The following is a 57,671-nucleotide window of genomic DNA, read 5'->3' as shown; positions in this document are numbered from 1 at the left end:
TGAAGGGCGACAAAGCCGTTCTGGTCACCGGTGGCGAGCAGGCGCGCCTGCTCCGGCCACGTCGCCAGGCTCGGCGTGAAGCGCAGACCGGCCGCCTTGATCGTGGAGCGCAGGCTCTCGACGTCGGTGTCGGCCAGCTGCCGGAAAGTGCTGATGCCGGCGGCGACGAGGGCGGCCGCGATCTTCGGGCCGATGCCCTCGATGCGGACGAGCTTGTCGGGTGCGGGGGCGGCCACGCGCTCGGTGAGAGCCTCGGTCGGCAGGCCGCCCGCGACCGGGAGAACCACCGTCTCGGGCACGGCCTCGGTGGGCACGCCGCCCGCAACCGGCAGGACCACCGTCTCGGCGGTGGGCTCGGGCGTGGACGCCGGGACGGGCTCGGCGATCGGCTCGGTCGTGTCGGCGTCGGCCGGGGTGGCGTCGTGCGCGGACGCCGTGATCGGCTCGGGCTCCGTGATCGGCGCCGCTGCCACTACCGGCTCGGGCTCCGCGATGGGGTCCGCTGCTGCAACCGGCTCGGGCTCCGCGATGGGGTCCGGCGCCGCAATCGGCTCGGGCTTGGCGATCGGGTCCGCTGCTGCAACCGGCTCGGGCTCCGCGATGGGGTCCGGCGCGTCCACAGCGGCCGGGGAAGCAACGGGCTCGGGGTCCACAACCGGCTCCGGCGCGGTGATGGGGTCGGACGTGGCAACCGGCTCGGTGACCGGCGTGATGTCGGCGGTCGGCGCAGAGTCGCCGACAGGTGCGGTCTCGGCGACGGGCACGGTGTCGGGCTCGGTGTCCCGCGTGGTGTCAGCAACGGGCACGGTGTCGCGCTCAGTGTCGGCCGCAGCGTCGGTCGAGGCGGCGGGTGAGACGTCGGCCGAGGCGTCGGCGGCGGGTGTGGCGTCCACAACGGGCTCGGGGGTGGTCCTGATGACGACCGTCTCGGACGGGTCCGTGGCGGCCGGGATCACGACCGTCTCCGCGGCCGGCTCGGTGCCGGGCCGGATGACAACCGTCTCCGCCGACTCGGCGACCGGCTCGGCGTCGGTGTCCGCGGCGACCGCGGGCGACGAGGAAGGTGTGGCGGGGGACGGCTTGGCGGCGAGGGTGCGGCCCCGGATCAGCCAGCCCGCGAGCAGGCCGACCAGGAGCGCGGCAACGATGGACAGGAGCATTGCCACGGCATGCCTCCGAAAGCGGGGAGCGAGATGTAGGCGCGCAGCTTTGCACATCTCGATACCGCATCGAGCACGGCGTGCCGTATTCGTGACTCCCGTGTGCGGTAATTCGTCCGAGCGGTCACAGCCGCGGCTTGAGCAGGGTGATCCGCGAGGCGCCGAGCTCGGTGACGTAGAGGTTTCCGGTGGCGGTGTCCTGCGTGACGTCGAGTGGCTGGCTGAATCCGGTGAGTCCGCTCAGGCCGGTCGTGCGGTTGCTCAGCGCGCCGTTCGCGGCGACGTCGAACGTCTCGATGTCCTGTCCCGCCGAGTAGCGGACGACCAGGAGTTTGCCGTCGAGGGCACCGCCGCGGTATTCGATCGCGCCGTTCGCGGACGCGTGCAGGCCCGCGTCGTAGGTGCCGGCCAGATCGAAGTTCGGGTCGGGGAGAGTGCCGACCGGGTACGCGCCGACCTGGAACGGATCGGTGCCCGCGGTCGGGTTGCCACCGGCGAGCACCCACTCGCAGCGTTGCGGGTTCGGGTGGCCGTAGTAGCGCCCCTGCTTCACGTCGAAGACGTAGTCGGTCTCCGCGGTCGGCACACCCGTCAGCGCCGGTACGCCCGGACCCGTGTACCCCCGCCGAGCACACGACGCGGGCAGCGTCGCCGGTGTGGCAGGCGTGTTGCCGCCGGCCGCCGAGCCGTTCGTGGGGGCGTACAGGTGGCCGTTGCGGTGCCACACCAGGTCGAAGGCGTTGCGGACACCGGTCGCGTAGATCGTCAGCGGTGCACCGGCGGCGTACGGGTTGTAAGTGCCGCCGTCCGCGGTTCTTGCATCTGTGGGCGTACCGGAAAAGGCACTGGGGTCGAGGCGCAGGACGGCCGCGCTGAGCAGTTGCTCGGGCCGGTTGCCCCACGTGGAGTCGGCCGCGCCCATGGCGTTGTTGGCGCCCTGTGAGACGTAGAGCGCGCCGTCGGGTCCGAACGCGAGCGAGTTCGTCTCGTGGTCCTTGACCGAGCGGGGCAGGTTGACCACGACGGGTGTGTAGGTGCCGAGGTTCGTGCCGGTGAGCCGGCCGATGCGCCCGGACCAGTCGGGGACGTTCAGCGGCCCGGTGTACTCGTAGTTGTCGGTGACCCAGAGGGCGCCGGCCGCGTCGAAGGCCATGCCGATCACCGTGCGGGCGGGCGCGCCGGGGAGTCCCAGCGCCGCCGCGTTGTCACGGACCGCGGTGATGATCGTGGCCGTGCCGAGTGTGCCATCGGCGTTGATCGGGAAGCGGAAGATGCGGCCGTCGAGGGTGCCCGCGTAGAGGCGGCCGTCGGGACCCTTGACGACGGTCGTGAACGACGCACCGGTCGCCACCCCGACGACCTTGTCGAAACCCGGTCCGCCCGAGGTCGTGGTCGCCCCGGTCGTGAAGACGATCGAGTACGGCGTGAAGGCCCGCCCGCTCACGTCCCGCACCCCGGAGGTCAGGCTGAACCGGTACGCCGTGTTCGCCGCCAGGGGCACGGTCGGGGAGAGGTTGACGACGTCCCCGCCGCCGCTGGTGATCGTGGTGGCGGGCACCGCCACGCCGTCGCTGACACGGGTCAGCGTCACGGTGGTGCTCGTCAGCGACGCCGGGTCGACACCACCGCCGGGCAGCACCAGATCCTCGACGACGCTGGTCGTGAGCGGTACGCCCGTCGCGCCGTTCGCCGGAGTGCTGGTCCGGACGCGCGGGCTCGTTCCCGCGTCCGCGACACCCACGATGTCCACGTAGTTCAGCTTGGTGTTGGTGCCACCGGCCGGGCTCAGCGTCAGCCGCCCGTCGGCCACGGTGACCGTCCGGGTCGCGGTGGCGTGCTTGACCGTCGCCGTGGGCACGAAGGCCGCGACGGCGTTCTGGTCCTCGATGCTGAGCCAGTGCGAGCTGTTGACCGCGGTGCCGGCGTCACCGACCGCGGCGGTCATCGTGTAGGTGCCGTTCGGGACGGCCGCCTCCCACGACCCCGGCGTGGTCACACCGGCCGACCCGGCGGGCAGTTGGGCGTGAATCAGCGTGGCGAGGCGGACGTCGCTCTGCGCCGCGTCGGGGTTCCGGTTGCGGCCGTTGCCGGCCAGGCTCAGTGGTGTTGCCGTGCCGGACTGCACCCAGCCGTAACCGCGGGTCGCCGCGTACGCGTCACCGGAGTCGCGGACGTAGCCGGCCGGGGGCGCGGTGGCAGCGTCGGAGAAGTTCACGTTCAGGTCGAAGGTGACCCGGGCGATCTCCACGTAGTTCAGCTTGGTGTTGGTGCCGCCGACCGCGTCGACCGTCAGCCGTCCGTCGCTGACGGGCACGGTCACGGTCGCCGTCCGGAACTCCGCCACGGCCGTCGACACGAAGCCGGACACCGCGGCGACACCCTCGACGCGGACCGTGTGCGCACTGTCGTACGCCGGCTGGTCGCCCACCGACACCGTCACCTGGTACGACCCGGCGGGCACCGCGTACTCCCACGCGCCCGGCGTCGGCACCCCGGTCGTGCCGCCGACGTCGCCGTACTGGAGGTGGATGACCGTGTCGAGCCGGGCGTCGATGCCGGTGCGCGCACGGCTGCGGGTGTTGCGGGTCAGGTCGAGCGGGTCGTGCGTCCCGGACACGACCCAGCCGGACCCGCGCGCGGCGTCGTACGCCAGCCCGGTGTCCGCGGTGTACCCGGCCGGAACAGCAACCGCCGCGGGCTGGAAGTTGACCTTCGCGACCGGCGTCACCGCGGCCTGCGCGGGCGTCACCACGGCGAACGGCGTGATCAGTGCGGCGACGGCCACGATCCACAGACGACGGTGCAGCACGGTTGTTCCCCCAGATCCGGCCCCCCACAGGCACGGATCCACGCTGGCACGACCGCCGGGCCGCCCGGCCTGTCAGGAACTTGTCGCCGGTGTCGGCCCAGCTCAGAGCCCCGGTGATTGGTCGGTGCGCGATCACTGCGCGCGAACGGTAAGACGCGGCCAAATGCGGAGATCAGGCGGTGTACCGGCCCTATCGCGGCGCACTGACGCGCACTCGGTCGCCATTGCCGCCGTCGTCTTTCCGGCGATAGGACTCCTGGTTCGAGAGCATCGCGTCGGTGTTCCGTTGCGCCCAGACGTAAACGGCGAACAATGGCTCGACGAGGGACTGCCCCTGTTCGGTGAGCTCGTAACGGACCTTGACGACAGCACCCGCCGGAACTGACACGCGACCGATCAGTCCGTAGCTCTCGAGCATGCGCAGGGACTGGACGAGCATCTTCTTGGACACGCCTTCGATGCGCTTGAGCAATTCGCCGAAGTAGTGCGGCCTGTCGGCCAGCGCGACAATGATCAACGAGACCCATTTGCTGCCGAGCCGTTCGAGAATCTCGCGGGTCGGGCAGTCGCCTACGAACGCGTCGGTCTCGGCGGCGCGGGCCAGGATGGGGTGCTTGCTCACGGTAGTCACTTCAAAGTGCCTGCTATCTGCTCCGAAGGTGGTCTCTTACGGTTACCACATGCTTTTACGCATCACGGACTGATGACGCAGCTCCGTGTACCAAGAAGAGGACATCTCGCCATGAAACGCTGGATCTTGCCACCCGACGCCACCGATGCGTCCGGCCTTGTCCTGGAAGACGCCGACATCCCGGAGCCCGGCCCCGGCGAAGTCCGGATCAAGGTCGAGGCCGCGTCGATCAACTTCCGGGACCAGCTCATCCTGACCGGATGGTACGGCCGCACCGAAGGCCGGAGACTCATCCCGCTGTCGGACGCAACCGGCACCGTCGACGCTGTCGGCCATGATGCCGATCATTCGTGGGCGGTCGGGGACAGGGTCACCAACACCGGCGTACGCGGCTGGGAGGACGGGATACCGGTCGAAGATCTTGGGCTGGGCCTGGGATCGCTCGATGTCGACGGTGTTCTGGCGGAGTACGTCGTTCTGCCGGCGGACCAACTGGCACGAGCACCACGCAACTTGGATTCCGCCGAGGCGTCCACACTGCCGATTGCGGGAGGCACCGCCTGGAACGCGATGTTCGGCGATCACCCGATCGGCAAAGGCGGCTCGATGGTGACGCTGGGAACGGGTGGAGTGGCGCTTTTTGCCGTCCAGCTGGGTGTCGCGGCCGGCGCTGACGTTCACGTTGTCGTGCGCCGCGGCGACCACGTCCGGAAACTCCGCGACATGGGTGTGGCGAGCGTGATCAACAGCGTCGATTCCCCGGACTGGGCGGCCGAGGTGGGGAGCAGCATCGGCAGTGTGCGCAAGGTCGTCGATACCGTCGGCATGGGAGTTCTGCCACAGGCCATGGAAGCGGTCGGCAAGATGGGCGAGATCGCGAGTGTCGGACTCTTCGAGGTGGACCCGAAGCCACTCGGCCGCAGCCTGCTGGCCAAGCAGATCACCGTCCGTGGAGTGGCCGGTGCCAGCCGGCGGATGCACCGTGATCTGGTGGAGTTCATCGAAACGCACGATCTCCACCCCGTCGTTCATCAGCGTTACGACTTCGCCGATGCCCCGTCTGCCTATCGAGCGCAAGCAGCCCCCGGCATCTTCGGCAAGGTTGTCATCGAGGTGTCCCGTTGAGCGCGGTGCCTGCTCACCAGCGGTGTGGCAACGACCGCCGGATCAGCGGTGGCGCCGGGCGATCGCGTACAGATCGCGGGCCGGACCGGTGAGCTGCGCACCCGCCGGCCAGACCGCCCGCAGCTGGCGTTGCAACGGCATCGCCGACGGCACCGCGACGAGCGTCCCGGCGGCCAGCTCGGCGGTCACGGCCAGCGAGCTGAGCACCGCCGCTCCGCTGCCGGCCGCGATCGCGTGCTTGATCGCCGTCGTCGACGACAGCTCGAGCAGCGGCGCCGCGGCCACCAGCGGCTGCAGCGCCTCCTCGAACGCCCGCCGTGTGCCCGAGCCGGCCTCGCGGGACACCAGCGGGGTCGCGGCCAGCTCGTCCGGTGTGACACCGCGCCGCCGTTTTGCCCACGGGTGGCCCGTGCCGACGACCACGGCCAGGCGGTCGGCTGCGACGGCCTCGGCGTGCAGCCCGGCGGGCACGTCCGGCCCCTCGACAAAACCGAGGTCCACTTCGCCGGCGAGGACCGCGGCCGCCACCTCGGCGGAGTTGGCGGCACGCAGCGTCACGCTCAACCCCGGATGCCCGGACCGCAGGGCGACCAGCCACGCGGGCAGCAGGTATTCCGCCACGGTCTGACTCGCGGCGACGGCCAGCCGGCTCTCGTGGGTCGTCCGCAGCGCCGCGACACCGGTGGCCAGCGCGTCGGCGGCGTCCACGGCGGCCCGGGCCCAGTCGGCGACCAGTGCACCCGTACCCGTCAGCGTCGAACCGCGGGGCGAGCGGTGCAGCAGGGTCAGCCCGAGCCGGCGTTCCAGCTCGCGCAGGCGGGCGCTGGCGGCCGGCTGGGAGATGTGATGTGCTGCCGCCGCGCGACCCACACTGCCCAGCCGCGCGACGCTGAGCAGCAGGTCGAACGCGGTGAGGTCGGTGACCTGCGGCGGCAGAGGCATAACCGCAGCCTATGACCCCAGAGGCAGACGACGGCTACCGGGGCGGGCCGGGGGACCGGACAGTGGAGATCATGACCGCCCTGCTCGAACGCCCGGCCCGCCGGACCACCCCTGTCACGCTGTTCGGCCCCAACTGGTTCGCGTCCGTGATGGGCACCGGCATCGTCGCCACGGCCGCCGCGTCCCTGCCGGTGCACGTGCCGGGCCTGCGCGTCCTCGCCACGGTCGTCTGGGCCCTCGCCGCGGTGCTCCTGGTGGTCCTGCTGGTCGCGACGGTCCGGCACCGCACCTCGTACGCGGACGACCCGGTCCTGTTCCACTTCTGGGGCGCCCCGCCGATGGCCCTGATGACCGTCGGCGCGGGCACGCTGCTGCTCGGACGCGACTGGCTCGGCGAACCCCTGGCCGTGGTCGTCGACCTCGTGCTGTGGACCGCCGGGACCGGGTTCGGGCTGGTGGTGGCCGTTCTGGTCCCGTACCGGATGATGACCCGGACCGGCGACCGGCCGGACGCGGCCTTCGGGGGCTGGCTCATGCCGGTGGTCTCGCCGATGGTCTCCGCGGCCACGGGTGCGCTGCTCGTCCCGCACGTGCCGGCCCGGACCGAGCTGCTGCTGGCCTGTTACGCGATGGTCGGGATCAGCCTCTTCGCCGCGCTCGTGGTGATCAGCCAGATCTGGGGGCGGCTGGTGCGGCACGGCGTCGGGCCCGCCCGGCTCGTGCCGACCCTGTGGATCGTGCTCGGGCCGCTCGGCCAGTCGGTCACCGCCGTCCACCTGCTCGGGCGCGCCTCGGACGGCGTGCTGAGCGAGCCCTACGCGCAGGGCGCCCAGCTGGCCGCGCTGCTCTACGGCGTACCGGTGCTGGGTTTTGCGGCGTTCTGGGCGGCGCTCGCGGGCGCGATCACCGTGCGCACCGCCCGGGCCGGCCTGCCCTTCTCGCTCACCTGGTGGAGCTTCACCTTCCCGGTCGGCACCGTGGTCACCGGCGTCTCCGGTCTTGCCGTTCGTACCGGATCCGCCCTGCTCACGGCCGTTGCCGTCCTCCTGTACGCCGCCCTGGTCGCCGCCTGGACCGTCGTCGCCACGCGCACGCTGCGCGGGGTGCGCCGGGGTGACCTACTGAAAGTGGCGCCGCCCGCGTAGGGTCTGAGCAGGCCTTCGTCGAGGACCAGTGAGGAACAGGGTGGCCACGGACCTGCTCGCCGAGCTGGACGGCGCGCGCCGCCTGGCCATCACCGACGACCGGCCCGACCTCGCGGAACGGCTGGAACGGGCCGCTGAGCGCCTGCGGGTCACCGACGTGACCGTGGCGATCGTCGGCGAGTTCAAGCAGGGCAAGAGCACCCTGGTCAACGCCCTGCTGCGCACCGACATCTGTCCGGTCGACGCCGACATCGTCACCGCCGTGCCGACTGTGCTGCGCTTCGGCACACCGCCGTCCGTCACGCTGCAGATCCCCGCCGAGGACGGCACGCTCAACCCCGTCGGCGTGCCGTTCGACCAGCTCCGCCGTTATGTCACCGAGGAATCGTCCGCCGGTGACGCCACACCCCGCAGTGTCGAGGTGCGCCTCGACCGGCGGCTGCTCGGCGCGGGTCTGTCGTTCGTCGACACCCCGGGAGTCGGCGGTCTCGACTCCGCCCACGGCAACCTCACCCTCGGTGCGCTCACCACGGCGGACGCCGCACTCTTCGTGACCGACGCGTCCCAGGAGCTGACCGCGCCCGAGGTCGACTTCCTGCGCCGGATCCTCGACCGCTGCCCGCACGTCTACTGCGTCGTCACCAAGACCGACCTGCACGGCGAGTGGCGGCGCATCGTCGAGCTCAACGCCGGCCACCTCGCCAAACAGGGCCTCGACGTGCCCATCGTCGCCGTCTCGTCGTTCCTGCGGCTGCGCGCCCAGGCCCGCGACAGCACCGAGCTCAACACCGAGTCCGGCTTCCCGCGCCTGGTCGAGCTGCTGCGCCGTGACGTCCTCGGCGCGGCCCGGTCGGGCCTGCAGGCCGCGGCGCGCGCCGAGCTCGCGTTTGTGGTCGCCCAGCTCCGCGAACGCGTGGAGGCCGAGCAGGCCGCGGCGGCCTCACCGGCCGCGGCCGAGGCCATCACCCACCGGTACGCGGAGAAGCAGCGCCGCACCCGCGCCCTCGGCTCCTGGCAGACCGTCCTCGGCGACGGCATCCAGGACCTGACCGCCGACGTCGACCACGACCTGCGCGAACGCCTCCGCGGACTGCTGCGCGGCGGCGAGGAGCTGCTCGACGAATCCGACCCCAAGGAGACCTGGCGCGACTTCCAGGCCTGGGCGTCCCGCGAGGCCACGGCCGCCGCCGTCGACAACCTGATGCTGCTGGTCACCCGCACCGAACAGCTCGCCCGCGACGTCGCCGAACGCTTCGACCTCGAGTACGACAGCCTCGACGTCGACCTCCCGTCGGTGGAACAGGGCCTCGGCAAGGTCGGCGACCTCGACGTCAACTTCCACAAGTCCGGCATGCAGCAGTTCCTCGGCGCGTTCACCGCCGCCCGTGTCACCTACGGCGGCTTCTACATGCTCGGCGCCCTCGGCGCGATCTTCAACGTCGCCGTCGCCGCCCCGATCGGCCTGATCGCCGGCCTCACCCTCGGCCGCCGCCTGATCAAGCAGGAACGCGAACGCCAGATCCAGCAACGCCGCCAGCAGGCCAAGGTCGAACTCCGCCGCTACGTCGACGACGTCAGCTTCCACGTCGGCCGCGACTCCCGCGAGGCCGTCCGCCGCACCCAGCGTTTCCTGCGCGACGAGTTCGCCGCCCGCGCCGCCGCCGTGGACCGCTCGACGGCCGCGACCGCCGCCGCCGTCCGCGAGACCGCCGTCCTGCCCGACGCCGAACGCCAGGCCCGCGCCCGCCACCTGGCCGAACGCCGCACCGAGTTGGACCGCCTCGCATGAGCATGCTCCCCGACGTGCAGACCCTCCTCGACCGCGCACTGGCCGAGACCAGCGACCGCACGGTCCGCACCGCGATCGCCGACGCCCGCCGCCGCCTCGGCGAACCCCTGCGCGTCGCCATCGCCGGCAAGGTCAAAGCCGGCAAGTCCACCCTGCTCAACGCCCTCGTCGGCGAAGGCCTGGCCCCGACCGACGCCGGCGAGTGCACCCGCATCGTCACCTGGTACGCCGACGGCCCCACCTACGCCGTCACCGCCCACCTCACCGACGGCACGGTCACACCGAGACCCTTCAACCGTGTCGGAGGGGCGGTCCAGATCGACCTCGGCCGCCCCGCCGAACAGGTCGACCACCTCGAGGTCCGCGTCCCCAGCGCCCGCCTGCGCCGCCACACCCTGATCGACACCCCCGGCATCGCCTCCCTCTCCACGGACGTGTCCCTGCGCACGATGGCGTTCCTCGACGCCGAAGCCGACCGCCCCGCCCAGACCGACGCCGTCATCTACCTGCTCCGCCACATGCACGCCAGCGACGTCCGCTTCCTCGAGTCCTTCCACGGCGACGGCCTCTCCAACGGCACCCCGGTCAACGCCGTCGGTGTCCTCTCCCGCGCCGACGAGATCGGCGGCGCCCGCCTCGACGCCATGGAAGCCGCAGCCCGCGTCGCCGCCCGCTACGCCTCCGACGAAAGACTCCGCCGCCTCTGCCCGGTGGTGGTCCCCGTCGCCGGCCTCCTCGGCGCCGCCGGTGCCACCCTCCGCGAGGACGAATACCGCACCCTGGCGGCGGTCGCCGCCGAACCCATGCCGGTCGTTGTCGAGCTGCTGCTGACCGCCGACCGCTTCGCCACCTCCGCCCCGGAACGCCGCCGGACCCTCCAACGTCTCGGCCTCTTCGGCGTACGCCTGGCGGTGCGCCTGATCCGCGAACAGCAGGTCCACGACTCCGCCGACCTCGCCGCGGCCCTGACCGCCCACAGCGGCATCGACCGCCTCCGCGAGGTTTTTACCGCCCAGTTCGTCGGCCGCAGCGAGGTCCTGAAAGCCCGCTCGGCGTTGGCCGTCCTCGACGAATACCTCGCCCCGGGCTCACCCCTGGCCGCCGAAGCCGAACGCATCCGCGCCAGCGCCCACGAGTTCGTCGAGCTGCGCCTCCTGCATCTGATCCGCTCCGGCCGCCTCCCCGGGACCGAAGCCCAGCTCACCGAAATGGACCTCCTCCTCGGCGGCGCGGGCGGCGCGGCCCACCACCGCTTGGGCCTCCCCGCCGACGCACCCGCGCCGGTGATCGCGGCGGCGGCCCAGGCCGCCCTGGCCCGCTGGCAGACCATCGCCGAACACCCCTTCACCGCCCGCGAACTCCGCACCGCCGCCCGAGCCGCCTCCCGCACCTGCGAAGGCCTCCTCGCCACCGTCACCTGAGCGCACCGCCGTCTCGATCGGACATCCGACACCCCGCCCTACGCTCGGCCTGACCGGGTCGGAGCTGCGCTATCCGCGCTCGGCGGTGCGAAATGCCGGAAGTCGAGTCGTTACGAACCATTGGCGGTTACCAACTAAGCACCTAGTGTGACCATCCATTGACAGAGGGCTATGTCGGTGGATGGTGGTGATCGTCGAATGGCCGGTAACACTCATAGGTCGAACTGCGCCAACGCCCAGAACCCCGGGTGTGAATGCTCAGGCTGTGGTGGTTCTCTGCACGGCTGGCAGGGCTGGACCGCCCTTGCCGGAGCTGAGCCGCGAGCGCGGGCGGTTCGGCGCAGTGAACTCGAGAACGAGGTGCAGAGAGACGCCAAGTCCGGGTCGGTGCGACACAACAGCACCAACCGGCAGGCTTACCTGAACCTGGCCCGCTTGGACCTTGCCGAACAGCTCTGGGCAGAGGTCCCGGATCATGAACCTGACGGTCGGGTCCCGGAATCGGCAGCAGTCGACGTCTCGTCCGATTACGGGCGAGTCACTGTCCTGGGTCACACGATCATGGAGAAGAACTGGGACGAGATTTCGGCGGAGATCGACAAGCTGTCCAGTGGTGAAGTGAACGCCAGAACCATCAAGAAGCATCTTGCCGATCACATCTGGTGCACGTTGCTGGTGGCGGTGATTCAGAAAGTCGAGAGCTTGAGCCGGGCCGTCAGCTTTGTCTCCGACGGGGTCAAACGGTTCCTGCAAGGCGCCTTGGTGGAACGGCTCGGTTCGGCATTTTCCGACGGCTTGCGGACCGCGGTCGCCGGCATCGTTGTCGACAAGGTGTGGTTCGCCTTGACGAAGCTTCTGGAGGTCCATTTCCCCTTCCTGGGAACCGACATCCTCCGGGCCCTGCGGATGCTCGCCGTTTTCAGTTGTCCCTCGATCGAGAGGCATCCCGAGGTCTACGAGCACGCTGTTCGACCGCTGCTCGGTGACGCGGGCGCTCTCATCAGTGAGGACGTCAAGGCTCAGGTCAGCGAACTCTTCGACGCGTGGGGTAAACGGCAGGGCTGGTGAACCTGCTTGTCGACTTGCTCGGTGGGCCCGAACTGCCCGATCATCGCCGGATGGTCGCCGACTTTTTGTTCAAGCCTGTTCTGACTGGCGACAAGGTGGTGCTGCGGCCGTTCGAGCCGGGGGACTTTGCCGGGATCAAGGAGGCGTTGCTCGATCCGGAGGTCATGCGGCTGACCGGGAGTCAGCCCGTGGTGTGGGATCAGGCGGCCGAGGCCCGGATGCGGGAGTGGTACGACACGCGGGCCGAGCAGGCCGATCGGCTCGACCTTGCCGTGGAGGACCGGGCCACCGGGGACTGGGTCGGTGAGGTGGTCCTCAACAAGTGGGATCCTGCCAACGCCGCGTGCAACTTCCGGATCATGTTCGGGCCGTCCGGGCAGGACCGGGGGCTCGGGACCGAGGCCACCCGGCTGATGATCGGGTACGCGTTTCAGCGGCTCGGTCTGCACCGGATCTCGCTCGAGGTCTACAACTTCAACCCCCGGGCGCGCCGCGTGTACGAGAAGGCGGGTTTTGTCGCCGAGGGAGTGCTGCGTGACGCGTTGCGTACGGGGGACGGGTGGGTTGATGCGACCGTGATGGCGATCCTGGCCGACGATTGGCGGGCCCTGCCCGAGGAGCGGAAAGCGCTGATCTACGACCAGCAGGGGTGACCTTCGCGGGCTGTTCCCTGGGTGAGGGTTTCCTCGTCGCCGCCGTCCTTGGTGGTCACGACGATCCGCGGCTTGTCGAGGGGGCCGCGGGTGAAGGCCAGCCACTCGCCGCCGGGGGCCCAGGACGGGTCCATCTCGCGTTCGTCGTCCGTGGTCAGTTCGTGGGCGTCGGTGCCGTCGCTGTCGACCAGCCAGATGTCGGAGATGCCGGGGCCGGTCCCGTGGGTGTACGCGATCGTCTTGCCGTCCGGTGACCACGCCGGGTCGTAGGCCGGGCCTTCGTCACCCCGGGTGATCTGCTTGCCGGGCTCCTCGGGGTTGTCGACGTTCACCAGGTAGATCTGGCGTTCGCCGTCGATCTCGGCCCAGTAGGCGATGGACTTGCCGTCGATGGACCAGGCGGGGTCGTCCTTGACGGTCTTCGCCGAGGTCAGCTGGCGTGGCTCGGACTCGCCGATCTTGATGATGAAGATCTGGGCCTGCTCGCCGACCGTGCGCATGAACGCGAGTTTGGTGCCGTCGGCGGACCAGGTCGTCCGGCCGCCGGTGACATCTCCGATCACCTTCCGGGCGTTCTTGCCGTCGGCGTCCATGACCCAGATCTCGTTGCTGCCGTCGGCCAGGTTACGGGTCAGGGCGATCTTCTTGCGGTCGCGGGACCACTCCGGCAGCACGTCGTTGCCGGTGTCCGAGATCAGGGTGCGGTCCGGCCGGCCCGGGGTGACCAGCTTGACCGACGACTTGCGTTCCGGCCGGTCGGGGCCTCCGGTGTCGACGCGGATCAGCATGGTTTCGGTCGGGAACCGCGGCGGCGCGACCGACGGGCCCGCCGACGGCTGAGCGCCGGTGTTGCCCTTCTTGTCACCCTGGTTGAGGGCGATGACGGCCGCGGTCGTGCCGGCGATGACCGCGAGCGTGATCGCACCGACCAGGATCAGGCGGCGCCCGTTCCGCTTCGGCGGATCGTCGTCCAACCTCGGAGGAGCCGGAGGGTACGAGGTGGGCCCGCCCGGCGATCCGGCCGGGGCAGGCGGCGAGAAGACCTGGGTACGCCCACCGGGTGCCGTCTGCGCCGGGCCCGTGCCGGGGATGGACGCCGCACCCTGCGAGAACGCGACGGCTCCCGCGTTGTGGCCGCCGGCGCCCGGCATGTACTGCGTCGGCGCCGGATTTCCCTGCCGGTGCCCGCCTTCCTGCGGCGCCTGGCTCTCGTGCCAAGGCTGGTCCTGGGGTGCGGGACTGCCCGCCTGGGTCGCGGTGCCTTCCGACCAGTGCCGGTCGTCCGCCTGCGAAGCCCCGGCGCCGCTGACCGGGGCGGTCTCGGTCGCCGGGCCGGCGGCAGCTGCGGACTGGGCGTGGTACCAGTCGGCGGCGGCCTGGTCCTCGGGACGCTCCACGTGGTCGTCGGCCCACGGGTCGCTGGGGGTGATCAGCGTTTCGGACTGGTCTCCCGTGCTCTGCGCCCAGGCCGAGGCCACGGGCGCGGGCTGAGCCGGGGGCCGGCCGGCGGCGCCCTGGTTTCCTGGCCGGTTCGAGTTTCCCGGCCGGTTCGAGGCGCTGCCGTTCGTCGCGGCCTGCGTCTCCGGGCCCCGCGAGGCATTCGACGCTCCGGCAGTGGCTCCCGTCGGCGCATCCATCGGACCGGTGACAGGTCCGGTGAGGGGACCGGTGAACGTGCCGCCCGGGAAAGCCGCGGTGAAGGTCGCCGGCAGAGGATCGGTCTCAGGCCCAGGGAAGGGCGCGGTGGCCGGACCACGTTGGGACGCCGAGCCATTGTCAGCTGGGCCACCCGCCGCCGCGGAAGTTGCCGACGCCGGATCGTGGGCAGGCGAAGATCCGGCGGCCGTGCCACCATCTTGCGCGGGGCTGCCGGAACCGGCCGGGCTGGCCGAAGTTGCTGGGCCGCCGTTGGCGGCTGGGCCACCGGAAGCAGCCGCGCCGTTTGCAGCGGCGGAAGTGGCGGGCGTCGTGTGGTCGGACTCAGCCGGCGCCGAGCCGTTGGTGGCCGCGGGCTCGACCGCCGCGGCGAACGGCGAGGCCCCGCCGGTGATCAATGCCGTCGACACCGCCGCGCCCATCGCGATGCTGTGTTCCGGGTGCGGGTCGGCGATCACCGGCCGGTCGAACGCGGTCGACAGCAGCTGGCTGACCAGCGGAATCCGGGACGATCCGCCCGCGAGCAGCACAGCGTCCAGCTCGTCCGGCGACACTCCCGCGGCCCGCAGTGCGCGGTGCATCGCGGCGACCGTGTCCTCCAGCGCCGGGGCGATCATGGATTCCAGTTCGGAGCGGTTCAGGCGTACGCGGGTGTGGATGCCCGGGAGCGCGACCGGGATCATGACCTCGGTGTCGAAGGACAGGGCTTCCTTGGCCTCGACGCAGTCGCGGCGCAGGCGGGCCAGGGCGGTGACCACGTCGGGCTCGTTCGGGTCGAGGCCCTCGATCGTGGTGCCGAGCATGCCGAGGACGTGACCGAAGACGGCCTCGTCGAAGTCGGCGCCGCCGAGCTGTTCGATGCCTTCGGGGTCGCCGAGGAGCTGGAAGCCTTCGCCGTCGCGGCGCAGGACCGCCGCGTCGAACGTGCCGCCGCCCAGGTCGTAGACCGCGACGGTCTCGCCCGACGCGATCTTGCGGGCGGTCGCGTGCTGCAGGGCCGCCGCCTCGGGCTCGGTGCGGAGCAGGACCGGGCCGGTGTCGGCCAGGCGGAGGGCCTGGTCGAGCTGCTCGCGTTTGTACGGTCCCCAGTTCGCCGGGTGTGTCACGGTCAGCACCGCCGGCGGCTCGCCGTGCAGGCGGGCGACCGTGTCGATGACGTGGCGCAGCAGCTTGGCGGTGAGGGCGTGCGCGGAGAACGGCACGCCGCCGACCAGGATCGGCACCGGGTCGCCGATGCGCCGCTTGAACTCGCGCGCCAGGCGTCCCGGCTCGGCCTGGCCGCGGCGTTCGGCGGCGTCCCCGATCAGGAGACTGCCGTCGCTGTTCACGAAGACGAGTGACGGGATCTCGGCCCGTCGTCCGCCCAGCCTGACGACCTCGATGCGCCCATCGACGTTCACCGCCGCCGCTGTCTGGGTCGTACCGAGATCAACACCCAAGCCGTACTGCATCGCCACAGCTCCAGACCTTAAAGGGAGCGCGCCACGGGTGGCACCGCCGGAAGGACTGTGTCGGGGTGTTCTTTCACGGCACGACCTTGCATCCGGGGGCGACCGCCTGCCATTGCGTACAGAAGGATGTGGCCGCGTCGGCTGATCCGAAGCCGTCGTGGAGCAGCAGCCAGGAGCCGGCGCCGCCGTTGTCGTCGAGGTCGTCCGAGGTGAGGCTGTCGACGAGCCGCACCGGCATGCCCGCGGCGGTCAGGGTCGCCAACCGGGCGTCGGCGGCGGCCCGCCCACCGTCGCCGCCGGTGTGCGGGACGGCCTCCACCAGCGCAAACGGTCGCCCGACGGCCGGCGCTGCGCTGTCGTCGCTCAGGCGGGGGAGCAGCACTCCCGCGGTGGCGCCGAGAGCCAGAACGACGGCGACGACTGCGGCGACCCACTTCGGCACGAGGGGTTTGACGACGCCGGTGCCGACGGCGCTCAGCAGCGGTCGCGGACCGGGGCCGTGGACGGTGACGATCACGGCGTACTTCTTGGGCGTACCGATGAGGGATCTTGCGGGGCGGGCTCGGACGGACACCGGGAGGGAGCCGCCGGGCTCGACCTGCGCGGTCGCGGGCTCGATCTCGGTGGTCCCGGAGGGCGGGTCGAGCTCGGCGCTGACCCGCACGTCGGCGGGCTGAGCACCGTCGTTGCCCAGGTGAAGATCAAAAGTCTGCGCGGCGCCGGGCCGCGGCACCAGCTCTCCCCGCACCGGTACGGGCACAGCAACCGTCAGCAGTCCGGAGGCGAACCCGGCCGTCGCGCCGGTGCCGAGGTCCTCTGCCCGCACGGTGAACGGCACCAGCGACGCACTCGGCGGCTGATCGTGGGGGGTCTGCAGCACAAGCTCGACCGTGATTGCCGCACCCGCCGCGACCGTGGTGGCCGGGGGTTCGGCGGCGGCCCAGCCGGCGGCACGACCCCGCGCCACGACGAGCCGCACGTCGCGGGCGCCCGGCCCGGGGTTGTGCAGCTCGACCGGTACGCGGACGGCAACGCCCGGCGGCAGGACGACGGGTGTCGCCGGCAGGGTCAGTTCCACGCGGTGATGCTGTCACCAGGGGCGGGACGCCGGACCGCCCGGGTCGGCAACTTGACGATCTCAGCCGGTGTGCAGGCCGTAGAGGGTCAGCGCGGCGAGGCTGGGAGCGTCGACGATCCGGCCGGACCGGAGGGCTTCGGCGATCTCCGCGTCGGTGAACCGCCGGTGGACCATGTCCTGTTCGGACTGCTCGCGGGCGGTGTCACCCTCGGTGAGGTCCTCGGCCAGGTAGACGTCGAAGCCCTGCGTCGAGTAGCCGTACGCCTCGTACAGGTGGCCCAGGTGCACCAGGGAGCGGGCGCGCAGGCCGGTCTCCTCGGCCAGTTCGGTGCGGGCCAGCTCGGCCGACGTACCGGTCGCGCTGTGTCCCCAGCCGCCCTGCGGAAACTCCCAGGCCCGGCGCCCGATGGGGTAGCGGAACTGCTCGACCAGCCAGAAGCCGTCCTCCCAGCGGGGCAGGACCAGCGCGAAGTCCCGCTTCTCGACCACGCCGTAGATGCCCGGGGTGCCGTCGGGGTGGGCGATCTGGTCCTCACGCACCGTCATCCAGGGGTTGCTGTAGACGACGCGGGTGCTGACCTGCTTCATGCGACGATCCTGCCCGGCGCGCCGGCCCATTCCGACGCCAGCATCGCGAAGATGAGCTCGTCGTGCCAGGCGTCGGCGAAGCGGACACACTGGACGAGGTGGCCCTCCTGGCGGAAGCCGAGCCGGAGCAGGGCCCGGGCCGAGGCCTCGTTGCCGGAGTTGGTGCTCGCCGTGACCCGGTGCAGGTCCAGCCGGTCGAAGGCCAGGTCGAGCAGGGCTCTTGCCGTCTCGGTCGCCAGGCCGCGGCCCTGCGCGTCCGGGTGCAGGATGATGCCGATCTCGGCGTGGCGGTTCTCCACGCTGACCAGGGAAAGGTCGAGCTCACCGAGCAGGCGGCCGGTCTCGCGGTCCTCGGCCGCCAGGACCAGGCAGTCACCGTCCGCGGCCAGCTTGGTCATGGTCAGCCGCTGCCGGACCACGTCGCGGACACCGTCGGGTGTGGGCGGTGGCCAGTAGAGGTGACGCACAACTTCGGGCCGGCTGCGCAGGTCGAGGAGGGCCTCCTCGTCACCGGTCCGGAAGGGCCGCAGCAGCAGGCGCGGGGTGACCAAGGGCTCCACGAGATCCAGCACCCGCTCATGGTGCCGGTACGGTTCGCGTTTCGAAAGTGTTGACACCCCGTGACAGGCGCATCACGATATCCCCACCAGTCGATGGAAGCGCTCCCAAGGAGACCGCCCGTGATCCGCGCCCTCGGTGCCACCGCTCTGCTCGCCGTAGCTCTGACCGCGATAGGGCCGGCGTCCCCGGCCGCCGCGGACGAGGTCGAGCAGCTCGTCAACGGCGGCTTCACCTCCGGCACCGAACCGTGGTGGTCCACCGCGGGCATGCCGATCACCCTGCGCGACGGCAAGGCGTGTGTGGACGTCCCCGGCGGCACCGTCAACCGGTGGGACGCCGCGGTCGGCCAGAACGACATCGACCTCGTCGAGGGGGAGACCTACCGGTACTCGTTCACCGCGAGCGGCGACCCGGCCGGGCACGTCGCGCGGGCGATCGTCGGGCTCTCGGTCGCGCCGTACGACACGTACTTCGAGGCGTCACCGGTCCTGAGCGTGGCGGGTGACACCTACTCGTACACGTTCACCTCGGCCGTGACGACCGCCCAGGCGCAGGTCGCTCTCCAGGTCGGCGGCAGCGCCGACCCATGGGGGCTGTGCCTCGACGACGTCTCCCTGGTCGGCGGCGTGCCACCGGAGGTCTACCAGCCGGACACCGGGCCCCGCGTCCGCGTCAACCAGGTCGCCTACCTGCCGCGCGGCCCGAAGAAGGCCACGCTGGTCACCGAGACGACCACCAAGCTGCCGTGGCAGCTCAAGAACGCCGCGGGCACCACCGTCGCCCGCGGCCACACCGTCCCGCGCGGCGTCGACGTCTCCTCCGGGCAGAACGTCCAGACCATCGACTTCAGCCGGTACCGCAAACACGGCACCGGATTCACCCTGGTCGCCGACGGCGAGACGAGCCGGCCGTTCGACATCGACGCCGCCGCCTACGAGCAGCTGCGGATCGACGCGCTGAAGTTCTACTACACCCAGCGCAGCGGCATCGAGATCAAAGAATCACTGCGTCCCGGGTACGCCCGCCCGGCCGGACACGTCGACGTCGCCCCGAACCTCGGTGACGGCGCGGTGCCGTGCCAGAGCGGTGTCTGCGACTACAAGCTGGACGTCACCGGCGGCTGGTACGACGCCGGCGACCACGGCAAGTACGTCGTCAACGGCGGCATCTCCACCTGGGAACTGCTCAACCAGTTCGAGCGCACCTCCGAACCGGCCCGCCTCCGCGACGGCACCCTGGCCATCCCCGAGAGCGGCAACCGCGTCCCGGACATCCTCGACGAGGTCCGCTGGGAGCTCGACTTCCTGCTGAAGATGCAGGTCCCGGCCGGTCAGCCGCTCGCCGGCATGGTCCACCACAAGATCCACGACGCGAACTGGACCGGGCTGCCGCTCATGCCGCACCTCGACCCCCAGCAGCGTGAACTCCACCCCGTCTCGACCGCCGCGACCCTCAACCTCGCCGCCACGGCAGCGCAGGCAGCCCGCATCTACAAGCGGTACGACCCGGCGTTCGCCCGGCGGGCGCTGGCCGCGGCCCGGACCGCGTACACCGCGGCACTGGCCGAGCCCGCACGGTATGCGCCCGAGTCCGACGGTGTCGGCGGTGGCGCGTACAACGACAGCAAGGTCGACGACGACTTCTACTGGGCCGCCGCCGAGCTCTACCTGACCACGGGTGACAAGAAGTACGCCGACGCGATCCTGGCCTCACCGGTGCACACCGCCGACATCTTCGGCCCCGGCGCCTTCGACTGGGCCAGCACCGCCGTCGCCGGCCGCCTCGACCTCGCCCTGATCCCCAACAAGCTGCCGGGCCGCTCCGCGATCCGCGACTCGATCGTCCGCGGCGCCGACAAGTACCTCGCCATCCAGGCCGGGCACGCGTACGGCGTCCCCTACGCCCCCGCGAACAACATGTGGGACTGGGGCTCGAACAGCACCATCCTCAACAACCTCGTCGTCGTCGCCTCGGCGTACGACCTCACCCACCGTGACAAGTACCGCGACGGTGTTGTCGAAGGCATGGACTACCTGTTCGGCCGCAACGCGCTCAACTACTCCTACGTCACCGGGTACGGGGAAGTGAGCTCGCAGAACGAGCACAGCCGCTGGTACGCCCACCAGCTCGACCCGTCCCTGCCCAACCCGCCGAAGGGCTCGCTCGCCGGCGGTGCCAACTCGTCGATCCAGGACCCGGTGGCGCAGAGCAAACTCGCCGGGTGCGTCGGCCAGTTCTGCTACATCGACGACATCCAGTCCTGGTCGACGAACGAACTCACGATCAACTGGAACTCGGCCCTCGCCTGGGTCGCCTCGTTCGTCGCCGACCAGAACTAGACTGCATGCATGATCGACGTCGAGAAGCCCGTGTGGCTTCTCGACGTCGACGGCGTCATCAACACGACCCGCCCCGGCTGGGGCGGCTCGCCCCAGCGCTCGCTGGTCTGGTCCGGTGCCGACAACACGTCGTACCTGATGCGCTGGGCGCCGGGCCTGATCGACCGGATCCGTGCCCTGGTCCTCGAGGACAAGGTCGAGATCCGCTGGTGCACCACCTGGTGCCTGGAAGCCGACCGCCTGGAACGCCTCTGGAGCCTGCCCGCCTTCGCCCGCACGCTCGACAACGACCCGATGCCCCGCGGGCCGGACTGCTGGCCCCTGAAACTGGCGGCGGCGTGGTCGGTGCTGGCCGAAGGACGCCGGCTGATCTGGACCGACGACGAAGCTCTGCCGCCACCTGGGTCGGACCGTGACGAGCTGACGGTGGACGGGCGGGCTCTGCTCATCGCGCCGCGTTCCAATCGCGGCCTTCAGCCGGAAGACCTTGATCTGATCGCCAAGTTCGCCGAAGGACGCCGGCTGCCGACTCGTCGGGTCGCGGGTCGTCACCGTGGTGACTGACCCCGTTCTTGATGCCTTCGCGGCTGAGGCCGGGCGGCTCGCTGAGGCTGTGGCATCGGTGGGGGTTGAGGAGTGGGCGCTGCCTACGCGGTGCTCGCCGTGGACGGTTGCCGGGTTGCTGGGTCACGTGGTGACGGTGATCGGGTGGATTCCGGGGATGCTGGGTGGTGAGGCGCCCTTGTCGGCTGACGTTTCGGCTCGGGCGTATTACCGGGCTGACAAACGCTTTTCGCCGGAGTCGAATTCTGTGCGGATCGCTCTGGGGATTGAAAGGGCTGGGAGTGGGGGGCCTGCTCTGGCACGTGAGTTCTTGGCGTTGCAGGAGCGGGTTGTCGGGTTGTGCCGTCTGGAATCGCCTGATCGTGTGGTCCGCACTCGTCACGGTGACGCGATGCTGCTGACCGACTTTCTGGTCACTCGGATCGTCGAGGTGGGTCTTCATGGGGTGGACCTGGCCGACGCCCTCGGCCGTGAGCCGTGGCTGACGCCGGCTGCTGCTGCGGTCCTCAAAGATCTGTACGGAACCGGTGAGGTCGTGGGGATGGATGACGTCACCCTGCTGAAGATGCTCTCCGGGCGTCTTCCGGCTTCTGGGATTGATCTGGCGGGTTCTAATCCTTTGACGCTTGGGTGAGTGGCATTCCTCGGCCTTCCTTCCGGGGTGGTCGGCTCCTTCGCTTCTTTCCTTTGTTCTGGTTGGCGGTGGGAGCTGTTTACTGCGCACCGGCGGCGGGGGAGGTGTTCGTCGGGGGCGGGGTAGGGCTCCCGTGGCCGGTCGTTGGGTGGTTGTGGTCAGGTCAAGGGATGGCACTGTGGGATGTTCGTCTTGGTTGCTTTCCGTAGCCACCGTGCGGGGGTCCGTAGGTGGTCGTCGTCAGTTCGCGATCTTGGTTGCCTTTGACTAAGTCGGTTGACTGGGCTGGCACGCTCGCTGCATGTCTGTCGTGATCAGGGCGCTGCGTGGTGGGGATGTCGGGGCGGTTGTTGAGTTTTCTCTGCGGGCCTGGGCTCCGGTTTTTGAGTCCTTCAACAAAGTGCTTGGCGAGGACATCTATCAGCGTGTCTATCCGGACTGGCTGGCCTCGCAGGCTCGGGATGTTGCTCAGGTTTGCCGGGATCATGCGGGGACTACCTGGGTTGCGGAGGATGACGGCGCGCCGGTCGGGTTTGTTGCTGTTGTCGTCAGTGACGATCGGCGGAGTGCTGACATCGAGATGATTGCCGTTGATCCTCGGTGGCAGCGGCTTGGTGTCAGCCGGGCGTTGATGGATTTTGCTTTGGAGCAGATGCGGGCGGCCGGGGTCCGGCTTGTCGGGGTGGTCACCGGTGGGGATCCGGGGCATGAGCCTGCCCGGCGGGCTTATGAGAGTGCGGGGTTCACCGCGTTGCCTCTGGTGCGGTACTACAAGGCGTTGTGACCGGGCCGGGCCGGCGCGGGGAGGCGTCGGCCCGGCTGTTCGTGGTCCTACTTGTAGGTGATGTCCGAGGCGTTGAAAAGGCAGCTTTTGCCGTCTGCGCCGGAGCCAGTCTTGGTTGGTTCCTTGCCGGTGGCGTTGCCGGTGAAGCGGTCGCAGATGCCGATCTTCTTCTTGGTGTCGCCGACGATGGTGATGCCTGAGAAGGTTGCGGTGTCGCCGAAGTTGGTATTGACGCCGGCCAGGACCTTGCCGGGGGCGGTTGCCGTGATGTTCTGGAGGATCACCGCGCGCTTGTACTGGGTTTTGCAGTTGCCGCAGGAGCGGTAGAGCTTGCCGAAGTCGCTGACCTGGAAGTTCTTGACGGTCAGGGTGCCGCCGCCGTTGTGCTGAAACACCTTGTCCGACGCGGAACGAGCACCGCCGCCGTCCACTGTGTACTTCGCTGACGTGCCGCCCTTGAAGGTGGCGGCGTCCTCGCCGACGTCCTCCCACCAGACGTTGGTCAGGGTGCAGGAGCCGGTGCAGTGGATGCCGTCGCCGGCGGGCGTACCGAGGATGACGTTCTTGAGGGTGGCGCCGTCGGCGAGCTGGAACATCGGGTCCTGGCTTTCGCCCTGGCCGCCGTCGCCGAGGCCGGCGAAGCGTTTGAGGCCGCCGTCGAAGGTGCCGGTGACGGTGGTTGTCTTACTGACCGTCACATTGCCTTGGGCTGAGGGCCAGGCGGTGGCCGCGGAGGCGTTCTGCGTGAAGGCGATCGCGGCGGCGCCCAGGGCGGCGGCGACAACTGTCGCCAGGGCGAGCCGGCGGGCGTGCGAGTTCTTTGCGGGGGAGGACGCCAAGACCTTGCCTTTCCTCGGAGAAACGTGGGCGACAGCTCAGTTGTCGTCCGAGGAGGAAAGGTTGCCCGCCTGCCGATAATTCTTTCGGCGGGGAGTGGTCAGGAGGCCGTGGCCAGCTCCTCGAGTGTTGCCCGGGCGCCCTTGCTGTGCAGGGAGGCCAGCACCGAGCGGTACGTGGAGACGAAGCGCTCGTTGTCGATCAGGTCGCCGAAGAGGTCGCGGTTGGCGATGAAGGCGAGCGGGTCCTCCGCCTGGCGTTGTGCCGTCGCCACGAGGGTGTCGCGGAGGCGGTCGACCACCTCGATCTTCTGGCCCTGCTCGTCGACGCCCTCGGCGTACCGGGCCCAGCTGGCGACGACGGCGGTGGCGCGCAGGATCTCGCCGCCGGTTTCGAGGTTGTGGCGGATGACCGGCAGCAGCCACTTCGGGATGCGGTCGGAGCTTTCCGCGCACAGGCGGGCGACGGTGTCCTTGACCTGGGCGTTCGAGAAACGGTCGATGAGCTGGTGCTTGTACTCGTCGAGGTCGATGCCCGGCACCGGCTCAAGGGTCGGCGTCGCCTCGCGGTCCATGTACGCCAGCAGGAAGTCCGCGAACAGCGAGTCCTGCGTGACGTCGTGCACGAGCCTGAACCCGGACAGGTAGCCGAAGTAGCACAGTGCCTGGTGGCTGGCGTTGAGCAGGCGCAGCTTCATCAGCTCGTACGGTTCGACGTCGGCGACGACCTGCACACCCGCGTCCTCGAAGGGCGGGCGGCCCAGGGGGAACGCGTCCTCGAGGGCCCACTGCGTGAACGGTTCGCAGACGACCGGCCAGGCGTCGTCCACCCCGAACCGCTTGCGGACCTCCTCGCGGTCGTCGTCCGTGGTCACCGGTGTGATCCGGTCGACCATGCTGTTCGGGAAGGCCACGTGCTCCTCGACCCAGGCGCCCAGCTCGGGGTCGACCAGATTCGCGTACGCGACGAAGCTGCGCCGCGCGGCGTGCCCGTTGCCCTGGATGTTGTCGCAGCTCATGATCGTGAACGGGGCCGAGCCGCGCTCGCGCCGGCGGGCCAGCGCGGCGGTGATCAGGCCGAACGTGGTCTTCGGCGGGTTGCCGGGCTGCAGGTCGTGCTGCACGTCGGGGTTGTCGGCGACGAACTCACCGGTGACGGCGTTGAAGTTGTACCCGCCCTCGGTGACCGTCAGCGAGACGATCCGGACGTCGGCGGACGCCATCTTCTCGATGACCGCCTCGGGATCGTCCGGCGCGAAGAGATACTCCTTGATCGAACCGATCACCCGCGGCTCGAGCGTGCCGTCGGGCGCCTTCACGACCAGCGTGTAGAGCCCGTCCTGCCCGTCCAGGGCGTCCCGCATGCGCCGGTCCGCGGGCATGACACCGACACCGCAGATCGCCCAGTCCAGCGCCTTGCCGTCGTTCATCAGCCGATCGAGGTACATCGCCTCGTGCGCCCGGTGGAACCCGCCCACACCGAAGTGCACGATCCCGGTCCGCAGCGCGCCGCGGTCGTAGGCCGGGACGGGCAGTTCCCCCGGCAGAGACGACAGATTCCGGGCATTGAGCGGCAACATCGGCGTGTCCTCCCAGCGCTGCTGACGGGCCTGACGACCCCAGCATCGCATCCCCCGGCCCCGATCGCCGGGCCTGCCCCACCAAGATCTTTCTCACGGTCCGTCAACACGGGCACACAGGCCGCGCAAACGGTCAAGGCCGGGCGCCGCGTGTGCCCGTTGCGGCCCGTCGTGGCCGACCACCCGGGCCTGGACCCGGTCATCTTCGGCCCCCAGCCGGGCACCACAAAAGTGACCGCGACACGAACACGCACCGGAGGCGTACCGCCTCCGGTGCGTGGGGTTCGGGTCAGGCGGCGGCGACGGGTTGCAGGGTTGCGCCGGCGGTCAGGTGGCGGAGGTACGCGGGGAGGGTGAGGAATTCCGGGCAAGTGCGTTCGGACAGCAGGACCGTCAGGAGGGTGCGAGCCTGGCCGAAGCGCCGGGCCGAGTCCTCGTCGAGTGCGCCCGTCTCGGCCAGGACGTCGAGTTCCTCGCGGAGCATGCGGACGACCAGTCCCGCCGTGACCGGCACGCCGTAGTCGGTCGGGGTGCCCGTCGAGATCCACTGCCAGAGCTGGGTGCGGCAGATCTCGGCCGTGGCGGCGTCCTCCATCAGGCCGCCGAGGGCCACTGCGCCGCGGCCGCCGAGCCAGGCGGCCACGTAACGCAGGGCGACGCTGACGTTGGTGCGCAGGGCCACCTCGCTGACGGTGACCGCGCTGGTGTGGATGTCGAGGAGTTCCTTGGCGGTGACCCGGACGTCGTCGCGCTTGCGGACGATCTGGTGGGGTTCGAAGCCCAGCCACTGGTCGAAGACCTCCCGGCACGTCTCGACCAGGCCGGGGTGGGCCACCCAGGAGCCGTCGAAGCCGTCGCCGACCTCCCGCCGCTTGTCCTGGCGGACCTGGTTGAGCGCGCGCTTGGCGGCCACCGGGTCACGGCTGGGGACGACGGCGGCCATGCCGCCGATCGCGTGCGCCCCGCGCTGGTGGCAGGTCTTGACGAGCAACTCCGTGTACGCCCGCATGAACGGCGCCGTCATCGTGATCTGGGAGCGTTCCGGCAGGACGACGTCCGGACGGTTCTTGATCATGCTGAAGAGGTAGTCCCAGCGGCCCGCGTTGAGCCCGGCCGAGTGCTCGCGCAGCTCGTACAGGATCTCCTCCATCTCGAAGGCCGCGGTGATCGTCTCGATCAGGACCGTCGCGCGGATCGTGCCGCGGGGTATGCCGAGCAGGTTCTGGGCGTAGACGAAGACGTCGTTCCAGAGGCGGGCCTCGAGGTGACTCTCCAGTTTGGGCAGGTAGAAGTACGGGCCGCTGCCGCGGTCGATCTGCTTGCGCCCGCAGTGGAAGAGGTAGAGCCCGAAGTCGAACAGCGACGCCGACACCGCCCGCCCGCCGATGCGCACGTGGCATTCCGGCAGGTGCCAGCCGCGCGGCCGGACCATGATCGTGGGCAGGTCTGTGCCGATCCTGTACTCGCGGCCGTCCGGCGCCGTGAAGTCCAGGGTGCCGTCGAGTGCGTCCCGCAGGTTGCGCTGACCTGAGACGACGTTGTCCCAGGTCGGCGCGGTTGCGTCCTCGAAGTCCGCCATCCACACCTTCGCGCCGGAGTTCAGCGCGTTGACGGTCATCTTGCGTTCGGGCGGGCCGGTGATCTCCACGCGCCGGTCGCTCAGGTCGTCGGCCGGAGGGGCCACCGACCAGGTGTCGTCGGTGCGGATGTCGCGGGTGGACTCGAGGAAGTCCAGCTCGGTGGTGCGGGCCGTCCGCCGGCGGCGGCGCCGCTCGAGCAGCTGCACCCGCCGGGCGCCGAACTCGCGGTCCAGCGCCACGACAAACGCGATCGCCTCGGGGGTCAGGATGTCGTCGTACGCGGACGGGGCGACGGTCACGGTCTCCATCAGAACTGCTCCGCTTCGGTCGAGCCGGACAGCGCGGTCGTCGAGCTCTCGGGGTTCAGGGCGGTCGAGACGGCGTCGAAGTAGCCCGTACCGACCTCGGCCTGGTGCTTGGTCGCGGTGTAACCGTCGGTCTCGGCCGCGAACTCGGCCTCCTGGAGCTTCACGTACGCACTCATGCCGTCGGACGCATAGCCCTTGGACAGCTCGAACATCGAGTGGTTGAGCGCGTGGAAGCCGGCCAGCGTCACGAACTGGAACTTGTAGCCCATCGCGCCGAGCTCCTTCTGGAACCGCGCGATCGTGGCGTCGTCGAGGTTGCGCTTCCAGTTGAACGACGGCGAGCAGTTGTAGGCCAGCATCTTGTCCGGGTGCACCTTGTGCACGGCCTCGGCGAACGACCGCGCGAACTCCAGGTCCGGCTTGCCGGTCTCGCACCAGATGAGGTCGGCGTAGTCCGCGTAGGCGACACCGCGGGCGATTGCCGCTTCCGGGCCGCTGCGCACCCGGTAGAAACCCTCGGCCGTACGCTCACCGGTCAGGAACGGCTGGTCGCGCTCGTCCACATCGGTGGTGAGCAGATCGGCGGCCAGCGCATCGGTACGGGCGATGATGAGGCTCGGCACACCGGCGACGTCGGCGGCGAGACGGGCGGCGTTCAGCGTACGGATGTGCTGGGCGGTCGGGACGAGCACCTTCCCGCCGAGGTGGCCGCACTTCTTCTCCGACGCGAGCTGGTCCTCCCAGTGCACGCCCGCGGCACCGGCGACGATCATCGCCTTCATCAGCTCGAACGCGTTGAGCGGACCGCCGAAACCGGCCTCCGCGTCGGCGACGATCGGCGCCAGCCAGTCCCGGTCGTGTTTGCCGGCGGCCGTGTCGATCTGGTCGGCGCGCAACAGCGCGTTGTTGATCCGGCGCACCACCGCCGGCACGGAGTTCGCGGGGTAGAGGCTCTGGTCCGGGTAGGTGTGACCGGACAGGTTCGCGTCCGCCGCCACCTGCCAGCCGGACAGGTAGATCGCCTTGAGCCCGGCCCGCACCTGCTGCACGGCCTGGCCGCCGGTCATCGCGCCGAGAGCGTTGATGTACTCCTCGTCGTGCAGCAGCTCCCACAGCCGGCGCGCACCGCGCTCGGCCAGGGTGTGTTGCTCCTGGACGCTGCCGCGCAGCTTGACGACGTCGTGCGCCGTGTAGCTGCGGGTGACGCCCAGCCAACGGGGATCGCCGGCCCACGCCCGAGTGAGGTCCGCGGCGGTACCGCCCCTGACTTCGGTCAGCTGATCAGTCATGGTGTTTCCTTCCGTGCTGCGTTGCGGTGGCAGAACTTCACTCTGACCGAGGGCGCAACAGCCTCTGAAGGCACATGTGAGCAGAAGAAACGTGAATCTTCTGCTAGCGTCAAAAGCCGTGACGGCTTCCGATGTTGACCTCGTGACCCTCGGGCAGCGGCTGCGGCACCAGCGGCGGGCCAAGGGGCTGACACTCGACCAGCTCAGCGCGGTCGTCGGGCGGGCGCCCTCGCAGCTGTCGCTGATCGAGAACGGCAAGCGGGAGCCGAAACTCAGCGTCCTGCAGGCGATCGCGGGCGCTCTGGGCGTACCGATGCAGGATCTGCTGCGACCGGAGGCGCCGAGTCGGCGCGCCGGGCTGGAGATCGAGCTGGCCCATTTTCAGCGCGAACCGGCCTATGCGGCGCTCGGGTTGCCGGCCGTGCGGGGTGGGCGGCGGTTGCCGGCCGACGCGCTGGAGTCGCTGATCGGCCTGCACCGCGAGCTGACCCGCCTGCTGACCGAGCAGAGTGCGACGCCCGAGTTGGCGCGGCGGGCCAATCAGCAGCTGCGCGTGGAGATGCGCGAGCGCGACAACTACTTCGCGCACATCGAGGCGGCCGCGGCGAAGGTGCTGCAATCAGTGCGGCACACGACCGGCCCGCTATCGCAGCGCGGCATCCTCGACATCGCCGCGCAGCTCGGCTTCTCGTTGCACTACGTGAACGACCTGCCCGGCTCCGCACGCTCGGTGACCGACCTGCGCAACCGGAAGATCTACCTGCCGCAGGTGGCCAGCGGCAAGGGCCACGACCCGCGCGCGGTGGTGCTGCAGACGCTCGGCCACTTCGTGCTCGGCCACAACGACCCGGCCGACTACGGCGACTTCCTGCGCCAGCGCGTCGAGGTCAACTACTTCGCGGCGGCGCTGCTGATGCCCGAGAAGTTCGCGACCGACTTCCTGCGCGACGCCAAGGCCGACCGGGCGCTGGCCATCGACGACTTCCGCGACGCGTTCGGCGTCTCCTACGAGACGGCGGCGCACCGCTTCACCAACCTCGTGACCCACCACTTCGGCATCCCGGTCCACTTCGCGCGCGTCCACGAGAGCGGCACGGTCTACAAGGCGTACGAGAACGACGACGTGCGTTTCCCCACCGACGTCACGGGCGCGATCGAGGGCCAGCCGGTGTGCCGCAAGTGGGCGTCCCGCACGGTGTTCTCGTCCGACGATCCGTACTCGTCGTTCTACCAGTTCACGGACACGGGCAAGGGCACGTACTGGTGCACGGTGCACGTGGAGTCGACCCGCTCGGGGGAGTTCTCCGTGACGGTGGGGACGCCGTACCAGCATGCCCGCTGGTTCCGCGGGGGTGACACGACCCGGCGTACGGTGTCGTCCTGCCCGGACCCGACGTGCTGCCGGCGGCCGCCCGCCGAGCTGGTGGAGAGCTGGGCGGGTCAGGCCTGGCCGAGCGCCCGCGTCCACTCCCACCTGCTCGCGGCCCTCCCGCCGGGCACGTTCCCCGGCGTCGACGCCCAGGACGTCTACGAGTTCCTGCAGCGCCGCTCAGGCTGAGCCGGGGATGTAGTCCTCGAGGAGGGCAGGGGTCAGGCCGGCCTTGTGGATGGCGCGGAGGGCGGCGAGGAAGTCCTTCACGAAGGCCGGGCGGAAGTGCATCAGGATGATGTCGCCGCGCTTGACCTTGTGCTCTTCCTGATACCGGACCTTGCCCTTGTGGACCGTTTCCTTCCACATGAACGCGGCCTTGATGCCGCAGTCGTGCGCGGCCCGCAGCGTCGTGGCGTCCTTGGTGCCGAACGGGGGCCGGAACAGCACCGGACGGCGCTTGTAGCGGTGGCCGAGGCGGTCGGCGGAACCGCAGATCTCGCGGTGCTGGAAGGCGTAGGACTTGCCGCGGAGTTCGGTGTGCGTGATCGTGTGCGCCTCGATCACCGCGCCGTGCTCCTGGAGTTTGGCGAAGTACGGCTCGTTGTCCTGGATCGCCGACGTGGTCAGGAAGAGCGTGACCGGGATGTTCGCGGCCGCGAGGAGTTTGGGGGCCTCGGGGGACTTGGTGAAACCGTCGTCGATGGTCAGGAAGGCGACCGGCTGGTCGGTCGGGATCCGCGACAGGTACGGCACGCTGCCGTTCTTCGGCAGCACGATCGGCTGCGGGGGCGGCGCCGGCGGGAAGGACGGGATGTCGGACAGCGCCCAGCCCACGGGCGGCGGGCCCGGTGGGGGAGTGGACGGCGTGGGCGAGGGTGAGGGCGGCGCGACGGACGGGGCCTGACTGACGGACGGGCTCGGTGGTGCCGCGGCAGGGGTGGTGCCCGAGCAGCCGGCCACCGGCAGCAGGGCGACGGCGACGACAGCGGCGAGCATCCGACGGGTCAAGATCACCAGCGTAACGTAAAAAACCCTCGCAACCGCACAGCGCAGGCAAATCCGTACGCACCGTGACAGGTGCTGGTGGATCAGGCGGCGAGCAGGCCCGACACGTCAGCGGCGCGGCTCGGGGCCAGCCACTGCAGCAGAGACCGTGCCGCCGCGATCACCAGGGCCCGGTCGTGGGTCGTGGCGTAGGCGAAACGGCGTTGCGCCTCCGGTTCGGTGCCGCCCAGATCCTTGGCGACCAGGGCGGTCGCCTGGTGCGGACCGACCAGGATCACGTTCCACTCGCCGCGCAGGATGTCACCCGCGGCCAGGTCGGCGCCCCGCACTCCGGTCGTGGGCTCCTCGCTGAGACCCGCGCCGAGCGCTGCCACGAGCGGGCTGCGGGTGGCGATCCGGCCGAAGCGGCGGGCGGTCGCCGGGGTGAAGTTGCGGGCCTCCTGGAAGCAGGCGAGCAGGACCGGCGGCTGGTGACTGTCGCGGGCCAGCGCCTCGAGGTGGCGGCTCATCGGCATCAGGGCGGACTTGGTCGTCTCGCGGACCGGGCGGTGGGCGGCGACGATCTCGAACGGTGTGCCGGTGGTGTGCCCGGCCGTACGACCCAGCAGGGCGAGCGGCTCACCGGTGGGCAGGGCCGGAACGGGCAGCGGGCCGGGGCGGCCGTACAACCAGCCCTGGCCGATCGTGGCGCCCATCGTGAGCGCGATCAGCTCGTGCTCCGGCGTCTCGACACCCTCGGCGAGGACGGTCGCGCCGCTGGCTTCCGCGTACGCGGCCACGGCCGACACCACCTGCGAGGTGTGCGGGTCGTCGGGTGCGTGCAGCAGCTGCATGTCGAGCTTGACCACGTCGGGGTGCACGAACGGCATCAGGGCGAGCGACATCGGGTCCGCACCCACGTCGTCGAGGGCGACACCCCAGCCCGCCGTCCGGCAGCTTGCGGTGGCCGACAGCAGGCCGGACGGGTCGTCCGCGATGGCCCGCTCGGTCATCTCGGTGACGACCCGCAGACGCCGCTGGGCCAGCGACACGACCGGTTCCAGGTCGGGCGGGCAGGGCGTACGCCACGCGGTCGGTTCCATGTTGACGAACAGCGTCTGCTCCAGGCCGGCGTCGAGCGCGGCCCGGTAGGCGGCAGCCCGGCACACCCAGTCGAGCTCGCTGTCGCGGCCGACGGCGCGGGCGGCGGCGAAGAGCAGCGCCGGCGACTCCCACGGGGTGCCGGCCGGTCCGCGGCTCAGCGCCTCGTACCCGAGCACGCGGCCCGAGGCGATGTCGATCAGCGGCTGGAAGACGGGTGTCACCGAGCGGCGGTCGATGACCTCATGGATGTCCGGCACGCCAGTGCTCATCGGCGGTGGCTCCAGTCACTTGAGAAATTCGACGAGCGCAGGGTAGTCCCTCAGTAACCCCGCCCCGCGGCCGACAGGACGGTGAGTCGTCGGCGTCGGGAGCGGGGGGTGTCATGAGGAAGCTGTCCGTCGTGGCGTTCCTCGTGGCGCTGGCCGGCGCCGGTCTTTTTGTGGCCGCCCTGCTGGGTGTCCCGTGGGCCCCGCTGGCTGGTTGGGGCAGTGCTGCCGCCTCCGCCCTGGTCGCGGCGCTCGCCTGTGCGGGCGCGGCCGGGCGTGCGGAGGTCGAGCCGGTCCGCCGGCGGGTGTGGCGCCGGATCGCGGTGGCCCTGTGCCTGGTCGCGATCCTCGCCACCGCCCTGCTGATCGAGCGGATCAGCCACGGCGCCGACGCCGAGGGTGACATCGGTTTTGTGCACGCCGTCGCCCAGGCGCTGATCATGCTGGTGTTCGTGGCGCCGCTCCACCGGTTGCCCGGTTCGGAGCGCCGTGCCGCCGACCGGCTGGCGATGCTGCTGGACGTCTCGGCGCTGTCCGTGGTCACCGGCGCCTACGTGTGGTTCTTGATCATCCGCGACCTCCTGCAGGCCGACCGGATCACGGCGGGTGGTGTCGTGGCGGCCGGCGCGATCATCGTCTCCGCCATGATCGGCGTCATCCAGGGGGCGCGCATCCTGCTCACCGGGTACGCGTCCCCGTACCGGTCCCTGCTGCTGTGTCTCGGTGGTGTGCTGGTCGTCGGTGGTCTCGCGCCCGGGGTGCTGCTCACGCTCTCGCCCTACGACGTCGACGCGGGACAGATCCTCATCCCCGTGGCCTGCCTGGTGCTGGCGGTGGGCGCCCGCCCGGGTGGTGCGGCGCCGCCGCTGACGGCCGACGGGATCGCCCGCTGGCGTCAGCGCGACAAGCTGCTGCCGCTGGTCGCGGTCGCCTTCACCGACGCACTGCTGCTCGGCACGCTGGTGTCGTCACCGGTCGGCGACCGGCTGGTGGTCGGCGTGATCACCGTGGTGCTGACCGCGCTCGCGGTGGCCCGGCAGCTCACCTCCGCGCGTCAGCTCAGCCTGCAGGGCCAGCGGTTCCGCCAGCTGGTGCAGAACTCCTACGACGTCGTGACGATCAGCGACACCAGCGGCACGATCACCTACATGAGCGGCGGCTCGCAGCGCATGTTCGGGCGCAGGCCGGCCCAGCGCACGGGCGCCAACATGTTCGAGCTGCTGCACCCGGAGGACCGCGAGCGGGCGGTGGCCCTCTTCACCGCTCTGGCCGCCGAGCCCGGCCGGACCGAGTTGTGGCGGGCGCGGTTCCGGCACGCCGACGGCCGCTGGCGCCGCATCGAGGTGCTGACCACCAACCTGCTGCACGAGCCGAGCGTGCGCGGCATCGTCTCGAACACCCGTGACGTGACCGAGACGCACGACCTCGCCGAGCGGCTGAGCCACGACGCCACCCACGACGCCCTGACAGGGCTGGCCAACCGTGCGCTGTTCCGCGACCGGCTGACCGCCGCCCTCGCCGGCCCGGTCAGCCTGGTCCTCATCGACCTCGACGACTTCAAGATTGTGAACGACACCCTGGGCCACGCCGCCGGCGACGAGTTGCTCATCGCGGTCGCCACGCGGTTGTCGGCCGTCGCCTGCCCGCAGGACACCGTGGCGCGCCTCGGCGGTGACGAGTTCGCCCTGCTGCTGCCCGGCCGGGAAACCGCCGAGGTCGAGACCGTGCTGCGCCGGTTGATCTCCGCCCTCCGGGCACCCGTACGCGTGGAGAGCCGCGAGCAGGGCGTCCGCGCGAGCTTCGGCATCGTGGAGGGTGGCCCCGGCGACGAGGCCGGTGACCTGATGCGCCGGGCCGACATCGCCATGTACGAGGCCAAGGCCCGCGGCGACGGCAGCTGGCAGTACTACCTCCCGGGCATGCAGGCGCGCGGCGTCGAGCAGGAGGCGGCCACGGCCGACCTCGCCGCCGCGCTGGATGCCGGTGAGTTCTTCCTGCTGTACCAGCCGGTCGTGACGCTGCCCGGTGGCGCGCTGGCCGGTGTCGAGGCGCTCGTGCGCCGCCGGCACCCGGTGCGGGGACCCGTGCCGCCGGGCGAGTTCATCGGTCTCGCCGAGCAGTCCGGCCTGATCGTCGAGCTCGGGCGGTTCGTGCTGCGGGAGGCCTGTGCGCAGATGGCGGCCTGGCATCGGGACCGGCCCGCGGACGCGCCCGCCTCGATCAGCGTCAACGTCTCCGCGCGGCAGCTGCAAGAACCCGGCTTCGCGGCCGAGGTCGCGGCGGCCCTCGGGGACAGCGGACTGCAGCCGGACCGGCTCATCGTCGAGATCACCGAGTCGACCGCGGTCGGCGGGGGTGCCACCGCGGAGTCGCTGCACCGGTTGCGGCGGCTGGGCGTACGCCTGTCCCTGGACGACTTCGGGACGGGCGCCTCGACGCTGACCCTGCTGGCGAACTGTCCGGTGGACCAGATCAAGCTCGACCGGTCCTTCGTGGACTGTGACGTCATCGCGAGCGCGGTGCTGGAACTGGCCCGGGGCTTCGGGGTCGAGGCGGTGGCCGAGGGTGTGGAGACGGCCGAGCAGGCGGCGCGGCTCGCGGCGCTCGGTTACGGGCGGGCGCAAGGGTTCCACTTCGCGCACCCGTTGCCGGCGGCCGGGATCGTCGCCGTGGCCCACCAGGCCGTCTGAGAGCGCTTTCAGACCTCTTGTATCGAAAATCTTCGTTGTCTCTATTTACTGTTAACAAGCTTTAACTTATGTTGAGGCAACAGCCGACGGAGCCTTTCCCATCGGGCGATGTCAATGCCCGCGGCAGGCCGGGAGCCCCCACCCCGGCCTGTCGGCCCCATGAAGAGGAGCGCTTCATGAGACGACGCCACACTCTCCCGCTGCTGACCGTGGCCACGGTCGGCGCCTCACTGTTCGTCGCCGTGGCACCAGCCGCGGCCCACGGATACATCTCGTCCCCGCCCAGCCGCCAGGCCAACTGCGCCAGCGGGGCGGTCGCCAACTGCGGCGACATCGTCTACGAGCCGCAGAGTGTCGAGGCCCCCAAGGGCTCGATGCAGTGCAACGGCGGCGGCAGCCGCTTCTCCGTGCTCAACGACAACGGCAAGGCCTGGCCCGTCCGTTCGGTCGGGTCCTCGGTGACGTTCAACTGGGTGCTCACCGCCCGGCACTCCACCAGCACGTGGGAGTACTTCATCGGCAACACCAAGCTGGCCACCTTCAACGACGGTGGCGCGCAGCCCGGTGCCACCAAGTCGCACACGGTCAGCATGGGCGGCTTCACCGGCCGCCAGACCGTCCTGGCCCGGTGGAACATCGCCGACACCATTAACGCGTTCTACTCCTGCGTGGACGTGAACATCGGTGGAGGCGGTGGCACCCCGCCGCCGACCACTCCGCCGCCGACCAACCCGCCCACGACCCCGCCGACCACACCGCCCACGCAGCCGCCGCCGGCCGGTGGCACCTGGGCCGCCGGTACGGCGTACGGCGTCGGCAACGTCGTCACCTACGGCGGCGCGTCGTACACCTGCCGGCAGGCGCACACCGCGCTGGCCGGCTGGGAGCCGCCGAACGTCCCGGCCCTCTGGTCGCGGAACTGACGGACATCTCAGCGGACGGGTCCACGGCCACCGGCGTGGACCCGTCCGGCTTTTCCGCCGACGGGAGGGTCACCGTGCGCCGCCTCTTCGCCGCCCTGCTGCTGGTCGTCTCGCTCGCGGGCTGCTCCGCCGCCGAGCCCGCCACGCCGCCGCCCGCTTTCAACGCCACCGACGTGATGTTCCTGCAGATGAGCCTCGACTACATCCGCCAGGGTGACCAGGTGGTGGCGACGGCCGAGAAGCGCTCAGTCGACCCCCGCGTCCGTGCGCTGGTGACCGAGCTGCGCGGGCAGTGGCAGAGCGAGTCCGGCACGATGGAACGCTGGCTCACCGGCTGGCAGCAGCCGCCGTCGGCCGACCCCGACGCGGGAGCCCACGCGGGCCACGGCGACCTGCACTCCCTGCGGCCCGCCGACCTCGGCGACCTCGAGGCCACCAAGGGCGCGGACTTCGACCGTACGGTGGTGAGCCTGCTCCTGGGTCATCTGCACAACTGCGTCGAGGTGTCCCGGATGGAAGCGACCGGCGGTCAGTACCCACCCGCCAGGAAGCTCGCCGAGACGATGACGACCACGCGCCAGGACCAGATCCAGCGCCTGCTCGCTCTGGCGGCGTAGGCCGTTCGGCCCTGCATTGAAGCTTCAAGGCGGCAGTACGATGGGGTGGTGACCGTCGAACCCGCTGAAGCGCCCCGCTGGCTGAGCGCGGGCGAGCTGCAGGCGTGGCTGCCCATCGGCGGCCTGCTGCTGAAACTGCCGGCCGCACTCGACGCGCAGACGCTGCGCGACTCGGGTCTGAGCCACTTCGAATATCTGGTGCTCGCGAGCCTGTCCGAGGCACCGGACCGCACCCGCCGGATGAGCGAGCTCGCCGCCCTGGCCAACGGCTCGCTGTCCCGGCTCTCGCACGTGGTCAAACGTCTCGAGGGGCGCGGCTGGATCGAACGCCGGGCCTGCCCGTCGGACGGCCGGTACACCAACGCCGTCCTGACCGCGGACGGCTGGGAGAAGGTTCTGGCCAGCGCCCCCGGTCACGTCGCGGCCGTCCGCACGCTGGTGCTGGACGCGCTGAGCCCGGCCGAGCTGGAACAGTTCGGCGAGATGGCCCGCCGCATCCTGGACCGCCTCGAGCCCGGGGACGCCCGCACCGCCTTCCCCGCCTGACGGCTAGGGTCACGGGCATGGCCGAGCTCATCACGCCCACCCACCGCCTGCACGAGGCCTGGCTGCGTTCGCGGGACGAGTGGGGCCGCGGCACCCACCAGGACGGCGCCGGTCTGCGCCCCGGCGACGACGTCGACACCGCGGACGGCTTCGCCGGCTGGGTGCGCCGGCTGCTCCGCGAGTCCGACCCGGCGATCCCGGCCCCCGAGGGCTGGGTCCACTGCAGCTACTGGTGGATCGTCGAGGACAACGAGGTGCTGGGCGCGATCGCGCTGCGCCACGAGCTCAACGACTTCCTCGCCCGCGCGGGCGGCCACATCGGTTACGGCGTGCGGCCCTCCGCCCGCCGTCGCGGTCTCGCCTCGTTCGCCCTGGGCGCCGTCCTTCCGTACGCGCGGAAGCTCGGTCTGGACCGGGTCCTGATCACCTGCAACGTGGACAACGAGGGTTCGCGTCGCACGATCGAAGCCAATGGCGGTGTGCTCGAGGACATCCGTGACACCGAGATCGGCCGGCTGCGCCGGTACTGGATCAGCCTGCCCGGCAACTGATCTCCATGCCGTCGGCGACCGGGAAGTCCACGGTGGTGTACCCGTGCGCCGGGTCGCGGACGTAGGCCAGGTAGGGCGCCATGCTCTCGAACGTCGTGTCGTCGGCGACCACGAGAGCCCCCGGGGTGAGCCGCGGCTCCAGCAGGCGCAGCACCGGCAGGCACAGCTCCTTCCAGCCGTCGAGCAGCACAAAGCCGATCGGCCCGGGCACACCGGCCAGTGTTTCGAGCGCGTCGCCGGCCAGCACGGTCGCCGAGCCGGCCAGCCCGGCCTCGGCCAGGTTCTCCCGCGCCGCCGCCACCTTCGTCGCGCTCAGCTCGGTGCTGATCACGTGCCCGGTGCCGTTGTCCGCCACCGCGGCGGCGAGGTGGATCGTGGAGATGCCGTACGACGTGCCGAACTCGACCACGGTCTGCGGCCGGCAGGCGCGAACGAGCGTGTAGAGCAGGGTGCCGCCGGGCGCCGAGACCGGCATGAGCACGGAGTCGAGCAGGTCGGCGCGTTCCTGGGCGGTCGCGTCGGTGAACGACCGCCCGGCGGGCCAGGGCGAAGGCTGTCCCTCCTCGTGCTCGGCGGCCGCGAAGAGCCGGTCGAGCACGGGTCGGGCGGGGGAGCGGGTCAGGGTGTTGGGCATGGCGCCAGAGTAGACGCAACGTTGCGTCCAGACAAGGAGGCAGGATGAACCACCGCGATGACCGGGGCCCGATCCACGACCGGGTGCTCGACGCGCTGGCTGCGGAGACCGGGGCGAGCCCTCGGCTCGGCCCTGGCCACGACTGGGCGGCCGTTGAGGCGTCGCTCGGCGGACTGCGGCTGCCCGCCGACTACAAGCGGCTGGTGGACGCCTTTCCGCACGGCGAGTTCGGCGGGCTGGTGCGGGTCGTCCGGCCGGGCGTGCCGGACGGCCCCGAGAGCGCCTACCCGGAGTACTACCTCCGTCTGCTGGACGACCTGCGCGAACAGCGCGAGATCGAGTGGGGCATCTACCCCCATCCGCTGTACCCGGAGAGGGGCGGCCTGCTGCCCTGGGGCGACACCCTGAGCGGTCAGCTGATCTTCTGGCTGACCGAGGGCGACGATCCGGATGCCTGGCCGGTGGTGTGGACCGACAGGGGCTTCGAGGAGTGGCAACTGCGCCGCCGGTCCATGTCGGAGTTCCTGCTCGAGCTGATCACCGATCCCGCGGTCGAGCGGCCCGGCCTGCCTGCCGGCGGCTCCGGTTTCCGCGCCTTCGGTGGCGGTGCGACCGCGGCACCGATTGGTCTTCTCGCCGGCCACGCCGTGCCGGCCGGCTCTTCCGCTGATCAGGAAGCACCGATCGGGTTCTCCGCCGACCACGCGGAGCCGGAGGACGCGGTTGACGGACTGCTGGAGGCGCTCGGCACGATGCCGATCGAGGAGCCCACCCTGGAGTGGTTCGTCCGGGCCGGCGAATGGGGCTTCATGTTCCCCGCCGACTACCGCACCTTCCACGACACGCTGGGCCCCGGCCTCTTCTGCGACATCGGCATCTTCGGCCCCGGCGCGCCGGAGGGCTGGAACGCGGCCGACCTGCTCCGCGCCGGCCGCGCGGCGGCGGAGGCCGCGGGCCTCGACCATCTGCGCTTCCACCCCGACCCCGGTGGTCTGGTCCCGTGGGGCATGACCCAGGACGGCTGGCTCCTGGGCTGGGCGGCCCGGCATCCCGACCCCGACCTCTGGTGCGTGGCCGCGCTGGGCCCCGGGTTTGTCCGCATCGACTGGCCGGAGCTGTCGTTCAGCGAGTTCCTGCTCTTCCACGCAGGCATCCGCGACGGCTACGACGTCGCCCTGCCCGACCGCCCGAGGTGGTCCGGCCCTCCGACCTTCCGAGGCCTGGCCGATTGAGCCGTCGCCCCGGCCCCGGCCCGCTTCTCGAGAGCCTGACCGACGGACCCGCGTCAGCCGACGAGGCGGCGTTCCCAGGCCCAAGCGGCGATCTCGACGCGGTTGCGGGCGCCGAGTTTGGTCTGGACGCTGCCGAGGTGCGTCTTGACCGTGCCGACCGAGATGAACAGCTGCGTGGCGATCTCGGCGTTGGTGAGGCCGCGGGCCGCGAGTTTGACCACGTCCAGCTCACGCGGGGAGAGGCCGCCGTCGTCGCCGGTCGGTGCCGGGGGCGACAGGTGCTCGAGGAGGCGCACGGTGATGGACGGGCTGATCAGGGCGTCACCGGAGACCGCCGCCCGGACCGCCTCGATGAGCAGGGCCGGGCCGGAGTCCTTCAGCAGGAAACCCGCCGCGCCGTTGCGGAGCGCCTGGTGGACGTACTCGTCGAGGTCGAAGGTGGTCACGACGACGACCTTGATGGGGTCCGCGACGCCCGGGCCGGCGAGGAGCCGCAGGGCTTCCAGGCCGTCCATGCGGGGCATGCGGATGTCGAAGAGCGCAACGTCCGGCTTGATCTTGCGGGCCAGGGCGACCGCCTCGACGCCGTCGGCGGCCTCGCCGACGAGCTCCATGTCCGGCTGCGCGCCGATGATCATGCCGAAGCCGGTGCGGACCATGGCCTGGTCGTCGGCGATCATCACGCGGATCACCGCGTCACCTCCTGGTCGAGCGGCAGGGCCGCGTCGACCACCCAGCCTCCGTCGATGCCCGGCCCGGCGGTGATACGTCCGCCTACCGCGCGGACCCGTTCCGTCAGGCCCACGAGACCGTACCCCGGTGCCTCCCGCGGCGTGGCCGCACGGGGTGGCGCGCCGTCGTTGGCCACTCTCACGAGCAACCAGTCAGGCGTACGCCGGACCCACACGTCCGCCACCCGTGCCCCCTGCGCATGCCGGCGGATGTTGGTCAGCGCCTCCATCACCACGCGGTACGCCGAGGTCGACACCTCGACGGGGATGCCCGTCGTGCTGCCGTCCACATGCAGCCGGGCGAGCACGTCACCCTGGTTGGTGAAGCTCTCGAGCAGCTGCCCGAGCTCGTCCACACCGGCCAGGGGGGCCAGGGGTGCGTCGGGCTGGGCGTTCGGATCGCGCAGCACGCCGACCATCCGGCGCATCGACGCCATGGTCTCCGCGCCGGCGGCCTCGATCTGTTCCAGCGCGAGCATCACCCTTTTCGGGTCCTGCTCGGCGATGAAGCGGGCGCCCTGTGCCTGCACGACGATGCCGGTCACGTGGTGGGCGATGAAGTCGTGCAGGTCGCGGGCGAACTCGGCGCGTTGCTCGGAGCGTACGGAATCCATCGCTCTTTTCCGGGTGGACTCGATCGTGCGGAGGTAGACGCCGAGGGCGATGACGGCGGTGGCCGCGAGACCGAGGGCCAGGCCGGCGATGACGTAGGTGGTGGTCAGGCCTCCGCGCAGCGGCAGGAAGCCGATGGCGATGCCGGTGAGCAGGACGGCGGGGACGGCCCAGTTCGGGTCACCGCGGCGGGTCACGACGAAGAGCACGCCGAGCAGGCCGACCGCTTCCGCCGAGCCGAAGCTGGCCCCGGTGCCGCCGCCGAAGACGCCGATGCCGATGGTCAGCAGCAGGGAGAAACCGGCCAGGAGCATTGCCACTTTCGGCAGGCGTGTCGAACCCTGGCGGTGGGCGGGCAGCCAGACGACAGCGGTGGCCACGGCGCTCAGGACCTGGACGGGTGCCAGGTCCAGGCTGCTGCCGACGCCCATGCCGCTGTTGAGGTCGACGAGGCCCAGCACCGCCATGAAGAAGACGGCGCCGGCCTGGCCGACGTGCAGGAGCAGGTTCCTTCGCATCGTGACCCAGCGTAACCGCTGGTCAACGCGTCTCCATCGGCCGAAAGGCAGATCCACGGGCGGCACTTGTCCCCGCTGCGGACCGATGTGCGGGGTGTCCCTCTGCCATCAGGATTCTCCCAGTTTTGCTGGTCCGCACATCCCCGCCTCGGAGGCACCCTGATGAGAACGCAGTCCCCGGCCGCCGCACCGGCCACCTACCCGGCCGGCCCGGACGACGGCATGACCGCGGTCGCGGCCGTGGACCTGGTCAAGGTGTACGGCAGCGGCGACACCGCGGTCCGCGCCCTGGACGGTGTCACCGTCGGCTTCGCCCGCGCCCAGTTCACCGCGATCATGGGCCCGTCCGGCTCCGGCAAGTCGACGCTCATGCACTGCCTCGCCGGCCTCGACACGGCCACCTCGGGCCGGGCCCTGCTGGGCGGCACCGACCTGACGACCCAGAGCGACAAGGTCCTGACCCGGGTACGCCGGGAGCGGATCGGCTTCGTGTTCCAGTCGTTCAACCTGCTGCCGCAGCTGACCGCGGAGCAGAACATCACCCTGCCGCTGGACCTCGCCGGCAAGCGCGCCGAGACCGGCCTCTTCGCACACCTCACCGACGTGCTCGGCATCAAGGACCGCCTCTCGCACCGGCCGAGTGAGCTCTCCGGCGGCCAGCAGCAGCGGGTCGCGCTGGCCCGTGCGCTGGTGTCACGCCCCGAGGTCGTCTTCGCCGACGAGCCCACGGGCAACCTCGACTCCCGGTCGGGCGCCGAGGTGCTGTCGTTCCTGAGCAGCTCCGTGCGCGACCTCGGCCAGACGATCGTCATGGTCACCCACGACCCCGCCGCCGCCGCGTACGCGGACCGGGTCGTCCTGCTCGCCGACGGCAAGGTGGCCGGCGACCTGGACCGCCCGAGCCACGCGGAGATCGCCGACGCCCTGCAGCGCCTCGGGGCGCGTCGATGAGCGTCCTGCAGACCCAGCTCGCGGGTGTCGCCCGCCGGCCCACCCGGTTGCTGCTGACCGGTCTGGCCATGCTCGTCGCGTCCTTCGTGGTCTACGCGACCGTCCTCGCCCAGCAGATCACCGTCCGGACGATGCTGGACGGTCTCAGCGGCACCCCGGCGTCGGTCGACCTCGTGGTCGGCGGGTTCGCGCCCGGTGAGGTCGGCAACGCGCCCTACGTCACGACCGCGGAACTGGCGAAGATCAAGGCGGTGTCCGGTGTGGCCGCGGCCGAGGGACGGGTCGAGGCCTCCGGCGAGACCGGTGGCCAGTACCTGAGCCTGAGCGCCGACCCGGGCAGTGGCCCGCTGGCGGTCACCCACGTCACCCAGGGCCGGTATCCGAAGGCGCCGGGCGAGATCGCGGTCAGCCCGCGGACCGCCGACCGGATGGGCCTGCCCGTCGGCACCGACATCACCCTCTTCACCTCCTGGGACGACAACGGCAAACCGACCAAGCCGGTGAAGTTCAGCGTCACCGGTCTGGTCGACGCCCGGGACGACTACGGCTTCACCGGGTACGCGCCGCAGAGCACCATCTCGGCCCTCGTCCCCAGCGGTAACCTCAGCCAGATCGACCTGAGCCTGAAGGCGGGGGCCGACGCGGCCGTCGTGCAGTCCGCCGTGGACCGGATCATGCAGAGCGCCCCCGTGCCCGCGGACTACCAGCCGGCCCAGGTCCGTACGGGCCTGGAGGTGCGTACCGCCGAGGCGAACAACGCGGCCTCCGATCTGAACGCGCTGTTCGCCGTCGTCGCGATGTTCGTGGGCATCGCCGTGGTCGCGGCCGGCCTGGTCGCCACCTCGACGTTCCGGATCGTCTTCGCCCAGCGGATGCGCCAGCTGGCGCTGCTGCGGGCCGTCGGCGCCGGCCGCGGCTCGATCACCCGTGCCCTGGCTGCCGAGGGTGCCCTCACCGGTGTGGTCGCCGGTGTGGTCGGCGTGCTGGGTGCGCTGGCCCTCGGGCACGCGCTGCCGCCGATCCTGCGCGGCTTCGACCTGAGTGTCTCGTCGCCCGGCATCCCTGTACTGCCCGCGATCGGCGTGATCCTGCTGTCGGTGTTCATCACCGTGCTGGCCGTCCTGGCCCCGGCGTTCTCGGCCTCGAAGGTCGCCCCGCTCGAGGCGCTGCGCTCGGCGAGCACCACCGGCGGGCGCCGGGACATCGGCAAGGCGCGCTGGGTGTTCGGCCTCCTGCTTGTCCTCGGTGCCGCCGCCTCGGCCGCCTACGTGATCACCAACCTGCCGGGCCGCGATCCCCGCGACTACGACCCCGCACCGATGCTGCTCATGGTGGTCGCCTCGGGTGCGCTCGCGTTCTTCGCCCTGATGGCCCTCGGACCGGTGCTCGTCCGGCCGGTGCTCGCCACCGTGGGCTGGCCGCTGCGCCGCTTCGGTTCCGTCGGGCGGCTCGCCGTCGGCGGTGTCGGTGGTGCACCGCGCCGGGCAGCAGCCGTGTCGGTCGTCGTCGCGCTGGGTGTCACGCTGATCGCCGGTGTGGTCGTCACCGGCGCCTCGGTGCGGATCCTCGCCGACCGGGAGCTCGCCTCGTCGGCGCCTGCCGACTTCGAGCTGACCGCGAACGCCGGCGAACCCATGCCGGCCGCCGTCTACGACCAGGCGAAGGCCAGCCCGGACCTGACACACGTGACGCCGTACCGGCGGCTGGCGGACATCCAGCTGGGCAACGCGGAGGGCAAGGTCGAGGCCACCGACGTGGCGCTGCGGCAGCTGACGACCTCCGACAAGATCGACGTGTCGGCCGGGTCGCTGACCGACATCGGGCCGGGTGCGATCGCCATCTCGGGCTTCACCGCCGAGGTCACCGGGCTGAAGTTCGGCGACACCACCACCATGAAGGCCGGCAAGAAGACGACGCAGGTCCGGGTGGTGGCGACGCTGCCCGACTCGGCACCGCTGAACTCGTACGTGCTGGCCGACCCGAGTGATCTGACCAAGCTGGGGGCGCCCGCGGAATACTCGGGGCTGCTCGCCGATGCTGCCAAGCCGGGGGAGGACGGGCGTACCGCCGGGCAGAAGGTGTTGCAGCAGCTCGTGCAGGGGCGTACCGGCCTGGGGGTCGAGGTCCTCGCCGACCAGCGGGACCAGCTCGACACGATCCTCAACGGTGTCCTGGCGGTGGCCCTGGGCCTCATCGGGCTGACGGTCCTGATCGCGATCGTCGGCGTCGGCACCACGACGGCACTGTCGGTGGTCGAGCGGGTCCGCGAGTCGGGTCTGCTGCGGGCGGTCGGCCTGTCCCGCGGCGGTCTGCGCGCGATGCTCACGGCCGAGTCCAGCCTCTACGGCGTCATCGGCGCGACCATCGGTCTGGTGCTCGGCGTCCCGTACGCCTGGCTCTCGATCAAGGCGCTCGGGGTGAACGCGCCGCTGTCGCTGCCGGTCTGGCAACTGCTCGCGGTCTTCGCGGCGCTGGTGGCCTTCACCGCGCTGGCCGGGGTGCTGCCCGCACGGAAGGCGTCGCGGGTCAGCCCGGTCGCCGCCCTCGCCACCGACGGCTGAGCACGGATCGGGTCACCCCCGGCGGGTAAGTTGCCGGGGGTGACCGATCTTTCTGCTGTCGACCCGCAGCTGCGGGAACCCCTGCCGGTGATCATGGCGGCGAGCCCGCGGCCCCTGACCCTCGAGGTGCTGCCCGTGCGGCGGCAGCTCGGTCGGGATCTGCGTCTCACCGACGAGCAGATGACGCGCGGTGGCCGCATCACGATCGAGAGCCGCGACGGCTACCTGATCGTCCGGCCCGCCGGTGCGACCGGACCGCTGCCCGGTGTCGTCTACCTGCACGGCGGCGGGCTGATGGTCGGCGACGAGCGCAGCGACATGCCCGTTGTCCTCGACTGGGTCGAGCAGGCCGGTGTCGCCGTGGTCTCCGTCGACTACCGGCTCGCGCCGGAGCACGCGTACCCGGCGCAGGTCGAGGATTGCCACGCGGCACTGACCTGGACCGCGGCGCACGCGGACGACCTCGGCCTGGACGGCCGCCTGATCCTGGCGGGGGTGAGCGCCGGCGGCGGACTCGCGGCCGCGACGGCGCTGCTCAACCGTGACCGGGGTGGCCCGGAGCTGACCGGCCTGCTGCTGGTCTGCCCGATGCTCGACGACCGCACCGTCGATCATGAGGTGCGTCCCTACGACACCTGGAGCTCGGTCTCCAACCGCACCGGCTGGACGGCCCTGCTCGGTGACGCCCGCGGCGGCCCGGACGTCCCGCCCTACGCCGCACCGGCCCGCGCCACGGACCTCTCCGGCCTGCCGCCGGCCTTCATCGACGTCGGCACGGCGGACATCTTCCTCGCCGAGGACGTGGCCTTCGCCCAGCGTCTATGGGCCGCGGGGAGCCTCGCCGACCTGCACGTGTGGGCGGGCGGCTACCACGGTTTCGACGCCTCGGTCCCGGACGCGGCGGTGTCCCGCTCGGCCCGTGCGGCCCGGATCGACTGGTTGCGCCGGCTGCTTCAGGTCACCGTGTAATGAGTGACGGTCTCCTCGCGGCCGATCAGGAACCGCTCGTCCTCGGAGTAGAAGACGGCCCGGGAGATGTCGTCACCGGCAAATCCGCGAATGGCCTCCTCCGACTCCCACCAGCTCAACGTCACGACCTCGGTGCGGCCGTCGCCGAGGTCGCGCGTCCACATCTGCGCGTCGAGGTTGCCGGGCGTCTGCCGATATTCGGCCATACCCGTCCGGTTGATGTAGCCCACGTAATCCTCAGCCGTCCCGGTCGCGACCCAGCCGCGCCACATGCGTGCGATCACGCCTCCGAGCCTAGAGCCGTCACCATCCGCAGGACCAGGCTTGCGGCCAGGTCCGGGTCGTCGCCGGTTGCTCCGAGCCCGTCGTACGCCGGGAAGGACGTGACCGCGAGGACCGCGTCCAGCACCGGCTCCGGCTCGCCGGCCGGCAGGGTGGCGGAACTGATCGCGTCGCCGGCCCTCGCGGCGGGCGAGGTTCGCGGCGATCTCCAGGTCGATGGTGGCCAGCCCGGACAGTGGTCGCAACACGTCCCGCTCGGCGTGCCAGAAGTGGCAGGTCCGAGTGACCGCGAAGGCCAGCGCCCGATCGCGGGGCAGTTCCCGCGACGCCGTGAGCAGCTAATCCTCTATACACGGTGTATGACGAGTGGGACATTGATCGAATTCGGTGGGCTGCCGGGTAGTGGCAAGTCGACCCTCGCCCGGCATCTGGGGCTCGCGGCGTGAACGACTGGCCACTCTTCGGGCTGCGGATGCGGTGCCGCGACGTGACGCTCAGACCCGTACGCGAGGTTGATCTGCCTGTGCTGGCCGATCTCCTGCCGCCGGACTACGACCAGGACCCGCGGCTGGAGAGCTTTCCCGGTCTGAGCGTGGCGGCCGATCAGCGCCGGCTGTTCTGTCAGGGCTACTGGCGGGCGCTGGGCACGTGGTCGCCGTCGTCGTGGGTTCTGCACCTGGCCGTGGAGGTGTCGGGCCGGCCGGTCGGCGTGCAGACCCTGGAGGGCGACGACTTCCCGGCGTTGCGCACGGTCGACACGGCGTCGTGGCTGACCCCTTCAGTTCGCGGGCGTGGATTTGGGGTGGCGATGCGGACGGCCGCGCTCGGGTTCGCCTTCTCGACCCTGGAGGCGGTGGCTGCGGTGTCGTCGGCGGTTCCGGAGAACGCGGCGTCGCTGGGGGTGTCGCGACGTCTCGGGTACGAGGACAACGGCGTCGGCCTGGTGTCGGCGCCGGGTGGGCGTGTGGTGGAGCTGCGGCACCTGCGGCTCACTGCTGAGACGTGGCGTTCAGCCCGGCACGAGGTGACGGTGACGGGCTTCGAGGGGTGCCGGCCGTGGTTCGGTCTCTGAGCGGTTCGAGCGGTGGCCGTTCGGGTTGATCGGCTCGGCCGAACGGGGGAACCGCCCCAGGTCGGCGGCGGCCATCGACAAACCTCCACTCCGGACCCGTCGCGCCGGGACCGCGGAGGGACCGGCCAGCCGATAACCTCACGGCCGGTCGGCCGCCGTCGCGGCCACGCAACACGGGGGTACGAGTGAGACAACGGCAGCTCATCGGGGTGGTCGCCGGGTCGGCGGTTGTCGTCGCCGGCGCGGCGGCGGTGGCGCTGAACTGGCCCGCCGGATCCACGCCCGGGGCCCGCGGCACGGAAGCCGTCGCGGACGCCGCAGCACCGGTTGCCGCCGCGCAGCCCGTGTCCGCCACCGAACCACCCCGGATCGACGACGGCGACGGCAAGCCCGTCTCGCCGAGGCTGCACACCGTCGCGATCGCGCCGGCCCGGAAGGTCGACGTGCCGAAACGTGACACGCGGCAGTTCAGCCTGCTCGGCATGACCTGGTCGGACGCCGACCTCGAGGTCGGCGGCACGGTCGAGGTGCGCACGCGCTCGGTCCGGACCGGCCGCTGGACCGGCTGGCAGACCCTGGAGACCGAGGGGACGCAGGGCCCGGACAGCGGGGCCGAGGCGAAGCGTGACCTGCGCGGCGGCACCGAACCGCTGTGGGTCGGCCCGTCCGACGGCGTCGCCGCGCGGGTTGTCGACGCCAAGGGCACCAAGCCGCTGCCGGCCGGTCTGCGCCTCGACCTGGTCGACCCCGGCAAGCCCGCCGGGTCCAGTGGGGGACAAGGCGGCGGGCTGGCGCTCGAGCCGGTTCCCTCGGCGCCGGCGGCTGCACCCGAGGAGGCCGCTGCGGATCCGGTCGTCGAGAAGGTCGCCCTGCCGGCGTACACGAGCCGGGCCGGGTGGAAGGCCGGGCCGGCCAAGGCCGCACCGGCGATGGGCGAAGCGGTCAAGGCGATGTTCGTGCACCACACCGCGGACGGCAGCACGACCTACGACTGCAAGGACTCGGCGGCCTGGGTGCGCGCCATCCAGACCTACCAGGTGGACAGCCAGGGCTGGGACGACATCGGCTACAACTTCCTTGTCGACCGCTGCGGTGCCCTGTTCGAGGGGCGTGGCGGTGGCATCGACAAGCCCGTCGTCGGCGCGCACACCTACGGCTTCAACACGGACACCGCGTCGATCGCCGTGCTGGGCACGTACTCGACCAGCGGTGTCTCGGACGCCGCCCGCAAGGTCATCTCGCAGGTCTCGGCGGCGCGGCTGACCGCGTACGGTTTCGACCCGTCGACGACCGCCGAGCTGACCGAGCGCGCGACCGACGGCAAGTTCCCGTACCTGTCGGTCCAGACGTTCCCGCGGATCTCCGGCCACCGCGACGGCGTAGCCACCGAGTGCCCCGGCAACGGCCTCTACGCCCAGCTCCCGGCGATCCGCGTCGAGGCGTCCGCGCGCATCCTCGCGCTGAAGGCGAGCGCCCCGACCGGCGGTGTGTCGTCCGGCGGCAAGTACTACGTCAAGGGCAAGGCCACCCTGGCCTGGACGACCGCGACCCCGTCGGGCTCGATCGCCAAGTTCGAGCTGCTCGTCGACGGCAAGCTCATCACCACCCTCCCGGCCACCGCCCGCTCCGGCTCCGTCACCGTCCCTTCCGGTACGCACACGGTCCAGGTCCGCGGAACGCACGTCAGCGGCGCCGCGGAGACAACAGCGGCCGCCACGGTGATCTCGGACGTGACCGTGCCCGTGCTCTCGACACCGTGGCTGGGCCTGCGCACCGGCACGGTGAGCACGACGTCCGTCCCGCTGACCGTGAACTTCAAGGCGACCGACAACACCAGGGTCACCTGGATCGGCAGCACGTCCCCGACCAAGGTGACGTTGTCCCCGACGGCCACGACGTGGTCCACGTCGGCCAGGCCGGGCGCCGCGGTCACCTTCGGCGTCTCCGCGAAGGACCTGGTCGGCAACGTCAGCACCAAGTCGGTGGCCCGCGCGACGGCGCTCCTCCCGGAGACGTCGGCGAAGCGCACCGGCAAGTGGACGACGAAGTCGGTGAGCTCGCACCTCAACGGCAAGGCGCTGTACAGCTCCAAGAAGGACACCAAGCTGACCTTCACGTTCACCGGCCGCTCGGCCGCGCTGGTGGTCGGCCGCTTCAAGACGTCCGGCAAGGCGACGGTCTACCTCGACGGCAAGAAGGTGTCGACGATCGACACGAAGGCGAGCAAGACCACGTACCGCCAGGCGATCTGGACCCGGAGCCCGGCCTACGGCAAGCACACGGTCACGATCGTGGTCCTGGCGACCAAGGGCCGACCGGGCGTGACGGTCGACGGGCTGGCCTATATCAAGTAACCGCGGATCCGCTCAGGGCGGCCGGGACCCCCGGCCGCTCTGTCAGCGGCGGGCCGGGGGCAGCGTGAACCAGAAGGTCGCGCCGTTGCCGTCCTCACCCTCGGCGTGGATCTCACCGCCGTGGCGCTCGACGGCCCGGTGCACGGTCGTGAGCCCGATGCCCGTCCCGGGGAAGTCGTCCGCGCTGTGCAGCCGCGCGAACGGCCGGAACAACTCGATCGCCTTCCCGGCGGGGAAACCCGCACCGTTGTCGGAGATCGAGTAGCGGGGGTTCTCCTCCGGTCCGCTCCAGCTGATCTCGATCACGGGCTTCTCGATCTTGCGCGTGAACTTGAACGCGTTGTTGATCAGATTTTCCAGGATGACGCGGACCAGGCCCTCGTCGCCGTCCGCCGTCATGCCCTCGGCCACCGTGAACCTGACGTCCCGGCCGGGATCGCGGGCCTCGACCTCACGGATCACCTGCCACGTGGTGGCCGTCAGGTCGAACCTCTGCCGGCGCAGGTCACCCCGGCTGGCCCGGGCCAGGATCAGCAACGACTCCACCAGGTCGGCCATCCGCTCGGCCGCCGCATGGATGCGCTGCACCCGATGCCGCGCCTGCGAGCTCAGCGGCTCCTCGTCCTCGTCGAGCATCGTCTCGGCGAAGCTGCTGATGATCTGCAACGGCCCCCGCAGGTCGTGAGACACGGACCCGCTGAACGCCTCCAGCTCCCGGTTGCGCCACTCCAGCTCCTCGACCAGCGCCGCCCGGGTCTCGGCCAGCTGCCGGGCCGCGCGTTCGCCGGCCGCGTCGAGCTCGCGGCGCATCAGCTCCTCGCGGATCCGCCGGCTCTCGTCCAGCGACTGCTTGCGGCGGATCTGCCCGCGGACGTGGGCCCGGAGGGTCTCGGGCCCGTCGGCCGACCGCACGTAGTCGTCGGCGCCCGCGGCCAGGCAGTCCAGCAACGCGTCGTCGTGGTCGCCGATCATGATCACGGGGGTGTCGCCGATCTGCGGCACTTCCTTGATCCGCCGGCAGGTCTCCCGGGCGTCGACCCCGGAACTGTCCAGGCTCAGCACGATGCAGTCCACCGGCTGCGCCGCGAGCAGGTCGAGGGCGTCGCTGCCGTTGCCGGTCGCGACCACGTCGTAACCGTCCTCGCGCAGCGCGTCGCCCAGGGCCGACAGCCGCTGCCGGTCGGCCGTCACGGTCAGGACCTTGCCGGGCCCGTGCAGGCTCCCGGTCACCTCGATGGGCAGCTGCGCGGCGCTGGTCCGCAGCACGGCCGCCAGTTTGGCCAGGACCACCGCGAGGTCCTGCTGCTTGCGGACGAACGCGTCGGCGCCCGCCTCCAGCATCTGCACCTCGGTCGCGTAGTCGTCGGCCGCGGTCATCAGCAGGCAGGGAATGTCGCGCAGGGCGGGATCGAGCCGCAGCCGCCGGATCACCGTCGCACCGTCGATCCCCGGCATGATCCCGTCCACGATGACCGCCTGCGGCCTGCGGTCGGCCGCGGTGCGCAGGCCCTCCTCACCGGAATTGGCCGTGATCACCGCGTAGCCCTCGGGCTCGAGCAGCTCCCGCAGCTGCTCCCGGAAGGTCATGCTGTCGTCGATGACCAGCACCGTGGTGCGGTCGTCGGCCCGCGACGGGTCCTCGCCGAGCAGCTGCCGCGCCCGCGCGACGACGTAACCGGCGTCGTAGGGCTTGCCGACGTACTCGTCCGCGCCCGTCCGCAGCCCGTGCAACCGGTCGGCGATCTCGGCCTCACTGGACAGCAGAACCGTCACAGTGCCCTCGCGGCCGGGATGCGCCCGCAGCTCCCGGAGCAGCTCGACACCGTCGGCGTCGGGCAGCAGGACGTCGAGCACCGCCACGTCGAAATGCGCCTCGGCGAACGCCGCACGGGCCTCCGCCCCGGTCGCGCACAGGATCGACACGAAGCCGTCGGCCTCGAAAGCCTCGTGCAGATCCATCCGTACGGTCAGACTGTCGTCCACGATCAGCACGGTGTGCCGGACCATCGGCGTACCGGTGGGGTGCTGTGTCATCGCCGCGCCCTGGCGGCCTGGGAGAGCTCGCCCAGCCGGGCGGCGATCCGGGAGGGCGGCATGATGAACGCCGCCGCGCCGAGCAGTGCCGCCTCGCGGGGCATGCCGTAGACCACGGAGCTCGCCTCGTCCTGGGCGAAGGTGTGGCCGCCGCGCGCCCGCATCTGCAGCAGACCTTCGGCCCCGTCGCGGCCCATTCCCGTCAGCAGGCAACCGGCCGCCGCGGACCCGTACTCCGCCGCGACCGACTCGAACAGCACGTCGACCGACGGCCGGCAGGAGTGCCGCGGCGGTGCGGCGCTCAGCCGCAGGATGCCGTCCCGGACGAGCAGATGCCGGTCCGGGGGCGCCAGCACGACGCGACCTGCGAGGGAACGCAGCGGGGTGCCCTCGGTGCCGTAGCTGACGTTCCGGCCGGTCTGCCCGGCCAGCCAGTCCGAGAACGCGACCGCGAACGGCTCGCTGGCCGCGATGTGCTGCACACACAGCACCGGCGTGGTGAAGGCGACGGGCAGCGCGCGCAACAGATCGGTGAGCGCCCCGGGGCCGCCGGTCGACGCGCCGAGCGCCACGACCTGCACCGTCGGCTCGTCCGCGGGGATCGGCACGGCCCGTGGTGGTGCCTGCGGCACGATCGGCTCGGCTCCGCTGCGACTGCGCCCGTCGAGGCGCGCCCGCGGATGTGTGATCACCCGGATGCGCGACACCAGGCGTACGCACGAGCAGAGCCGGCGGCCCCACCCCGCGTCGGAGTCGTCGCCCCGCGGCTTCTCCAGCACGTCGACGGCCCCCGCGGCCAGGGCGTTGTAGGTGCTGAAGAGCTCCTGCCGGTCCGCCGACGAGACGACCAGGATGGGCGTCGGGAACTCGGCCATGATGTGCTCGGTGGCGACGAGCCCGCTCATCGTCGGCAGCATCATGTCCATCGTGACCACGTCGGGACGCAGCCGCCCGACCAGCTCGACGGCCTGGGCGCCGTCGACCGCCTCACCGACGACCTGCAGCTCGGGGTCGGTGGCCAGCGCCTCCCGCAGGGCGTGCCGCATCGTCGCCGAGTCCTCGACGACCAGGACCCGGATCATGCCGGCACCAGCCGTCGGATGTGGGCGAGCAGCTCCTCCTGGTTGAACTCACCCTTCACCACGTACGCGCTCGCCCCCGCCGCCACACCCCGCTGCCGGTCCTCCGCGCTGGCCCGCGAGCTGACCAGGATCGCGGGCACCGTGGCCAGTTCCGGGTCCGCGCGGGTCTCGGAGACGAAGGTGAACCCGTCGATGCCCGGCATGTCGATGTCCGTGAGATAAAGCCCGTACCGGCGGGACCGGGCCTTCTCGAGCCCTTCCTCACCGGAGGCGGCCAGGTCCACTTCGTACCCGGCGGACTCCAGGATGCTGCGCTCCAGCATGCGTGTGGTGAGCGAGTCGTCGACCACCAGGATGGGAAGCCGTGGCGCGGCCGCGGCCGGCGGCGCACCACCTCCGCCCAGGCGCAACGTCTCCGCCACCAGTCCCTGCGCGTCGAGGACGAGCCGGGGATTGCCGTCGAGATCCATCGACACACCACCGATCACCGGCGCTGCCGGCGCGAGATCGGGCAGCGGACGCACCACCAGCGTGGACGTCCCGGCGAGCCGGTCGACGCCGACCGCCACCTGTTCACCGTCGAGTCCGACGATCACCGCCACGGTCGGGCCGCCGCCTTCCGGCACGGTCGTGCCCGCGTACAGCGCCCGGGCCAGGGGCAGGAACGGAACGGCCTCGCCGTCGTGCGCCATCTTCCCCGTGACGGCCGCGGCGGTCGCCTGCTCCGGCAGCAACCGTACGCAGGTGCGTACGGCATCGAGCGGTACCGTCGCCACGGTGTCGGCGGCCTCGACGATCAGGCCGTGCAGCGATAGCAGTGCGAGCGGCAGCACCAGCTCGATGACGGCACCACGGCCGGCCTCGGTACGCACCGACACGTCCCCGCCGAGCTGATCGGCGACATCCCGGGCCACGTCGAGCCCGATGCCGCGCCCGGCCACCTCGGTCACCGTCGGGGAGGTGCTGATGCCGCCGCGGAGCACCAGCTCCACCAGCGTCTGCTCGTCCGGTGGGGTGCCGCCCGCCATCAGCAGACCTCGGGCCTCGGCGGTACGCCGTACCGCCGCCAGGTCGAACCCGCGGCCGTCGTCGGTGCAGCGGAATCCCACGTACCGGCCGCGCCGCTCGACCTCGACCAGCACCTTGCCCTCGGCGGGTTTCCCCGCGGCGGCCCGCTCCCCGGCGGACTCGATCCCGTGCGCGACGGCGTTGCGGACGACGTGCAGCAGCGCGCTGCTGGCCAGGGTCAGCACCTGCGGATCCATGCGCAGTTCACCGCCCCGGCCCTCGAACCGCACCCGCTTGCCCTGCGCGTCCGCGGCGTCCCGCACCGCGCGGTGCAACGAGGTGAAGATGCTCGACGCGGAGACCAGCCGCAGTCGTTCGGCGCGCCCCCGGACCTCGTCCAGCTCCCGCTCGACCTGCTCGACGGTGTCGGTGACCCGCCGCCCCAGAGCACCGAGATCGGACGCCAGCCGTGCGGCGGCGACCCGCGCCCCCTCGGTCTGCCCGGTCGTCCGGCCCACCCGCAGCTGATCGGCGAGCGACTCCGCCGACCGGATCAGCCGATCGAGGGCGTGCCCGCTCGTCCGTAACGGCGCGAACCGCGCGTGCGCCTCCCCGACGGCATCGAGCAACTCGTCCACGTCGGCGGTTGCTGCGCGGGCCGCCGGTGTCGGCTCGTTGTGCGAGGCCGGGGCGGTCCGCGCCTGCTCGGCGGCTGCGTGGGCGGCTTCCACGGTTCCCGGCTCAGGACCCGTGGTGCCGGCCTGTCCGACCGCCTTCTGCTCTTCCGGCGCAGCTGCCTGTGGGGCCTTCGCACCCGTGCCTACGGTCTCCGGTCCGTCGCCTTCGCTGGTTCTCTCGGGGGACTCGAGCGCGGTGACCTTTGCTTCGATCTCGTCGTTGAGGCGGAGCAGCTCCCGCATCTCGTCCGCCGGGAGCGCCTCGGCGCCCTGACGGTGGGGGACCAGCACTTCCTCGAACGCGTGCGCCCGGTCGGCGATCTCCTTCTGGCGTACGACCCGCGCGGCGCCCTTCAGGGTGTGCGCGAACCGCAGCAGGCGGGCGACCAGCTCCGGCCCGGGTTGCTGGTCCAGGTCGAGGACGCCCGCGCTGATCTGGTCGACCAGCTCGCGCGCCTCGATCCGGAAGTAGCGCAGGGGATCCGGGCTCATCAGCGCCGCCCGGTGCCGACCAGTTCGAGCAGGTCCCCGGAGAGGCTGGACAGGTGCGCGGCGGTCTGTTTGGTCTGCACGGCGCTGGCCTCGGTCTCCCGGGTGACCCGGGCCGTGTCGGAGGCCGCCACGTTGACCTGTTCGACCGCGGTGGTCTGCTGCTTCGTGGACAGTTCGATCTCGCGCGTCGCGTCGTTCGTGGTCGCGACCAGCTGAGCGATGCGCCGGAACGAACTGGTGGCGTCGTCGAACTGCCGCGAGCCCGCATCGACGGACTTCGCTCCGATTTCCGTGGCCATGACGGTCGTGTTGACGGCGCCCCGGACGTCGTCGATCAGCGTGCGGATCTCCTTGGCGGAGCCCGCCGTCCGGTCCGCCAGCTTGCGGATCTCCTCGGCGACGACCGCGAACCGCCGCCCCCACTCGCCGGCGCCGCTGGCCTCGATCGTCGCGTTGATCGCGAGGATGTTGGTCTGCTCGGCCAGCTCCGACACCAGATCGACGACACCGCCGATCTGCTGGGACTTCTCGCCCAGGGCCAGCATGTGCTGCACGATCTGGTCCACCTGGTTGCGGATGGCCGCGATCGACGTACGCGTCTGGTCGATCGTGGAGTCGCCGCTCAGGGCCGCGTCCGCCGTGTCCTCGGCGATCTTCGAGACCCGCTGGGCGTTCTCGGCGATCTGGCGGGAGGTGATCAGCAGTTCGCTGATCGTCGTGGTGATCTCGCTCATGGCGCTGGCCTGGTCACGGCCGCCGGAGGCCTGCTGCGCGGCCGCGGCCTCGAGCTCGGCCGAGGAGCTCTGGATGTGCCCGACGGCGGCACCGACCTCACGGCGCAGATCCCGGTTGAGCCGCCAGGCGATGACACCACCGCAGGCCATGGCCAACAGACCGAGTCCGACGATGAGCACGATGGCCTGGGTCGCCCGGGCCGACGAGTCCTTCCGCGCCGTCTCGACGTCGGTGCGTACCCGATTGGTCAGGGCGGCGATCGAGTCCTGCAGGGCCTTGCGGGCCGGCGCGACCTCGGTCGCGTTGAGCTGACTGATGTTCGTGAGGTTGTCGATCGTCTTGCGGCGCTCGATCACCGGCTGGAGCACGGCGGCGTGCTTCGCCTCCGCCTCGGACACGGCACTGAGCAGGGCCAGGGCCGTCGGATCGGTGAGCGTGCCGCGCAGCTGGCCGACCAGGTCGAGGAATTCCTCACGGTCGGCGTTCGTCAGGTCCAGGTACTCCTGGTTGCCGTTGAGCAGGTAACCGCGGTAGTCACTGATCCGGCTCTCCGCCTTGGTGGTCAGGTGCTCGGCGCTGACCAGGTCGTCCACCGCGACCTTGATCGCGTCGTCCTTCGCGTCGACGACGATCGACAGCGCAGCCACCGAGGACGCGCCCATGATCAGGGTCAGGGCCACCGTGAGCCCGAAACCGAACGCGAGCTTGTTGCCGAACGTGCGTTTGGCCATGGCGGTCACCGCTCCTCGGTGTTGTGCGTGGTGTGTCCGGTCAGCTGGTGCACGACCGCGCGGGCCGAAGGCAGGTCCACGATCGGGCGGGTGCCGCCCGGCAGGGGAACCATGCCGCGCAGCACGTCGCGGCCGCTGTGCCCGTCGGTCTCGCCGACGATCGTCGAGGTCGGCACCCGGACGTGACCGTCGAGGTCGTGAAAGGCGAGGGCCAGGGGCGGGGTGCCGGCTGCCAGCACGAGCCAGCGCGGCCGCTCCGGTACGGGATGTCCCAGCAGAGCCGCGAGGTCGTAGACCGGCACGATGGCGCCGCTGAATCCCGCGACTCCGAGCAGCGCCGGCTGAGGTCCTGGCAACGGTGTTACGGGCCGGTCCGAGTGCACACCCGAGGCCTGCGAGAGCCGCAGGGCGTAGGCGCGGCCACCGGCGAGGATGGCGAGCAGCTCGGCGTACTCGACGTCGTGCTGGCGCGCCGGCTCGGTGAACGAGCGGTCGAAGTCGCCGCGCAGCTCCCGCAGGCGGTCGGTCACGTCGTTCGGGCTCATCGGCGGGCCCCGCAGGCGTCGAGCTCCGTACGGCAGAGCGTGGTCAGGGCGATCCGGCCGAAGCCACCGCCGAACAGGGCGATCCGGTCGTCGCGTTCCTGCCTGAGCAGAGTCAGCGCGCGGTCCAGCTCGGTGGCGGCGGTGCGGTTCTCACCGCGGCGGCGGGCGAGCAGCCCGAGCCGCATGCGGGGCATCGCGAACTCCGGGTCCAGGTGAGCGGCCAGACGGTACTGCGCGATCGCCGCGTCGGTGCCGGCGCCGTCCTCGAGGCAGACGGCGAGCTGGTGGTGGGCGTCCGCGTACAGGCCGTCGAGGTCGAGGAGCCGGCGGCAGAGCCTCTCGCCCTCGTCGATGCGCCCGGTGTGCGCCAGCAGAACGCTGTGCAGCAGCAGATCGCGGGGTGCGGGACGGTCCTGCGGTGAGGCCTCGATCAGCTTCAGCGCCTCACCGAACCGCTCGTCGTGCAGCAGCCGCAGCGCCCGCTCGTAGGCGTCCGACTCGATCGGTTCCTGCGGCGCCGGCCTCGTCCTGGTGGGCGTCACGACCAGCGGCTCCTCGAAACGCAGAGCGTCCGGAACGGTCCGCCGGCGGTAGTAGAACGTCTGATGGGTGTGCTGCGGCTCGAGCCCCTCGGGCCGGCTGCCGAGTGAGTCGGTGTGCCCGAGGAACAGGTAGCCACCCGGCGACAGCGATCTGGTCATCCGCTCGATGAGCTGGTCCCGGACCGGCTGCGTCAGATACATCAGCAGGTTGCGGCAGAACACGACGTCGTACTGGTCCGGCCGCCAGAGGTTGTCGTCCGGTGTCGCCACGTTGTACTGCCGGAACTGCACCGTCGCCCGGATCGCGGCGTCCAGCTCGTAGTAGCCGTCGTGCGGGTGGAACCAGCGCTGGCGTACGTCGTCCGGGGTCTCCCGCAGCGACCAGGACGAATAGCGGGCGGCCGTCGCGCGGCGCAGCACCGCCGGGCTGGCGTCGAGACCCAGCACGGAGACGATCCAGTCGCGATCGGGCTGTGACTCCCGCGCGACGATGGCCAGGGTGTAGGCCTCCTCGCCGGAGGAACACCCGACCGAGAGCATCCGCAGGACCCGCTGGGCCGACCGCGCCTGGAGGCGTTCGGGCAGGGCGACGTCGGCCAGCGCGCGGAACTGCTCCCCGTGCCGGTAGAAGTACGTCTCGTTGATGGTCAGGTCCTCGGCGAGCTTGGTCAGCTCGGCGTCCCAGCCCGGGGCGCCCAACCTGCTCAGGTACGCCGTCCGGCTCAGCCGGTGCGATCCGGAGCGCTTGGCCAGGACGTCGTCGAGCTGCGAGACGTCGTTGTCGTCGAAGGTCCAGCCGAGCTTCGCGGCGAGCAACGTCCGGAACCTCGTCACCTCGGGGGTGGCCGTCATGACGGCACCGTCA

48 protein-coding genes (2 of these 48 running past the window's edge) are annotated in these 57,671 nt (G+C 71.1%); 22 read left to right on the top strand and 26 right to left on the bottom strand.

What is annotated here, in order from left to right:
* The 3 genes from AFR_RS48820 to AFR_RS26035 all read right to left on the bottom strand — a co-directional run.
* Positions 1-1,160, bottom strand: partial view of a helix-hairpin-helix domain-containing protein gene (locus AFR_RS48820; protein WP_023364150.1) — the 5' portion only. Its footprint begins 427 nt before the window's first position; the window shows 1,160 of its 1,587 coding nt (coding positions 1-1,160); its start codon is at positions 1,158-1,160; its stop codon lies beyond the left edge, outside the window.
* Positions 1,161-1,284: 124 nt separating this feature from the next.
* Positions 1,285-3,969 carry a PQQ-dependent sugar dehydrogenase gene (locus tag AFR_RS26040; protein ID WP_023364148.1) on the bottom strand — a complete coding sequence of 895 codons (2,685 nt, stop codon included), beginning with the start codon at positions 3,967-3,969 and terminating at the stop codon, positions 1,285-1,287.
* A gap of 190 nt (positions 3,970-4,159) precedes the next feature.
* Positions 4,160-4,591, bottom strand: a complete 432-nt coding sequence (locus AFR_RS26035) for a winged helix-turn-helix transcriptional regulator (protein WP_023364146.1) — start codon at positions 4,589-4,591, stop codon at positions 4,160-4,162.
* Between the two features lie 135 nt (positions 4,592-4,726).
* Between AFR_RS26035 and AFR_RS26030 the strand changes: the two genes are divergently transcribed.
* Positions 4,727-5,725, top strand: a complete 999-nt coding sequence (locus AFR_RS26030) for a zinc-dependent alcohol dehydrogenase family protein (protein ID WP_238547138.1) — start codon at positions 4,727-4,729, stop codon at positions 5,723-5,725.
* Between the two features lie 42 nt (positions 5,726-5,767).
* On the opposite strand, the gene AFR_RS26025 is transcribed toward AFR_RS26030, so the two are convergent.
* A complete protein-coding gene (locus AFR_RS26025; RefSeq protein ID WP_023364142.1) occupies positions 5,768-6,667 on the bottom strand; it encodes a LysR family transcriptional regulator in 900 nt (299 codons plus the stop codon).
* A gap of 11 nt (positions 6,668-6,678) precedes the next feature.
* On the opposite strand from AFR_RS26025, the gene AFR_RS26020 reads away from it, so the two are divergent.
* From AFR_RS26020 to AFR_RS26000, 5 genes are all read left to right on the top strand, one after another.
* Entirely contained in the window at positions 6,679-7,812 is a 1,134-nt protein-coding gene (locus tag AFR_RS26020) for a TDT family transporter (protein ID WP_052359469.1), read from the top strand.
* Between the two features lie 40 nt (positions 7,813-7,852).
* Positions 7,853-9,601 carry a dynamin family protein gene (locus AFR_RS26015; RefSeq protein WP_023364138.1) on the top strand — a complete coding sequence of 583 codons (1,749 nt, stop codon included), beginning with the start codon at positions 7,853-7,855 and terminating at the stop codon, positions 9,599-9,601.
* Positions 9,598-11,022 (top strand): dynamin family protein, encoded by a 1,425-nt coding sequence (locus AFR_RS26010; RefSeq protein WP_041841143.1) that lies wholly within the window; start codon positions 9,598-9,600, stop codon positions 11,020-11,022. The genes AFR_RS26015 and AFR_RS26010 overlap by 4 nt, the downstream gene beginning before the upstream one ends.
* A gap of 387 nt (positions 11,023-11,409) precedes the next feature.
* Positions 11,410-12,090 (top strand): hypothetical protein, encoded by a 681-nt coding sequence (locus tag AFR_RS26005; RefSeq protein WP_023364134.1) that lies wholly within the window; start codon positions 11,410-11,412, stop codon positions 12,088-12,090.
* On the top strand, positions 12,087-12,743 hold the full coding sequence (locus AFR_RS26000) for a GNAT family N-acetyltransferase (RefSeq protein ID WP_023364132.1): 657 nt from the start codon (positions 12,087-12,089) through the stop codon (positions 12,741-12,743). The genes AFR_RS26005 and AFR_RS26000 overlap by 4 nt, the downstream gene beginning before the upstream one ends.
* Here the strand turns inward: AFR_RS26000 and AFR_RS43950 are convergent.
* The 4 genes from AFR_RS43950 to AFR_RS25980 all read right to left on the bottom strand — a co-directional run bounded on the left by AFR_RS43950 (position 12,725) and on the right by AFR_RS25980 (position 18,088).
* Positions 12,725-15,850, bottom strand: coding sequence for an Hsp70 family protein (locus AFR_RS43950; RefSeq protein WP_052359468.1), 3,126 nt, complete (start codon positions 15,848-15,850; stop codon positions 12,725-12,727). The genes AFR_RS26000 and AFR_RS43950 overlap by 19 nt on opposite strands.
* A 73-nt stretch (positions 15,851-15,923) precedes the next feature.
* Positions 15,924-16,928, bottom strand: a complete 1,005-nt coding sequence (locus AFR_RS25990) for a hypothetical protein (protein ID WP_023364128.1) — start codon at positions 16,926-16,928, stop codon at positions 15,924-15,926.
* Between the two features lie 60 nt (positions 16,929-16,988).
* Entirely contained in the window at positions 16,989-17,516 is a 528-nt protein-coding gene (locus AFR_RS25985; RefSeq protein ID WP_023364126.1) for an NUDIX domain-containing protein, read from the bottom strand.
* Positions 17,513-18,088 carry a GNAT family N-acetyltransferase gene (locus AFR_RS25980; RefSeq protein WP_023364124.1) on the bottom strand — a complete coding sequence of 192 codons (576 nt, stop codon included), beginning with the start codon at positions 18,086-18,088 and terminating at the stop codon, positions 17,513-17,515. Before AFR_RS25980 ends, AFR_RS25985 begins: the two co-directional genes overlap by 4 nt.
* Positions 18,089-18,169: 81 nt before the next feature.
* Between AFR_RS25980 and AFR_RS25975 the strand changes: the two genes are divergently transcribed.
* The 4 genes from AFR_RS25975 to AFR_RS25960 all read left to right on the top strand — a co-directional run bounded on the left by AFR_RS25975 (position 18,170) and on the right by AFR_RS25960 (position 22,398).
* Positions 18,170-20,416 (top strand): glycoside hydrolase family 9 protein, encoded by a 2,247-nt coding sequence (locus AFR_RS25975; RefSeq protein ID WP_041841141.1) that lies wholly within the window; start codon positions 18,170-18,172, stop codon positions 20,414-20,416.
* Positions 20,417-20,425: 9 nt separating this feature from the next.
* Complete coding sequence (locus tag AFR_RS25970) at positions 20,426-20,980, top strand: HAD domain-containing protein (protein ID WP_023364120.1); 555 nt, start codon at positions 20,426-20,428, stop codon at positions 20,978-20,980.
* Entirely contained in the window at positions 20,970-21,614 is a 645-nt protein-coding gene (locus AFR_RS44600) for a maleylpyruvate isomerase family mycothiol-dependent enzyme (RefSeq protein ID WP_023364119.1), read from the top strand. Before AFR_RS25970 ends, AFR_RS44600 begins: the two co-directional genes overlap by 11 nt.
* A 301-nt stretch (positions 21,615-21,915) precedes the next feature.
* Entirely contained in the window at positions 21,916-22,398 is a 483-nt protein-coding gene (locus tag AFR_RS25960; RefSeq protein WP_023364117.1) for a GNAT family N-acetyltransferase, read from the top strand.
* A gap of 47 nt (positions 22,399-22,445) precedes the next feature.
* Here AFR_RS25960 and AFR_RS25955 read toward each other — a convergent pair whose 3' ends face one another.
* From AFR_RS25955 to aceA, 4 genes are all read right to left on the bottom strand, one after another.
* The gene (locus AFR_RS25955; protein ID WP_023364115.1) at positions 22,446-23,237 is read right to left on the bottom strand and encodes a pectate lyase; all 792 of its coding nucleotides are present in this window, start codon (positions 23,235-23,237) and stop codon (positions 22,446-22,448) included.
* A gap of 98 nt (positions 23,238-23,335) precedes the next feature.
* Positions 23,336-24,814: a mannitol dehydrogenase family protein gene (locus AFR_RS25950; RefSeq protein ID WP_023364113.1), complete on the bottom strand. Its 1,479-nt coding sequence runs from the start codon at positions 24,812-24,814 to the stop codon at positions 23,336-23,338.
* Positions 24,815-25,103: 289 nt separating this feature from the next.
* Positions 25,104-26,702, bottom strand: a complete 1,599-nt coding sequence (gene aceB / locus AFR_RS25945; RefSeq protein ID WP_023364111.1) for a malate synthase A — start codon at positions 26,700-26,702, stop codon at positions 25,104-25,106.
* A complete protein-coding gene (gene aceA / locus AFR_RS25940; protein ID WP_023364109.1) occupies positions 26,702-27,991 on the bottom strand; it encodes an isocitrate lyase in 1,290 nt (429 codons plus the stop codon). Before aceA ends, aceB begins: the two co-directional genes overlap by 1 nt.
* Positions 27,992-28,109: 118 nt before the next feature.
* On the opposite strand from aceA, the gene AFR_RS25935 reads away from it, so the two are divergent.
* Positions 28,110-29,549 carry an XRE family transcriptional regulator gene (locus AFR_RS25935; RefSeq protein WP_084298135.1) on the top strand — a complete coding sequence of 480 codons (1,440 nt, stop codon included), beginning with the start codon at positions 28,110-28,112 and terminating at the stop codon, positions 29,547-29,549.
* On the opposite strand, the gene AFR_RS25930 is transcribed toward AFR_RS25935, so the two are convergent.
* On the bottom strand, positions 29,541-30,377 hold the full coding sequence (locus AFR_RS25930) for a polysaccharide deacetylase family protein (protein ID WP_238547137.1): 837 nt from the start codon (positions 30,375-30,377) through the stop codon (positions 29,541-29,543). The two genes, AFR_RS25935 and AFR_RS25930, sit on opposite strands and share 9 nt — an antisense overlap.
* A gap of 74 nt (positions 30,378-30,451) precedes the next feature.
* Positions 30,452-31,720: a sensor domain-containing phosphodiesterase gene (locus tag AFR_RS25925; protein ID WP_238547136.1), complete on the bottom strand. Its 1,269-nt coding sequence runs from the start codon at positions 31,718-31,720 to the stop codon at positions 30,452-30,454.
* A 113-nt stretch (positions 31,721-31,833) separates the two neighbouring features.
* Here AFR_RS25925 and AFR_RS43940 point away from each other — a divergent pair, with 113 nt between their 5' ends.
* The 5 genes from AFR_RS43940 (at position 31,834) to AFR_RS25900 (ending at position 37,044) form a co-directional block, all read left to right on the top strand.
* Entirely contained in the window at positions 31,834-34,407 is a 2,574-nt protein-coding gene (locus AFR_RS43940) for a putative bifunctional diguanylate cyclase/phosphodiesterase (protein WP_052359466.1), read from the top strand.
* Between the two features lie 176 nt (positions 34,408-34,583).
* Positions 34,584-35,330 carry a lytic polysaccharide monooxygenase gene (locus tag AFR_RS25915; protein ID WP_023364099.1) on the top strand — a complete coding sequence of 249 codons (747 nt, stop codon included), beginning with the start codon at positions 34,584-34,586 and terminating at the stop codon, positions 35,328-35,330.
* 74 nt (positions 35,331-35,404) lie between these two features.
* Positions 35,405-35,947 carry a DUF305 domain-containing protein gene (locus tag AFR_RS25910; RefSeq protein WP_041842719.1) on the top strand — a complete coding sequence of 181 codons (543 nt, stop codon included), beginning with the start codon at positions 35,405-35,407 and terminating at the stop codon, positions 35,945-35,947.
* Positions 35,948-35,995: 48 nt separating this feature from the next.
* The gene (locus AFR_RS25905) at positions 35,996-36,493 is read left to right on the top strand and encodes a MarR family winged helix-turn-helix transcriptional regulator (RefSeq protein ID WP_041842718.1); all 498 of its coding nucleotides are present in this window, start codon (positions 35,996-35,998) and stop codon (positions 36,491-36,493) included.
* A gap of 17 nt (positions 36,494-36,510) precedes the next feature.
* Positions 36,511-37,044 (top strand): GNAT family N-acetyltransferase, encoded by a 534-nt coding sequence (locus AFR_RS25900; RefSeq protein WP_023364093.1) that lies wholly within the window; start codon positions 36,511-36,513, stop codon positions 37,042-37,044.
* Here AFR_RS25900 and AFR_RS25895 read toward each other — a convergent pair.
* On the bottom strand, positions 37,025-37,678 hold the full coding sequence (locus tag AFR_RS25895) for an O-methyltransferase (RefSeq protein ID WP_023364091.1): 654 nt from the start codon (positions 37,676-37,678) through the stop codon (positions 37,025-37,027). The genes AFR_RS25900 and AFR_RS25895 overlap by 20 nt on opposite strands.
* A 44-nt stretch (positions 37,679-37,722) precedes the next feature.
* Between AFR_RS25895 and AFR_RS43935 the strand changes: the two genes are divergently transcribed.
* Positions 37,723-38,910 (top strand): SMI1/KNR4 family protein, encoded by a 1,188-nt coding sequence (locus AFR_RS43935; RefSeq protein ID WP_023364089.1) that lies wholly within the window; start codon positions 37,723-37,725, stop codon positions 38,908-38,910.
* 53 nt (positions 38,911-38,963) lie between these two features.
* Here AFR_RS43935 and AFR_RS25885 read toward each other — a convergent pair whose 3' ends face one another.
* Positions 38,964-39,602, bottom strand: a complete 639-nt coding sequence (locus tag AFR_RS25885; protein ID WP_023364087.1) for a response regulator — start codon at positions 39,600-39,602, stop codon at positions 38,964-38,966.
* Complete coding sequence (locus AFR_RS25880; RefSeq protein WP_023364085.1) at positions 39,599-40,771, bottom strand: sensor histidine kinase; 1,173 nt, start codon at positions 40,769-40,771, stop codon at positions 39,599-39,601. Before AFR_RS25880 ends, AFR_RS25885 begins: the two co-directional genes overlap by 4 nt.
* A gap of 162 nt (positions 40,772-40,933) precedes the next feature.
* Here AFR_RS25880 and AFR_RS25875 point away from each other — a divergent pair, with 162 nt between their 5' ends.
* From AFR_RS25875 to AFR_RS46235, 3 genes are read left to right on the top strand one after another with little or no spacing between them, the layout of a single operon-like run.
* Positions 40,934-41,722 carry an ABC transporter ATP-binding protein gene (locus tag AFR_RS25875; protein ID WP_023364083.1) on the top strand — a complete coding sequence of 263 codons (789 nt, stop codon included), beginning with the start codon at positions 40,934-40,936 and terminating at the stop codon, positions 41,720-41,722.
* Positions 41,719-44,283: an ABC transporter permease gene (locus AFR_RS25870; RefSeq protein WP_023364081.1), complete on the top strand. Its 2,565-nt coding sequence runs from the start codon at positions 41,719-41,721 to the stop codon at positions 44,281-44,283. Before AFR_RS25875 ends, AFR_RS25870 begins: the two co-directional genes overlap by 4 nt.
* A 39-nt stretch (positions 44,284-44,322) precedes the next feature.
* A complete protein-coding gene (locus AFR_RS46235) occupies positions 44,323-45,252 on the top strand; it encodes an alpha/beta hydrolase (RefSeq protein ID WP_023364079.1) in 930 nt (309 codons plus the stop codon).
* Here the strand turns inward: AFR_RS46235 and AFR_RS25860 are convergent.
* Together AFR_RS25860 and AFR_RS48475 are read right to left on the bottom strand one after the other, a co-directional pair.
* Positions 45,237-45,536 carry an antibiotic biosynthesis monooxygenase family protein gene (locus AFR_RS25860; protein ID WP_193786325.1) on the bottom strand — a complete coding sequence of 100 codons (300 nt, stop codon included), beginning with the start codon at positions 45,534-45,536 and terminating at the stop codon, positions 45,237-45,239. The two genes, AFR_RS46235 and AFR_RS25860, sit on opposite strands and share 16 nt — an antisense overlap.
* Positions 45,533-45,661, bottom strand: a complete 129-nt coding sequence (locus tag AFR_RS48475; protein WP_274519432.1) for a hypothetical protein — start codon at positions 45,659-45,661, stop codon at positions 45,533-45,535. Before AFR_RS48475 ends, AFR_RS25860 begins: the two co-directional genes overlap by 4 nt.
* A 315-nt stretch (positions 45,662-45,976) precedes the next feature.
* Between AFR_RS48475 and AFR_RS25855 the strand changes: the two genes are divergently transcribed.
* A complete protein-coding gene (locus tag AFR_RS25855) occupies positions 45,977-46,606 on the top strand; it encodes a GNAT family N-acetyltransferase (protein ID WP_023364075.1) in 630 nt (209 codons plus the stop codon).
* 185 nt (positions 46,607-46,791) lie between these two features.
* Positions 46,792-48,960, top strand: a complete 2,169-nt coding sequence (locus AFR_RS25850) for an N-acetylmuramoyl-L-alanine amidase (RefSeq protein ID WP_148308060.1) — start codon at positions 46,792-46,794, stop codon at positions 48,958-48,960.
* A 42-nt stretch (positions 48,961-49,002) separates the two neighbouring features.
* Here AFR_RS25850 and AFR_RS25845 read toward each other — a convergent pair whose 3' ends face one another.
* The 7 genes in view from AFR_RS25845 to AFR_RS25815 are tightly spaced (at most 5 nt apart) and all read right to left on the bottom strand, a layout consistent with a single transcriptional unit that may run on beyond the window.
* Positions 49,003-50,994 carry a response regulator gene (locus tag AFR_RS25845; protein ID WP_023364071.1) on the bottom strand — a complete coding sequence of 664 codons (1,992 nt, stop codon included), beginning with the start codon at positions 50,992-50,994 and terminating at the stop codon, positions 49,003-49,005.
* A complete protein-coding gene (gene cheB / locus AFR_RS25840) occupies positions 50,991-52,076 on the bottom strand; it encodes a chemotaxis-specific protein-glutamate methyltransferase CheB (protein ID WP_023364069.1) in 1,086 nt (361 codons plus the stop codon). Before cheB ends, AFR_RS25845 begins: the two co-directional genes overlap by 4 nt.
* Entirely contained in the window at positions 52,073-54,253 is a 2,181-nt protein-coding gene (locus AFR_RS25835) for a hybrid sensor histidine kinase/response regulator (RefSeq protein ID WP_023364067.1), read from the bottom strand. The genes cheB and AFR_RS25835 overlap by 4 nt, the downstream gene beginning before the upstream one ends.
* Positions 54,253-55,719, bottom strand: a complete 1,467-nt coding sequence (locus AFR_RS25830) for a HAMP domain-containing methyl-accepting chemotaxis protein (RefSeq protein ID WP_023364065.1) — start codon at positions 55,717-55,719, stop codon at positions 54,253-54,255. The genes AFR_RS25835 and AFR_RS25830 overlap by 1 nt, the downstream gene beginning before the upstream one ends.
* Before the next feature lie 5 nt (positions 55,720-55,724).
* Positions 55,725-56,264, bottom strand: coding sequence for a chemotaxis protein CheW (locus AFR_RS25825; RefSeq protein WP_041841137.1), 540 nt, complete (start codon positions 56,262-56,264; stop codon positions 55,725-55,727).
* Complete coding sequence (locus tag AFR_RS25820) at positions 56,261-57,658, bottom strand: CheR family methyltransferase (protein WP_023364061.1); 1,398 nt, start codon at positions 57,656-57,658, stop codon at positions 56,261-56,263. The genes AFR_RS25825 and AFR_RS25820 overlap by 4 nt, the downstream gene beginning before the upstream one ends.
* Positions 57,655-57,671 carry the 3' portion of a chemotaxis protein CheW gene (locus AFR_RS25815; protein ID WP_041841136.1) on the bottom strand. 475 nt of this gene lie beyond the right edge of the window, so 17 of the gene's 492 nt are visible here — the last part of the coding sequence; the start codon falls outside the window, past its right edge — the gene reads right to left on this strand; it ends in the stop codon at positions 57,655-57,657. Before AFR_RS25815 ends, AFR_RS25820 begins: the two co-directional genes overlap by 4 nt.

It is taken from the genome of Amorphoplanes friuliensis DSM 7358 (assembly GCF_000494755.1).
Taxonomy (GTDB): Bacteria; Actinomycetota; Actinomycetes; order Mycobacteriales; family Micromonosporaceae; genus Actinoplanes; species Actinoplanes friuliensis.
The sequence above is the reverse complement of the archived record's forward strand: the minus strand, read 5'-3'. Positions and strand labels throughout refer to the sequence as shown.

Bases quoted from the DNA above. Each gene is read 5' to 3' on its own strand.
- AFR_RS26025 (WP_023364142.1), bottom strand. From the start codon at position 6,667: ATGCCTCTGCCGCCGCAGGTCACCGACCTCACCGCGTTCGACCTGCTG.
- AFR_RS26020 (WP_052359469.1), top strand. From the start codon at position 6,679: ATGACCCCAGAGGCAGACGACGGCTACCGGGGCGGGCCGGGGGACCGG.
- AFR_RS26010 (WP_041841143.1), top strand. From the start codon at position 9,598: ATGAGCATGCTCCCCGACGTGCAGACCCTCCTCGACCGCGCACTGGCC.
- AFR_RS43950 (WP_052359468.1), bottom strand. From the start codon at position 15,850: ATGCAGTACGGCTTGGGTGTTGATCTCGGTACGACCCAGACAGCGGCG.
- AFR_RS25985 (WP_023364126.1), bottom strand. From the start codon at position 17,516: ATGAAGCAGGTCAGCACCCGCGTCGTCTACAGCAACCCCTGGATGACG.
- AFR_RS25975 (WP_041841141.1), top strand. From the start codon at position 18,170: ATGGAAGCGCTCCCAAGGAGACCGCCCGTGATCCGCGCCCTCGGTGCC.
- AFR_RS25970 (WP_023364120.1), top strand. From the start codon at position 20,426: ATGATCGACGTCGAGAAGCCCGTGTGGCTTCTCGACGTCGACGGCGTC.
- AFR_RS25960 (WP_023364117.1), top strand. From the start codon at position 21,916: ATGTCTGTCGTGATCAGGGCGCTGCGTGGTGGGGATGTCGGGGCGGTT.
- AFR_RS25950 (WP_023364113.1), bottom strand. From the start codon at position 24,814: ATGTTGCCGCTCAATGCCCGGAATCTGTCGTCTCTGCCGGGGGAACTG.
- aceB (WP_023364111.1), bottom strand. From the start codon at position 26,702: ATGGAGACCGTGACCGTCGCCCCGTCCGCGTACGACGACATCCTGACC.
- aceA (WP_023364109.1), bottom strand. From the start codon at position 27,991: ATGACTGATCAGCTGACCGAAGTCAGGGGCGGTACCGCCGCGGACCTC.
- AFR_RS25925 (WP_238547136.1), bottom strand. From the start codon at position 31,720: ATGAGCACTGGCGTGCCGGACATCCATGAGGTCATCGACCGCCGCTCG.
- AFR_RS43940 (WP_052359466.1), top strand. From the start codon at position 31,834: ATGAGGAAGCTGTCCGTCGTGGCGTTCCTCGTGGCGCTGGCCGGCGCC.
- AFR_RS25915 (WP_023364099.1), top strand. From the start codon at position 34,584: ATGAGACGACGCCACACTCTCCCGCTGCTGACCGTGGCCACGGTCGGC.
- AFR_RS25900 (WP_023364093.1), top strand. From the start codon at position 36,511: ATGGCCGAGCTCATCACGCCCACCCACCGCCTGCACGAGGCCTGGCTG.
- AFR_RS25895 (WP_023364091.1), bottom strand. From the start codon at position 37,678: ATGCCCAACACCCTGACCCGCTCCCCCGCCCGACCCGTGCTCGACCGG.
- AFR_RS43935 (WP_023364089.1), top strand. From the start codon at position 37,723: ATGAACCACCGCGATGACCGGGGCCCGATCCACGACCGGGTGCTCGAC.
- AFR_RS25880 (WP_023364085.1), bottom strand. From the start codon at position 40,771: ATGCGAAGGAACCTGCTCCTGCACGTCGGCCAGGCCGGCGCCGTCTTC.
- AFR_RS25875 (WP_023364083.1), top strand. From the start codon at position 40,934: ATGAGAACGCAGTCCCCGGCCGCCGCACCGGCCACCTACCCGGCCGGC.
- AFR_RS25870 (WP_023364081.1), top strand. From the start codon at position 41,719: ATGAGCGTCCTGCAGACCCAGCTCGCGGGTGTCGCCCGCCGGCCCACC.
- AFR_RS25845 (WP_023364071.1), bottom strand. From the start codon at position 50,994: ATGACACAGCACCCCACCGGTACGCCGATGGTCCGGCACACCGTGCTG.
- cheB (WP_023364069.1), bottom strand. From the start codon at position 52,076: ATGATCCGGGTCCTGGTCGTCGAGGACTCGGCGACGATGCGGCACGCC.
- AFR_RS25835 (WP_023364067.1), bottom strand. From the start codon at position 54,253: ATGAGCCCGGATCCCCTGCGCTACTTCCGGATCGAGGCGCGCGAGCTG.
- AFR_RS25830 (WP_023364065.1), bottom strand. From the start codon at position 55,719: ATGGCCAAACGCACGTTCGGCAACAAGCTCGCGTTCGGTTTCGGGCTC.
- AFR_RS25825 (WP_041841137.1), bottom strand. From the start codon at position 56,264: ATGAGCCCGAACGACGTGACCGACCGCCTGCGGGAGCTGCGCGGCGAC.
- AFR_RS25820 (WP_023364061.1), bottom strand. From the start codon at position 57,658: ATGACGGCCACCCCCGAGGTGACGAGGTTCCGGACGTTGCTCGCCGCG.